General features: G+C 59.2%; 34 protein-coding genes (1 of these 34 running past the window's edge). 26 read left to right on the top strand and 8 right to left on the bottom strand.

All coding sequences use genetic code 11. The annotated features are described in order from the left end of the window. Positions 1-136, bottom strand: partial view of a threonine ammonia-lyase IlvA gene (gene ilvA, locus E6C55_RS14960; RefSeq protein WP_136370613.1) — the beginning only. The gene continues 1127 nt to the left of window position 1, outside the view; 136 of the gene's 1263 nt are visible here — the first part of the coding sequence; the start codon lies at positions 134-136; the stop codon falls past the left edge of the window. Between the two features lie 407 nt (positions 137-543). On the opposite strand from ilvA, the gene E6C55_RS14955 reads away from it, so the two are divergent. From E6C55_RS14955 to E6C55_RS14935, 5 genes are all read left to right on the top strand, one after another. Next, positions 544-1107 (top strand): hypothetical protein, encoded by a 564-nt coding sequence (locus tag E6C55_RS14955; protein WP_136370612.1) that lies wholly within the window; start codon positions 544-546, stop codon positions 1105-1107. Positions 1108-1218: 111 nt separating this feature from the next. Beyond that, a complete protein-coding gene (locus E6C55_RS14950) occupies positions 1219-2448 on the top strand; it encodes a copper amine oxidase N-terminal domain-containing protein (protein WP_168735654.1) in 1230 nt (409 codons plus the stop codon). Between the two features lie 135 nt (positions 2449-2583). Then, on the top strand, positions 2584-4146 hold the full coding sequence (locus E6C55_RS14945; protein ID WP_136370610.1) for an AMP-binding protein: 1563 nt from the start codon (positions 2584-2586) through the stop codon (positions 4144-4146). 214 nt (positions 4147-4360) lie between these two features. Next, positions 4361-4831: a hypothetical protein gene (locus tag E6C55_RS14940; RefSeq protein ID WP_136370609.1), complete on the top strand. Its 471-nt coding sequence runs from the start codon at positions 4361-4363 to the stop codon at positions 4829-4831. A gap of 197 nt (positions 4832-5028) precedes the next feature. After that, entirely contained in the window at positions 5029-5220 is a 192-nt protein-coding gene (locus E6C55_RS14935; protein ID WP_136370608.1) for a hypothetical protein, read from the top strand. A 72-nt stretch (positions 5221-5292) separates the two neighbouring features. On the opposite strand, the gene E6C55_RS14930 is transcribed toward E6C55_RS14935, so the two are convergent. After that, a complete protein-coding gene (locus tag E6C55_RS14930; protein WP_136370607.1) occupies positions 5293-6024 on the bottom strand; it encodes a hypothetical protein in 732 nt (243 codons plus the stop codon). A gap of 452 nt (positions 6025-6476) precedes the next feature. On the opposite strand from E6C55_RS14930, the gene coxB reads away from it, so the two are divergent. The 6 genes from coxB (at position 6477) to E6C55_RS14900 (ending at position 11935) form a co-directional block, all read left to right on the top strand. After that, positions 6477-7490 carry a cytochrome c oxidase subunit II gene (coxB, locus tag E6C55_RS14925; protein ID WP_136370606.1) on the top strand — a complete coding sequence of 338 codons (1014 nt, stop codon included), beginning with the start codon at positions 6477-6479 and terminating at the stop codon, positions 7488-7490. Between the two features lie 78 nt (positions 7491-7568). Beyond that, on the top strand, positions 7569-9374 hold the full coding sequence (gene ctaD, locus E6C55_RS14920; RefSeq protein ID WP_136370694.1) for a cytochrome c oxidase subunit I: 1806 nt from the start codon (positions 7569-7571) through the stop codon (positions 9372-9374). Beyond that, a complete protein-coding gene (locus E6C55_RS14915; protein ID WP_136370605.1) occupies positions 9371-9985 on the top strand; it encodes a cytochrome (ubi)quinol oxidase subunit III in 615 nt (204 codons plus the stop codon). Before ctaD ends, E6C55_RS14915 begins: the two co-directional genes overlap by 4 nt. A gap of 4 nt (positions 9986-9989) precedes the next feature. Beyond that, positions 9990-10310: a cytochrome C oxidase subunit IV family protein gene (locus E6C55_RS14910; protein ID WP_136370604.1), complete on the top strand. Its 321-nt coding sequence runs from the start codon at positions 9990-9992 to the stop codon at positions 10308-10310. 142 nt (positions 10311-10452) lie between these two features. Beyond that, complete coding sequence (gene ctaG, locus E6C55_RS14905) at positions 10453-11385, top strand: cytochrome c oxidase assembly factor CtaG (protein WP_136370603.1); 933 nt, start codon at positions 10453-10455, stop codon at positions 11383-11385. Between the two features lie 88 nt (positions 11386-11473). Continuing rightward, the gene (locus tag E6C55_RS14900; protein WP_136370602.1) at positions 11474-11935 is read left to right on the top strand and encodes a DUF420 domain-containing protein; all 462 of its coding nucleotides are present in this window, start codon (positions 11474-11476) and stop codon (positions 11933-11935) included. A gap of 1122 nt (positions 11936-13057) precedes the next feature. Here the strand turns inward: E6C55_RS14900 and E6C55_RS14895 are convergent. The 3 genes from E6C55_RS14895 to E6C55_RS14885 form a co-directional block, all read right to left on the bottom strand. Beyond that, positions 13058-14569: a methyl-accepting chemotaxis protein gene (locus E6C55_RS14895; protein ID WP_136370601.1), complete on the bottom strand. Its 1512-nt coding sequence runs from the start codon at positions 14567-14569 to the stop codon at positions 13058-13060. 129 nt (positions 14570-14698) lie between these two features. Beyond that, the gene (locus tag E6C55_RS14890; RefSeq protein WP_136370600.1) at positions 14699-16291 is read right to left on the bottom strand and encodes a putative bifunctional diguanylate cyclase/phosphodiesterase; all 1593 of its coding nucleotides are present in this window, start codon (positions 16289-16291) and stop codon (positions 14699-14701) included. A 118-nt stretch (positions 16292-16409) separates the two neighbouring features. After that, a complete protein-coding gene (locus tag E6C55_RS14885) occupies positions 16410-17363 on the bottom strand; it encodes an RluA family pseudouridine synthase (RefSeq protein WP_136370599.1) in 954 nt (317 codons plus the stop codon). Positions 17364-17520: 157 nt separating this feature from the next. Here E6C55_RS14885 and E6C55_RS14880 point away from each other — a divergent pair, with 157 nt between their 5' ends. Then, positions 17521-18423, top strand: coding sequence for an ABC transporter ATP-binding protein (locus tag E6C55_RS14880; RefSeq protein WP_136370598.1), 903 nt, complete (start codon positions 17521-17523; stop codon positions 18421-18423). After that, positions 18416-19699 carry an ABC transporter permease gene (locus E6C55_RS14875; protein WP_136370597.1) on the top strand — a complete coding sequence of 428 codons (1284 nt, stop codon included), beginning with the start codon at positions 18416-18418 and terminating at the stop codon, positions 19697-19699. Before E6C55_RS14880 ends, E6C55_RS14875 begins: the two co-directional genes overlap by 8 nt. A gap of 785 nt (positions 19700-20484) precedes the next feature. Here the strand turns inward: E6C55_RS14875 and E6C55_RS14870 are convergent. From E6C55_RS14870 to E6C55_RS14860, 3 genes are read right to left on the bottom strand one after another with little or no spacing between them, the layout of a single operon-like run. Further along, positions 20485-22200: an extracellular solute-binding protein gene (locus E6C55_RS14870; protein WP_168735653.1), complete on the bottom strand. Its 1716-nt coding sequence runs from the start codon at positions 22198-22200 to the stop codon at positions 20485-20487. Between the two features lie 17 nt (positions 22201-22217). After that, entirely contained in the window at positions 22218-23948 is a 1731-nt protein-coding gene (locus E6C55_RS14865; RefSeq protein WP_136370595.1) for a sensor histidine kinase, read from the bottom strand. Positions 23949-23966: 18 nt separating this feature from the next. After that, complete coding sequence (locus E6C55_RS14860; RefSeq protein ID WP_168735652.1) at positions 23967-25604, bottom strand: response regulator; 1638 nt, start codon at positions 25602-25604, stop codon at positions 23967-23969. Positions 25605-25913: 309 nt separating this feature from the next. On the opposite strand from E6C55_RS14860, the gene E6C55_RS14855 reads away from it, so the two are divergent. The 13 genes from E6C55_RS14855 (at position 25914) to E6C55_RS14795 (ending at position 57367) form a co-directional block, all read left to right on the top strand. Next, positions 25914-32402, top strand: coding sequence for an S-layer homology domain-containing protein (locus E6C55_RS14855; RefSeq protein WP_136370593.1), 6489 nt, complete (start codon positions 25914-25916; stop codon positions 32400-32402). 132 nt (positions 32403-32534) lie between these two features. Then, on the top strand, positions 32535-33521 hold the full coding sequence (locus tag E6C55_RS14850; RefSeq protein ID WP_136370592.1) for an MsnO8 family LLM class oxidoreductase: 987 nt from the start codon (positions 32535-32537) through the stop codon (positions 33519-33521). Between the two features lie 1303 nt (positions 33522-34824). Beyond that, positions 34825-37515 carry a DUF5722 domain-containing protein gene (locus E6C55_RS14845; RefSeq protein WP_136370591.1) on the top strand — a complete coding sequence of 897 codons (2691 nt, stop codon included), beginning with the start codon at positions 34825-34827 and terminating at the stop codon, positions 37513-37515. 71 nt (positions 37516-37586) lie between these two features. Next, the gene (locus tag E6C55_RS34185; RefSeq protein ID WP_136370590.1) at positions 37587-41756 is read left to right on the top strand and encodes a DUF5722 domain-containing protein; all 4170 of its coding nucleotides are present in this window, start codon (positions 37587-37589) and stop codon (positions 41754-41756) included. A gap of 120 nt (positions 41757-41876) precedes the next feature. After that, complete coding sequence (locus tag E6C55_RS14835) at positions 41877-43679, top strand: ABC transporter ATP-binding protein (protein ID WP_230986700.1); 1803 nt, start codon at positions 41877-41879, stop codon at positions 43677-43679. Beyond that, entirely contained in the window at positions 43676-45394 is a 1719-nt protein-coding gene (locus tag E6C55_RS14830; protein ID WP_136370588.1) for an ABC transporter ATP-binding protein, read from the top strand. The genes E6C55_RS14835 and E6C55_RS14830 overlap by 4 nt, the downstream gene beginning before the upstream one ends. A gap of 643 nt (positions 45395-46037) precedes the next feature. Then, entirely contained in the window at positions 46038-47780 is a 1743-nt protein-coding gene (locus E6C55_RS14825; RefSeq protein WP_136370587.1) for a hypothetical protein, read from the top strand. Between the two features lie 29 nt (positions 47781-47809). Further along, positions 47810-50224, top strand: a complete 2415-nt coding sequence (locus tag E6C55_RS14820) for an alpha-L-rhamnosidase-related protein (RefSeq protein WP_136370586.1) — start codon at positions 47810-47812, stop codon at positions 50222-50224. A 111-nt stretch (positions 50225-50335) separates the two neighbouring features. Beyond that, complete coding sequence (locus tag E6C55_RS14815) at positions 50336-51460, top strand: GntR family transcriptional regulator (protein ID WP_136370585.1); 1125 nt, start codon at positions 50336-50338, stop codon at positions 51458-51460. Positions 51461-51587: 127 nt separating this feature from the next. Beyond that, complete coding sequence (locus tag E6C55_RS14810) at positions 51588-52664, top strand: IS91 family transposase (RefSeq protein WP_168735651.1); 1077 nt, start codon at positions 51588-51590, stop codon at positions 52662-52664. A 143-nt stretch (positions 52665-52807) separates the two neighbouring features. Next, positions 52808-54481 carry an ABC transporter substrate-binding protein gene (locus E6C55_RS14805; RefSeq protein WP_136370583.1) on the top strand — a complete coding sequence of 558 codons (1674 nt, stop codon included), beginning with the start codon at positions 52808-52810 and terminating at the stop codon, positions 54479-54481. A 123-nt stretch (positions 54482-54604) separates the two neighbouring features. Further along, the gene (locus E6C55_RS14800; RefSeq protein ID WP_136370582.1) at positions 54605-56521 is read left to right on the top strand and encodes an ABC transporter permease subunit; all 1917 of its coding nucleotides are present in this window, start codon (positions 54605-54607) and stop codon (positions 56519-56521) included. A 12-nt stretch (positions 56522-56533) separates the two neighbouring features. Then, the gene (locus E6C55_RS14795) at positions 56534-57367 is read left to right on the top strand and encodes a carbohydrate ABC transporter permease (RefSeq protein WP_136370581.1); all 834 of its coding nucleotides are present in this window, start codon (positions 56534-56536) and stop codon (positions 57365-57367) included. The last annotated feature ends 304 nt before the right edge of the window (positions 57368-57671 follow it).

Here is a 57671-nt window from a genome sequence, read left to right as displayed (position 1 = left end):
GGTAGATCTGGCAGCCGTGCTTGGCCGACAACGCGCGATTGGGCTGCAGCGGCGTCGAGAGCACAACCTCCTGGAGCACGCGGTGGGCATGAAGAATATCTTCCAAGCGGACGGGGGACGGGGTTGTCTGGGACATGGGATGGCCTGCCTTTCCATTAAGGGATGAGTTCGTCGTATAAGCGCAAGAGCAAACAAAAAATCCGTCCCTCGTAAAGGGACGGACGCAATATCCGTGGTACCACCCTCGTTCCGCATGCGGTCGGACGCCGGTCAGGCGATCCGCGCACTGCGGCGCTTCAGCCGCGCCTTCGGGGCGCGTGCCCGTAACGGGGGCGGCCGTTCGCGCTTGCGGAGGCTGGGCGCGACTTCTCGGGGAGGATATTCGCTCGGGTCCGGACGTCGGCTCGCAGCAATCGCCGATTCTCTGGGGTTCGGGGGGCCGGGGAACGTATTCCCTTCATTGAATTTTAACTAATGTTATACTCTTACCAGGGGCGGAAGTCAATGCTCAGTTGTCGTTATGGCATGAAGAAGGAGGCCGACATGAGAAAATGGTGGATAGCGCTCTTCGTACTCATTCTTGTGGTTGTCGGGATTGTTATTGTCGCTTACCGCTACGCGGCGCCCCAGCAAGAGCTTGATCTTCGCTATGAGGATGTTCCGCTGCGGGACCGCGCGATCGATATGGCGAAGCGGCTGTCGACGACCCTCGTCCTGTCGGAAGAGGACGTGAACAATCTGGCGAAGGCGCAGCTTGCCGAGAATCCGATCCGGATGAAGGATGCGGAATTGACGGGCGTGCAATTCCGGCTCGGGGACGGAGCGTTGATCGCGGACGTGAACGTCGAGGCGATGGGCCGGATTCCGATCGGCATGACGCTGACGTATGACGTCGAGTGGGTATCGCCGAATCTGATCGCGAGAGTCTCGGATGCGCGCATCCGGGGCATTCACCTTCCCGCGGACTCGTTCGCGGAGGTGACGATTCCGCTCGGAAGCGAGCTGCCGGATTGGCTGAAGATCAAGGAGGTCCGGATTGAAGCGGGACAAGCGGCGATCGAGTTCCAGAAGCCGAGTCTGTCCGATCTGAAGAGCTTGCTCGATTAAAGCTTGTTCGATTAATCCCGGCCGGGTATTCCCCGACGAGGGAATTAGGGGTAAAGTGGGGGAAGCGGAATGCGGAATACGATAATTGGGCAACGGGAGAGGAGCATGTTCATGAAGAGATCGATCGCAAGGAAGGCCGTGGTTGCGTGTGCAGCCCTTATGCTTGCCATACCCTCGACATTCGCGGCGGCGGCGCCGACCGCATCGGCTGCGGCAGCGGCGAAGCCGATTGCCGTAACGCTGAATGGACAAGCGTTGACGTTCAATGTGCAGCCTTCGGTCATCGGCGGCTCGACGTTCGTCGAATTCCGGTCGCTGTTCGCGGCGCTCGGGTACAGCATCGATTACGCTTCGAAGACGAAGACGATCACCGCATCGTCGGACGAGCATCGGATCGTGATGTCCATCGGCGGGGATGTTGCGTTCGTCGACGGAACGTCGGTGCCGATGAGCGGCCAAGTGGTGGTCAAGGATGGGAGAACGCTTGTCGGCGTACGCTTCATCGCTACTCTCTCCGGCAAGAGTGTCGATTGGGCGGCGGCAACCCGCACGGTCGTTATCGTCGACAGAGGGCCGAACGCGGAGCAGAAGCGGGAGCTTCTCTCCTTCCTGGACCGCTCGGAGCAGATCTTCAACGCGGAGGATCGGAATGCCGACGCCGTTCTGGCGTTGATCGCGGACGATTCCCCGATTCGCGGGGCGATGCAGGAGAAGCTTCTGGCGGAGAAGGACGCATCGCTGCAGACGAAGACGACGTACCGGGAAGCCGGCGTCGAAGCCTATTCGGCCAAGGAAGCGGTTCTGCATGTGATCGAGGATAATGTGAAAATCGGCGGAGACGACTATTACTTCGACAACTCGAGCGAACTGCTGCTGACTCTCCATCCGGGGGTGCAAGGTGAGTGGCTGCTGTACGACATGGAATACGTCGCCGTTCAGTACACGGGAGGGGCCTCCTTGATCGAGGAGACGGTTCCGGTTCCGGACGCGGACAAGGCGGCGATCGAAGCGGTGCTGAAGGCGCAACTGGACGCCCTGAACGAGGAGGACTTGGCCGCTTACAAGGCGACTTTCTCCGGGACGGAAGGTCTTGACGCTTACTTTGCGGCGATCGAATCGGGGCTTGCCGATTACGATCAACAGTTGCAGGCCGAGAAAACGTCGATCGTATACTACAACGGAACGGACAAGGCCGTCGCGATCCGCTCGATCGTCGCCGAAGACTTGGAGGACGGCTTCCGTACCCGGTTCCACCAGGGCAACTACCTCGTGAAGAAGGACGGCAAGTGGCTGTTCGACGGGACGGAATACGTCTACAATATCGAAGCGCTCGAATCGTAAGCAGGATCTGATCCTCGACAGCTCCTTCAGAGCCCCGTTCGGCCCTTGCGGCCTGGCGGGGTTCTGTCCGTTCCTGCGCGCGAATATGTTGGGGTAGGACACGCATCGACTATTGCGAGGAAGGATGGGGTGGAGATGGAACTGGGGGATAAGACGGCAGAGATATGGGAGAGCAAGGCACCCGAGGGCATCCGCCTCCAGGAATGGTGGAGTCGGTTCCCTCCGCTGCGGGAACCTTCGGAAGACCCGCCGGACGGCAACGCGGCGAACCTGCTCGTGCGCGCGGCGAGAGAGCGGCCGAGCGACCCGGCGTATTCGTTCGAGGGGCGGACCTGCTCGTACGCGCGGTTGCTCGGCCGATGCTTCCGCTTCGCGAACGGCCTGAGAAGCATCGGAGTGAAGCGCGGGGAGCGGGTGGCGATCTACCTGCCAACCGTCCCGGCGGCGATCGAAGCCTACTACGGAGTGCTGCTGGCGGGTGGCGTCGCCGTTCCGATCCACGAACTCTGCGAACCGGAAGAAGCTGCGAGAAGAACGGCCGAGACGGGGGCGGCGGCGGTTATCGCAAGCCGGAGCCTTTTGCGGGACAGGGGGCTTTTCCACGAGGCGGTTGGTACGATCAAGATTATACTAATAGAAGAAAGACGCGGGAGATGGAAGGGGCAGGAAGCGGTCGAAGCGGCTTGGAGCGGCCTGCGGAGGAGAGTCGGCAAGGGAGACGTCGGGCTCGTTCACGGCATCGCTCTTCTTGGAGCCGCGCAAGCGCACGGAGAGGCGGAGGAAGCGGCGGCCGGCGACCTGGCCGTCATTCAGTATTCGAGCGGCACGACCGGTCCGGCCAAGGGGGCGCTCTTCACCCACGGAAGCATCGCGGCGGGAGCCGTTCGTCAGGCATACTGGATAGGCGGAGTGAACGCGGAGGAGGAGCCGATCGGCCGTGCAACCCCGCTGCTGCATCCGGAAGGATTGGCGTCCTTGAACGCGGCGGCGGCACGGACGGGCTGCGTCGCTCTTGCGAGCGGCAGCTCTGACGCGACGAAGGAACGGACGTCCGGCAGATACAGCCTGGCGGAGGCGGCATCGCTTGCGCTTGCGCTGCCTCCGCGGGGGAAGCGGCGGGACGGCGCGCTCGGGTTCCCTCTGCCCGGAGTGGAAGCGAGAGTCGTCGGCACAGGGAGCCTGGACGAAATGCCGCCGGGAGAGGTCGGAGAGCTGATCGTCCGGGGAGCGCAGATTGCATTCGGGTACTGGAAAAAGGGAACCCCGCCGGAGCGGCAAGATTGGATTCGTACGGGGGATCTGGTCAGCCGCGACGAAGCGGGCTGCTTCTACTGGGGGGACCGGGCATTCCATCGCTTTGCAACGGAGAGGGGAATGATAACGCCCGGCGAGATGGAGAAGATCATTGCCGCCCATCCCGCGGTCGCGAAGGCGTGCGTCGGCAGAACGCAAGCTCCGGGAGGGGAAGCGATTGTCCGCATTATTCTTCGCCGGGGGCGGATCGCATCGGCCGTTCAACTGGAGCGTTGGTGCCGGGATCGCCTCGGGGCTGGCGGAACGCCGATTCGCTGCGAGTTCGTGGACGCCCTGCCCTTGACGCCGTGGGGGGAACCGCTGAAGCGGGAGCTTCAGACAACCGCAACCGCAACCGCGGAAGCGGAAGTTGCCGATCAGGAGGCCGTTTATGCGACAGTGTAATTTAATGGAATTTTTAGGCGGCATTCGTTGAGAATGCCCTTCTTTTTTTGTATACTGGAAGCATGTCTGATCGAGAGAAGACATTTTTTTGAACCGATAATAGTAAGCGTTTACATTGACGAATCTTGTCGTTATTTGTCAAGCGAATTCTCCGTGGGGGGTGAAGCCGTTGCCGCGTCATTCCGATATAAAGCATATAGGAGGGATTGAAGGAATGAGAACGCCCGCGAACCGGAGCGCAGCTTCCGGAGAACGGACGTCGGCGACGGACGCACCGTCTCCCGATGCGGAGATGGGGAAGAAGACCAGGAAGAGAAGCAAGCTGAACAGGCGCGTCGGCATGATCGTTGCACGTACTTTGGCGGCAGGAACTTCTTTGTGGGGTGCATTCGGAGCCGCGCCCGTTCAAGCGTCGGATATAAATGCGTCATCATCGGATCGATTGGCGACCTCGGTCGTGGAAGCCGGAATCGGGACGCTGCCCTTGCTCGCGGCGATGGGAGTGGGAATTGTCGTCTCCGTCGCGGCCGTGATCGCCTTCCTTCAGATGACGGCGAAGAACAAGGGAAGTGCGGACGAACCGGAGGAGATATGGGAAGAAGGCGCGGGGACCGGGGCGGACGGATGGTCCAAGGACAGAAGAGATTCCGTCGAAGATGAATCAGCGGGGTCCGGTCCCACATAGACTAGAGAGCGAGGCGCGGGGAGGCTCCGGGGCCCGCAATCGGGGCAAGGCGAAGTTCCTGGCTATCTACGGTTTTGCTTTTAACCCCAGCCGATTACTGGTATAATGGACAGTAGCAGGGTTAAATTTGTCGACAACTGGAGAGTGACCGCTTTAGCTAAACTTGCGGGTTTCAATACCGCTGGGGAGGGAATCGCATGGCAACGAAACGAAGCCACAACGAAGTCCAAGAAAGTCTCCGAGAATTGACGAGAATTTTCCGGCCCAAAGACCCGCGCAAGTTTGTGAAGGATTACATCCGCAAATATAGAATTACAGGCGGATATGAAGATGAGTTAATCCTGATTGTCGAACGCGAATTGGTTAAATTAAATTCCCCTGCTTCTTGAGAAGAGAAGATGGAATAAAGATCGACACCCCCGAGCAGGGACGTCGATCTTTTTTTGTCGGGATGATTGCCTTCACTCCCCGAGCGGAGTCGGAATGTCCTTGCCTTGGCTGAACATATACTTCATAAGTTTATTGAAGTCCCCGGTTAGTCCGGAGGTGTCCTCTCCGCTCCAGGAAGCCCGGGCGAACAGGAGCAACTGATTGACGAATTCCCGGTTGGCCGAGATATGAACCTCTTCGATCTCCGGATGGTTCTTGCGGACGGCGCTGCCGATTGTCTGTTTGAACTCCGAGGACAGATCGGACACGTCCTTATGGCTGAAGTAGGAATTGTACGGTGTAACCATCTCCCGGTACACCGGGGTTCGGCCTCCCGTGTCGACGTTGTATACGCCCTCCGTCGTCCCCGTATTGTCTTGCTCCCGGGTATCCGCGCCGCCGTGCGACTTCGTGCCGGTCGCCGTCCAGTCGGTCATGATGCCGACATAGGCGTTCTGGCCGGCGAGCATGACGATAGCCGAGTTTACGCCGGGAAGCGTCTTGACATCATAAGAGAGCTGCGAGCTGTACCGGAAGGATACGTTGTCGTGCGCTGTGGAGTTTCTGCTTGTGGACAGACCGCGATAGGAGCCGTAGGATTGGACCCGCGACATCTTGGGATCACCCGGCAGGCGGCTTGAGTAGTCTTTGGCGCTCTTCTGGAAGTTCTCCGAATAATTGCTGCAACCCGCGAGGGCAAGCAGAAGGGATGCTCCGCAAGCAACCGAGAAGAGCTGTCTCATGAGCGGACGGCGGATAACCACGGGTCCATTCCTCCTTAAAGATCGGCTTGTTAAGGGATAGAATACCCGGCCGGGAAGATCGTATGCCTCCGATTATGCATATAAAACAAGGGTCCCGTACATAAAACAAGGGCGGTTTGGCAAAAGCTGAAGAGGACACTTCGGAGAAGGGCGGCAGTTGGGAATGAGTGCGTTTGCATTCGGCAATTGTGACAACGGATCGCCGCTTCGGACGGTTGCCGAATCGTTGAGCGGCAAGGAATTTGACAGTTATAAGAACAATTTGTGAACTGTTCTGTGAACATTGACAAACTGTGGGGCCAAACCCTATATTATTTGATTAGGAACGTATGTTTAAGGTTGGCTTAAGGTTCTTGCATGAGTCACCACCACATGGGTTGCATTCGCCACAACATGCAGCAATCTATGAAAACGTCGAGATGGGGTTGAATTGAATGAATCGGTGGCGTGTAATGAAGCGGTTACTACCGGTGCTGGCAGGAATGGCGCTTCTGCTGTCGGCATGCGGGGGCAGAGAAGACCTGTCGACATTGAAGCCGCAAGGCCCGGTAGCCCAAGGCCAGTTTGATCTGATGGTGTTATCGATCAGCATCATGGCGCTTGTTGTCGTCGTCGTATTCGCTATCTGCCTGTACGTGCTGATCAAGTTCCGTCGCCGCAAGGGCGACAACTCGATCCCGAAGCAGGTGGAAGGCAATCACAAGCTTGAGATTATTTGGACCGTCGTTCCGATCGTCCTCCTCCTAATCCTTGGCGTGCCGACCATCGACAAGGTCTTCGGCAACGCGAAGGACTATTCCCATGACAAGGATGCCCTTCAGGTTATCGTTACTTCTCATCAATACTGGTGGGAATTCGAGTATCCCGAGTATGGGATTACGACGGCTCAGGACCTGATTGTGCCGACAGGCAAGAAGATTCAGTTCAAGCTGGCTTCGGCCGACGTGAAGCACTCCTTCTGGATTCCTTCCATCGGGGGCAAGATCGATACGAATACCGGAGTGGATAACAAGCTGTACCTGGAATTCCCGAAGGAAGGCGTCTACCGCGGCAAGTGCGCGGAGCTGTGCGGACCTTCCCACAGCTTGATGGACTTTAAGGCCAAGGCGGTCGACCAAGCCTCGTTCGATCGTTGGGTAGCGGCGATGAAGGACCCGGCCGTTCTTCCGGAAGACGCCGCGATCAAGGAAGCGTTCGAGAGCAAGTGCCTTAGCTGCCACGCCGTCGGCGAGCAGAATTCCGGCGCGGGCGCTCCGAACCTGACGGGTGTCGGAGGCCGCGAGACGATCGGCGGCATTCTCTACAACGACGAGAACTCGCCGGAAGAGAACCTGAAGCAATGGATCGAGAACCCGCAAGACGTGAAGCCGGGTGCAACGATGCCTTCTGCCGAAGATCTGGATCTGTCGCCGGAAGAGCTCGACGGAATCGCCAAGTACTTGGCCAACTATAAGCTTGACTACTAATTCTGCTCGGAATGAAGGGGGTTCGTTGCTTTGACTGCACATGCCCATGCGCATCCGGTCAAGCGATATCGCGGCTTGATGGACTGGCTGACAACCGTCGACCATAAAAAAATCGGGATTTTGTACTTGCTCGCTGGAGCCTTGTTCTTCTTGATCGGCGGTCTCGAAGCGATTCTGATCCGTATTCAATTGCTCAAGCCGCAGCTTGCAGTCGTTGGCGCAGATACATTCAACGAGTTGATTACGATGCACGGCACGACGATGATCTTCCTCGCGGCGATGCCGATGCTGTTCGCGATGATGAACGCGGTTATCCCGCTGCAGATCGGGGCGCGCGACGTCGCGTTCCCGTTCCTTAACGCTCTGGGCTTCTGGACGTTCTTCTTCGGAGGTCTTCTTCTGAACATCAGTTGGTTCGCCGGTTCCGTGCCGGATGCAGGCTGGACGTCTTATGTTCCGCTTGCCAGCCCTACTTATAATTCGGGCCACGGCGTCGACTATTATGTACTCGGTCTGCAGATTGCCGGTATCGGCACGCTGCTTGGCGGCATCAACTTCATGGCGACGATCATCAACATGCGTGCGCCGGGCTTGTCCTTTATGAGACTGCCGATGTTCACTTGGGCGATCTTCATCACGTCCGCTCTGATCGTCTTCGCATTCCCTGTCCTGACGGTCGGTCTGGTCGCTCTGATGTTCGACCGCCTGTTCCAGGCGAACTTCTTCGAGACGGCTAACGGCGGCAGTACCGTGCTGTGGGAACACGTCTTCTGGGTGTTCGGTCACCCCGAAGTTTACATCCTGATCCTGCCGGCGTTCGGGATTATCTCCGAAGTCGTCAGCACGTTCTCCCGCAAGCGCCTGTTCGGCTATAGCTCGATGGTATTCGCGACGATCCTGATCGCCTTCCTCGGCTTCATGGTTTGGGCTCACCACATGTTCACGACGGGACTCGGTCCGGTCGCGAACGGCCTGTTCTCGATCGCGACGATGCTCATCGCGATTCCGACCGGGGTGAAGATCTTCAACTGGCTGTTTACCTTGTGGGGCGGCTCCATTCGCTTCACGACGGCAGCTTTGTTCGGGATCGGCTTCATTCCTACCTTCACGATGGGCGGCGTAACCGGGGTCATGCTTGCCGTAGCCCCTGCGGACTATCAGTACCATGATACTTACTTCGTCGTTGCTCACTTCCACTACGTTATCGTAGGCGGTCTGATCAACGGGATTTTCGCCGGATTGTTCTACTGGTGGCCGAAGATGTTCGGTCGTACGCTGAACGAGACGCTCGGCAAGTGGTTCTTCTGGACGTTCTACATCGGCTTCCACATGACCTTCTTCGTGCAGCACTTCCTCGGTCTGATCGGGATGCCGCGCCGCGTATGGACGTATCTCCCGAACCAAGGCTTCGACACGATGAACTTCATCAGTACGATCGGCGCCTTCCTGATGGGCATCGGTACGATCATGCTGATCGTCAATGTCATCATCACGTCCTTCAAGCCGAAGAACGCAACGAACGATCCATGGGAAGACGGCCGCTCGCTCGAATGGACGATTCCTTCTCCGCCTCCGGAATACAACTTCAAGCAGATCCCGCTTGTTCGCGGCTATGACGCTTGGTGGAAGGAGAAGATGGAAGGCCATAAGGAGATGACGCCATCCGAACCGGTAGGCCCGATCCACATGCCTTCTCCGTCGTTCCTGCCGCTTATCATGAGCATCGGCCTCTTCATCGCCGGCTTCGGCTTCATGTATGACAAGCTGTTCGTTGCCATCGGCGGCATCGCCGTCACCCTGATCTGCATGCTGCTTCGCTCGGTGTTCGACGATCACGGGTTCCACATCAGCGAAGAAGAACAAGAGAAAGGGGTGCACGCATGAGCTCACATGATCTGAACGGACCATTGCCGCACGAGCCGGAGAGAGCGACGCTCGAAGGCCGCAACAAGATTCTCGGCTTCTGGCTGTTCCTCGGCGCGGAGACGGTTCTCTTCGGCACCTTGTTCTCGTCGTACCTGGCGCTTCGCCACAACACGGGAGACGGCCCTACGCCGAACGAGCTGTTCCAGCTCCCGACCGTCTTCCTCGCTACGATGATCCTGCTCACGTCGAGTCTCATGAGCGTGTTCGCGGTTCAATCGCTGCATCAGAAGAAGGTCAAGCCGATGATCGGCTGGCTGCTTATCACGATCCTTCTCGGCCTCGGATTCCTCGGCCTCGAAATTTACGAGTTCACGGAATACATCCATGAAGGACACCAGATGCCGACCAGCGCATTCAGCTCCTCGTTCTACACGCTCGTCGGCTTCCACGGCGCGCACGTTGCCTTCGGGGTGCTCTGGATCGGGCTGATCATTCTTCAGATCATGAAGAAGGGTCTTACCGTCGTTACGGCGCCCAAAGTGTACGTATCGGCTATTTACTGGCACTTCATCGACGTAGTGTGGGTATTCATCTTCACCGTTGTTTATCTGATGGGAAAGGTGGGGTAACCGGATGTCGAGCAACCATCATTCTTCTCATGACGAGACGACGACACGCCATCGCGTAGAAGGTCCGAAGAAGCACATCGTCACCTTCGTCCTGTCGCTTGTTCTGACGCTTATCGCGTTCGCGGCAGTCGCCTCCGGCGAGATCAACACGGCATTCACCTACATCATTCTGGTAGGGATGGCGGTCGTGCAAGTATTCGTGCAATTGTCGTTCTGGATGCACATGAAGGATAAGGGACACCTGTTCCCGACCATCGGCATCATATTCGGAATCATCGTCGTCTTCACGATGGTGATCATGGCCGAATATTGGGTATGGTGGTAAGCTATACCGGATAAACTGCAGAGAGGCGGGGCGCTGTTCCCGCCTCTTTTTTTGGCCGGATGAGGACGGTGCGTTATAATGGGTTGAAGCCGCGGCCCGACAAGGCCGGGGCACGATTAAGGAGCAAGAAGGGTGAGCTAGAATGAACAGCTTGAAGTATTTCTCGTTCGCGGACGTGTGGAGCCCTTATTTTCTAATCTTCATGCTTGCCGTCGCTACGTTGTATTCCTTCCTCGTTGGGCCGTGGAGAGGAAGGTTCGCAGGAGCGGAAGCCGTTCCGATCGGCAGGCAGATCAGCTTCTACGCGGCCGTGGTGCTTCTCTATCTCGTTCACGGCGGTCCGCTCAGCTTGCTCGGCCATCTGATGTTCTCTTACCATATGACCGATATGGCGATCTCTTACGTGCTGGTGCCGCCGATGCTGCTGTACGGAATTCCGGCCTGGCTCTGGCGCTCCGTCCTTGGAAGCGCCGTCTTGAGACCGTTCCGGTTCCTCGGCAATCCGCTGCTCGGCTTGTTCCTGTTCAACCTGTTGTTCTCCGTCTATCATCTTCCGAACATTCACGATTGGATCATGGTTCATTACTTCGTTCATGCTTTGTATTACATCGTTCTGCTGTTGACCGCCATGCTCAACTGGTGGCATATCCAATGCCCGGTGTCGGAGTGGGCGCGGGTCTCTCCGCTGCTGCGGCTTGCGTATATTTTCCTTAACGGACTCTTGCTCACGCCGGCGTGCGTACTGATCATCTTCGCCGGGGAACCGGTCTTCGCCGTCTACAGCGATCCGGCAGTATGGGCGCAGGCCATGCGTTATTGCGTCTCCGGCAATTCCGCCGAGCTGCTCGCGAAGTTCCAGGGGCCGTCCTTCTTCGGGGTGCTGAGCGCGCAAGAAGATCAGCAGCTTGGCGGCATCATCATGAAGCTGATCCAGGAATTCATCAACATCGGAGCGCTCTACTCCGTCTTCATGCAGTGGTTCCGCAGGGAGCGCAAGGAAGAGGATGGGGAAGGGGCAAGCCTGGAGGCGCAGACGGCGGCACGCCTGAATAGTGTGGGATCGAACAATGTGTGACCGCCGCGAGAAAGATTTGAACAGTTGGACAGGTCAAGTTACAATGTTATCAGCATAATCATTGTTCATTGGAGCAGGTGACCCGTTAATGACTTGGTACGAGATTTTCCCGACGATCAGCACGAGTTTTATCGCCATAAGCGCCATTCTGGTTGCGATCGGGTGGCGGCTCATTATCCTGAAGAAGAGAGACGCCCATGAGAAAACAATGATCGCCGCGGCGATAGCGGCGGTGCTGTTCTTCCTCATGTACACGTCGCGGACCGTCTTCGTCGGCAATACGAACTGGGGCGGCCCGGACAGCCTGGAGACGATCTACCGGATCTTCCTTATCTTCCATATCGTCCTCGCGATGGTAGCCGCCGTATTCGGCATCTCGACGCTCACTCTGGCGTTCAAGAAGAACTTCGCCAAGCATCGCAAGCTGGGCAGATGGACGGCCGTCATCTGGTTCGTCACGGCGATTACGGGCGTTACCGTCTATGTGCTGCTCTACCTCATGTATCCCGGCGGGCACACGAAGCCCGTCATCGACGCGATCTTCGGATAATGCTGTCCGAGCGATGGGCAGCTCGCTTGAAAGTGCAAACATAGCGGCATAGGGGAGCGCGGCCCCCTGTGCCGTTATTTCTTGTGGCGGAAGCTTGAAGGGCGGCGGCGGGCTGTAGGGGCAATGGTAATTGAAGGGGCAATTGTAATCGGAGAAGCAATTGTAAATGAAGAGAAGCAATTGTAATCGGAATTTTGATTATAATTTTCCAGATCGGGTGCGAAACGCGAATTGTAATCGAAATTTCGATCTTATTTGCCTGGCGCGGACGATTAGTCACGAAATAAGGTTGGAATTGCGATCTTATTTGCCTGAAACGGGCAAATCGAGAAAATTATGATTGAAATTTCGATCATAATGGCTCGGCGTAAGTCGGGGGGCGAATCGGGGGCCAGGGGAATCGGCGCCAATAGGCGCCAATAGGGGGATCGGTGCAAATCAGGGCCAAGGGGGCACGATGTGGATGGAGTCAATAGTGTCGACAAAGACGCTGAGTCAGAAAAAACACAGTTTCGCCAATGCTGCTAGATACCCTAAATACCTGGATGCCGCTCGGAGTTGCTAAGCTGCATTCGTGCTGCCGAACCCGCCAGATTCCGCTAAAAGTTGCTAAAATGGCTAGGTTCCACCGAAGTCGCTAAGTTACCGCCTAAGTTGCTAGACATCGCCAGTACCTAACTAGATACCACGGAGCCGCCAAAACCGCACAGATAGGTGCCGCTCGAAGCTGCTAAGCTGCCTAGATGCCTCCAAAGCCGCTCAAAGCTCAAGATGCCTAGATGTCTCCAAACTCGCTAAGATACCTCTCCGAAGCTGCTAGATACCATCGAAATTGCTAGATGCCTCCAAAGTTCGCCTAGATGTCGCCCAATATACCTCCGAAGCCGCCTCGGTCCCGCTGATGCCGCTGGATGTCAGGAATATATGTGAGAAATCACATAAAACGCCGAGATTCCCTCCAATCCAAGCCGACGAATGTGAAAATTCATATAAATTCGCAAAGGTCCCGAACGATTGGAGCGATTAGCTCGTCTGGGGGGGAGGGGAGGCGAATAGCGCGGCAAAGAAGCCATAAAGAGGGGCCGTCCCGAAGCTCGATGACTTCGGGGACGGCCCCTCATCTCAAGAGAACTGCTCTCGCAGCGAATCGGCGAGAGACTTGACCCGGCCCAGCTCGCGGTTGATCTCGTGCGTCGAGTTCATCTGCTTCTCGGTAATATGGAACAGTTCCTCCATCGAGGCGACGTTCTCTTCCGTCACGGAAGCGATCTGGAGCATCTCGCTGGAGACCCGATCGACCGAACGGCTGGCTTGGAGCAGTTCTCCGTGCACTTCGCGGATGCTCTTCGAGGTCAGCTCGAGGAGAGTGCGCACTTCCTGGAATCCGGCGAACGTCGATTCAGCCTGCGACCGGGCGGCATCGGCGGACTCGAGGCCGGCTTCGAAGCCGATCCGGGCCTCGCGGCTGTCCTCGCTGATGGAGGCGAGGATCGTGCGAATGCGGTCCGTCGACTCGTTGCTTCGGACGGCCAGCTTGCGCACTTCGCTCGCGACGACGGCGAAGCCTTGGCCGTGCTCGCCGGCCCGGGCCGCTTCAATCGCGGCGTTTAAGCCGAGCAGATGAATCTGGCCGGATACTTCCTGAATCGTCGTGACGATCTCTTCGACGTTCTGTGTCGAAGAGATCAACTTCTGCAGCGTGCGGAACGCGACTTCAATCGCGCGCGACGTCCTCTCCGTCTCTTGCGTCAGCCGTTCAATGCTGAGTTGAATCGAGGCGATCGAATCGTCCGAGCGGGCGGAATGCTCGTTCATCTGTTCGGAAGCGGCCGATACTTCCTTAATCGAGAGGGTCGTCTGCTGAATGTCCGTCTCGACGGATCGAATCGACAAGCTCTGATGCTCAAGCGCCGCGGACACCTCCCGGAACGAAGCGATCATCTCTTCGCCGGAGCGAGAGGAGATCTCCGAACGCTCGGAGACGATGGCGGACGACTTCTGGAGCTGATCGGACAAGCTCTGGACGTTGGCGAGCAGCTCCCGGATCTGCTCCTGCTTGCTCCGCCCGTCCGCTTCGAGCTCCTGCTGAATCCGAGTCTTGGAGACGATCTGGTAGGAGGTCGCGACGGATGTCAGGACGAGGAATCCGGCATGAATGACAAGCATAAGGAACGGATACTCCGTCACTCCGAAGACGAGCTCCGGCAGGAAGAAGAAGCCGGCTAGATGGTGGATGGCGAATACCCCGGTCATGGCGGCAATCAGCTTGACGTTGTCATAATAAGCGGTCATCGCGACAACCATGAAGATGGAGAAGTGGAATTCGACCGTTCCGCCCCCTCCGCCGATGATCGAGATGCTGGCGAAGGTGAGGCACAGGATGTTCAATAAGGGAATCAAGGGATGCTCTCTGCGGCTTAGATAGAGGAACCAGGAAATCCCGAGCAGAAGGAGCGGGAGAAGCAGAATCGCGTTCAATTGCCAGGCGGGAGCCGAGGCGGTCATGGCGGAGTGGCCGTGCATCTGCATGGATTGGAACACGTCGAACCGGCGGTGCAGCAGGTGAATGAAGAGGCTCAGCAGGACCGTCCCTGCCGAGAAAATCAGCATGAGTTTGTTTTTCCGATGGAGCATAGGTAGACCTTCCTTGTTTGATCTTGATAGTAAGAAGTCGGTAGTGGAAAGTATACCATATATAAGTTGAACAACTTCTGAAAAAGATCGATAAACAGAGGAATTTGTCGAAAAAATGGTGCTTTCTTATCAGGAGCTTCGCTTCAGAAAACAAGGAATGTCTTTCTCGGCGATTGGCTTGCTCACGTAGTAACCCTGAATCTCGTCGCAGCCGAAGGAGGCAAGGTAGGCAAGCTGCTCCTTGGATTCGACTCCTTCGGCAACAACCCGGAGGTTCAGGCTGTGGGCGAGGTTGATGATCGTAGAGACGATCGAGCGGTCATTCGTCTCGGACAACAGCTCGCGCACGAACGATTGGTCGATCTTCAGGCAGTCGACCGGGAAGCTCTTGAGGTAGCTGAGAGAGCTGTAGCCGGTGCCGAAGTCGTCGATGGAGATGCTGATGCCGAGCTGCTTCAGCTCGCGAAGCGTGGAGAAGGAACGCTCGATATCGAGCGTCATCGATTCGGTAATCTCAAGCTCCAGATTGGACGGGTCCATCCCGGTCTCCAGAAGCGTTCGCTTCACGAAGGGAACAAGCCCCTTGTTCAAGAACTGGCGGCCGGACAGGTTCACCGCAACGCGGAAAGGCGGCAGTCCCTGCTTCTGCCACTGGCTGCTCTGGGCGCAGGCGGTTCGGATAACCCAATCGCCGATCGGCACGATCACTCCCGTCTCCTCGGCGAGCGGGATGAAGTCGGAAGGGGGAATAAGCCCCTTCTTGCCGTGATTCCAGCGCAGGAGAGCTTCGACGCCGACGACCTGGCCGGTAATGGCGCTGATCTGGGGCTGGTAGACGAGGTAGAATTCCTCCCGTTCGAGCGCCTTGCGAAGATCCGTCTCCAGCAGAACGGATTCGCGCAGGTTGTCGTTCATGGCAGGAAGGTAGAAGCGGAGCGTATTCTTGCCCTCGGCCTTGGCCGAGTAGAGCGCCGCTTCGGCATTCTTCATCAGGCTGACCGGGGATTCCCCGTCGGTCGGATACATGGAGATGCCGATGCTCGTAGTCAAGTGAATCTCCGTCTCGCCGAAGAATAGCGGTCTCGCGACGTCCGACAGAAGATGGCCCGCCGCGAGCAGCAGGCTGTCCTTGGAGAGGCCGGGCCGGAACAGAACCGCGAATTCGTCGCCGCCGAGCCTCGAGATCCGGGCCTTGTCCGCGACGCATTCCCGAATGCGGTTGGCGACGGTCTGCAGCAGATGGTCGCCAACGTCATGGCCAAGCGCGTCGTTGATGTTCTTGAAGCGATCCAGATCGAGGAACATGACGGCGAAGGGAAGTCCGTCGCCTTCTGCGTTCGAGATCGCCTGCTGCAGGCTCTTCTCGAACGCGATCCGCCCCGGAAGGCCGCTAAGCGAATCGGAGGCTTCGCCGCGGTTGTTGCGGTCGAGGAGCAGAAGCAAGTGCGCACCGAACAGAGCGGCGGCCGCAATGAGCACAGCGATCATGAGCGGGCGGTCCGCGGCAAGGGGAAGTCCCTTCGCAGGCAAGGAGAAGAAGCTGGCGAGCCAGAGCCCCGTGCCCAGGAGGGCGGAGGCGGCCAGCCAGGACCATGTCCGGCGGGATCTTCGCGAAGCGGCTCTTCTATCGGCGATGGTGAGGGCATAGTTCAAGCAGAATGCCGCGACAAGATAAGACAACAGGATGTAGAAGATCAGATGTGCAGGAGCGATGTCGGCCATTTGGTCACCTATACCGGATTGGTTTACAAAATTCTACAAAATTCTCGGTATTAATATTGTAACTTTATTGGCGAATTTTTCATAGGCCAATTGGACTGTCTTCGGGTTGCCGCCGCAATTAATTATGGGCGGAAGACTGGGCGCCGTTCCGGAACGGAGCGAGGAACGCCTTCGGCATCGGACTCTCGAACCGCATGACTTCCTTCGTGACGGGATGCTCGAAGGCAAGAACGAACGCATGCAGGCCAAGCCGGCCGATCTCCTTGGACTTCGAACGGTACTTCTTGTCGCCGACGATCGGGTGGCCGATGTCTTGCATATGGACGCGGATCTGGTTCTTCCGCCCGGTCTCGAGCCTCACTTCGAGCAGGGAGAAGAGCTTGTTCGACTGCAGCCGCTTGTAGTGCGTCATAGCGTGCTGGCCGTCGCCCGGATAGGGGCTGGAATACATCTTGAGCGTCTTGCTCTCCTTCAGCCAGGAGGAGACGGTCCCTTCCGGACGCTTCACTTCCCCTTCGACGAGGGCGATATAGCTTCGCTCCTTGACCGCTTCCTGCCAGCCGTTCTGAAGCTGCTGCTGTACGGTCTCCGACTTCGCGAACATCATGACGCCGGAGGTGTCGCGGTCGAGGCGATGCACGATGAATACGCGGCCGGCGGGATTGCTCCGCTTGACGTGGTCCGTCAACTGCCGGTAGGCGGTCAGCTCCTTCTCGTGCTCCGTCGCAATAGACAGCAGGCCCGCCTCCTTCTGCACGACGAGCAGGGAATCGTCCTCATGGAGGATGGACAAGCCGACGAGGCGCGGAGTCTCTTCGATTCGCTCCTTGCTCACGGCTACCGTCTGTCCGGGGCGCAGCACATAATTGTAGGCGGTCTGGCGCTCGCCGTCGACCGATACCTGACCGCGGGCGAGCATCGACTTGAGCGAGTTTCTCCCTTCGCCCTTGACTGTCGCGACGAGGAAGGCGAGAAGCTCCTCTTCCTGCTGAACGGGATAGGATTTGGCCGGGGCGGGCGGGCGTCTTCCGGGATTCGCTCCGCTTCCGTTTCTGTTCGGTTTTCTGCTCATGTGGGGTGAACCTCCTGCCGTCTGGCGCAGCTTCGTTATGCTGATTATAGGGCATGGGAGAATAGAATGGAAATTTGATCAAAAATTAAACGAACGATTGGAGAATATAAGTTAAGATAGAGAGGGCGCGCCTGCGCCGAATCAAAGGAGGAGAGAGATGCAGCGGTTAGTCGTGAACCACATCGTCAAGCAGTTCGGCGATCGAACGGCCGTGAACGGTCTGAGCTTCGAGGTCGGCGAAGGGGAAATCTACGGCTTGCTTGGCGCCAACGGGGCGGGCAAGACGACGACAATGAGAATGGTGCTGGGCCTTATTATGCCGGATGCGGGCACGGTCTCGTACTTCGGCAAGTCCTACAGCCGGGAGCTGCTCCCGATTATGGGGTATCTGCCGGAGGAGAGGGGCATGTATCCGAAGATCAAGGTCAGCGAACAGGTGGCCTATCTGGGCCAATTGCGCGGAATGTCCCGCAAGGATGCCGACAGCAGCCTTAAGCGCTGGTTGGAGCGCTTCGATATTCCGGAGCATTACGACAAGAAGATGGAAGAGCTGTCGAAGGGCAATCAGCAGAAAATCCAATTTATCGCGGCGGTTATCCACAGCCCCAAGCTGCTTGTGCTCGACGAGGCGTTCAGCGGACTCGACCCGGTCAATGTGGAGCTGCTGAAGGCGACGGTGAAGGAGCTGCGTGACAAGGGGACAAGCATCCTGTTCTCGACGCACCGGATGGAGCACGTCGAGGAGCTGTGCCGCAACATTACAATCATGCACAAGTCGCGTCCGGTGCTGCAAGGTCCGGTGAAGGAGATCAAGAAGAAGTTCCCGATGGAGCGGGTGCTGCTGGCCGCCGAGCACGAGGTGCAGGGCCTGGACAAGCTGACGGGCGTCACTTCGCTGACGAAGCACGAGCACGGCTACGAGCTGAGGATCACGAGGCCGGAGGTCGCCCAGAGCATCCTTCAGCACGCGCTGGCCCAGGGGCCGGTTCGCCGCTTCGAGCTCATGGAGCCGAGCCTTAACGAGATCTTTATCCGAACGGTAGGTGACCGTCATGAATAACCTGTGGACCGTCATGAGCTTCACGATGAGGACGAAGCTGCGCGGGAAGTCGTTCCTGATCCTGACGATTCTGATCGCGCTGCTGCTGGTCGTCGGCTCGAATCTTCCTTATCTGATCGACAAGATGGCCAAGGGAGGCGGCCCGGTCAAGGTCGGCTACGCCCAGTCGGAGCAGGCGGACCTGGTGACATCGCTGTCCGCCGTTCTCTCCGCTCTGCCGGAGCCCAAGGTCGAGCTCGTGCCGGTCGAGACGCCGGCGGACGAGGCCGGCCGCACGGCGGCGCTGAGGCAGGCGATTGAAGAGAAGATGATCAAAGGCTACTTGCAATTCGTGACGACCGGCGACGCAAGCTTCCCAAGCGTTACCTATCTGTCCAAGAAGCAACTGTCCACGGACGCCTCGCAGCAGCTTCAAGCGTCGCTGCAAGCGGTCAAGACCGATGCCGCGGTGAAGGACGCCAACCTGACGCAGGAGCAGCTTGCCAAGCTCACCGCTCCGATCTCGTTCTCTTCGATCCGTCTCGATGAGCTGGACGGCACCGGCAAGACCCAGGAGGAGCGGGATACGGCGCTATTGCTGACTTACGTCATCCTGATCCTGCTCTTCATGTCCGTCATGGTGTCCGGGCAGATGATTGCCTCGGAGATCACATCGGAGAAGAGCTCGCGCATCATGGAGATTCTCGTAACGAGCGTCGCTCCGCTGCAGCAGTTGTTCGGGCGGGTGCTCGGCACGTTCGTCGTCGCCGTCGTGCAGTTGGTCGTGTTCGTGGGAGTGGCGGTGTTGAACCTGACTCTGCCGCACAACAAAGACAGCTTCCTGTCGCTCGGCATCGACTTCGGCAACGTCGATCCGCTGCTGCTGGTCTTCGCGGTGCTCATGTATCTGGCGGGGTTCTTCCTCTACGCGATGCTGTTCGCCTCGATCGGTTCCCTCGTGAGCCGCACGGAAGACCTCGGCCAGGCGGTTCTGCCGATCACGATGATCACGCTGGCCGGCTTTTACATCGCGATCTTCGGCATGAACAGCCCGGAGAGCAGCTTCATCACGATCTGCTCTTACATTCCGTTCTTCTCGCCGTTCCTGCTGTTCCTGCGCATCGGCCTCGCCGAGCCGGCCTGGTGGGAGATCGCGCTGTCCGTCGGCATCTTGCTCGCGAGCATCCTCGCCATCGGCTGGCTGGCCGCGAAGATCTACCGCACCGGCGTGCTCATGTACGGCAAGCGACCGACGATTGCCGAGCTTAGGCGGGCGATGAAGGCGTACAAGGTTTGATGATCGGGATTTATGCGAAAAACCTCTATGACAACAAGGACAGTTGTCACCCCCTACCATGAAAATTTTCCGTATGCGGCCATCCGCAGTGATGAAAAGCCAACTGCGGAGAGGCAGGAGGAGCGGAGTTAGTAGAGAAACCCGTACAACGACGCTCCGAAGAGGCGGTAGGAGGGGAGGATGTGCGAGAAACCTGTACAACAGTTGGAGAGGGAGATGAGCGGAAAACCCGCCTATCGACTGTTCGTTCCACTTGCCATCCCGCCCGGCATCGCTTCCAACTCCCCAGGCGTCTATTCCCTCTGGCGGCATTAGGTCTCTTCTCCCTTTCGTTCAGGATAAGGAGGTGCAAAGGGAATGGGCTGTCCTAAGACCCAAGGGCATGATCGGCAAGCGGAGGTTCCTGATCCAAGGGGAGAAGAGGCATAAGGGTTCAGAAGGGGGATAGCGACTCTATCCACCATAATATAGAAATAAACTCGCCGACTCGCCAACTCACCAACATGCCGACCGCGTCGGGACGGTGCTAGACGGTGGTGGGACTTTTCTGTCTAAATCCGGTACAGACCGCCATTAGCGAGACTTAATTTTCGTATTAAATCACATTCGTGGAGGGAATTCCGGCTTGAGGTGCTGGATATATGCTAAAAACCTCTAAAACGCCTCGATTGCCTCCCAACCAAGCCGCCTTCTTGAATATCGAACAGAGATAGTTCGGGCTGACGCAGATTAGCTGCGCAGCCTTCTTCTTTGATTGGGCCTGTGGATGTCCATGCGCCCCTCCTCTACCAACGCTCCGTCTCCAGAGAGGAGTACCACTCGTTCACTTCCTCGGTCATCTCCTCGCCCCCCAGCTCGTACCATCTCGTGACGGCGCGGTCGAAGCCGGACACGGGCTCCTGGCCGTAGACGATCTTGAGCATCTCGTCGTGAAGCATCTCGTCGAGCGCGTCTCCGATCTTCTCCATGGTCGGCGTCGGCGCGCCCGTGAAGGCGTCCGTCTTGTAGACGGACGGGTTGCTCTCGACGATTGTCCAGCCCTTCAGCTCCTGCGGCGTGCGCAGCAGCTTGTTCTTGATGTCGTAAGACGTCCGGGCGCCCGCGCCGCCGTTGATGCGGGCGATCGACTCGCTCAGCAGGTTCGGGATCGAAGGGAGAGACAGGCTCAGCAGGTACTTCTGCGGATCGGCGAGTCCTCCGGGCACCTCGTCCTCCCGGAAGGTCGGCTTGCCGTTCGCATAGCCGAAGTCGTAGCCCTCCGCGATGCCCCACGAATAGGGCGAATCGGCGGGCGGATCGATGAAGTTGTCGTAGACGAAGTTCATATAACGGAAGAAAATCTCGGGGTTCTCCATGTCGACGTTGATGGCGATGGCCCCGTATTCCGATGGCGTGCCGCGCGTGCCGGACAAGCCGCCGGGACCGGAAGGAATGGGATAGGCGTCGAAGCTCGCGCCCGGCACGTTCGCGGCCACGTTCCCGAGCGGCCATCCCGCCGCCCACAGCGGAGCCACGATCATGCCGGCCTTGCCTTGCGTCCACGCCTCCGTCGCCTGAAGCTCGTCGACGATCTCGGCATCCTTCGGCACATAGCCGCGTTCCATCCATCGTCTCAGCGTCGTCAAGCCTTCCCGCATGCTCGATTGGACCGAACCGTAGACCAGCCTCCCATTTTCCCCTATGCTCCAGATATCCGGCAACGCCCCATAAGCGCCGAAGACAAAGCCCGCGTCCGACATCCACTTCAAGAACGAGTTCTTGACGCTGAGGCTGAGCCCGTACGTATCGTCCAGACCGTTGCCGTCCGGGTCTCCGCGCACGAACGCGTCCATGACCGCCTCCATCTCCTCGAGGGTGGAGGGCGCCTTAAGGCCGAGCTTGTCGAGCCAGTCCTGCCGGATGTACAGCACCTCGTTCGAGTTCATCTTGCCGTCGAGAATCGGCACGGCCAGCTTCTTGCCGTTGATCGTATACCGGTCCCACGCCTCGGGCGCCTGGGCCATGGCCGCCTTCCACTTGGGCGAGGCGTACCGCTCGAACAGCGGACCGACGTCGCGGAACGCGCCGGAGCGCAGCAGCGGATAGAGGTTCTGGCCGCCCTTGAACGTCACGATGTCGGGAAGCGATTGGCCGGCCGCTATCGACGTGTTCAGCTTATTGATATAGACGTCCTCGTCTCCTGTCGTTGTCCAGAGATAGCTCACCTTGATGCCGAGCTTCTCCTCGAACAGCCGGGTCAGCACGTTGTTCTGCAGATCCTCGCCGTTCTTGAACTTGATGTCCGGATACAGATGCCCCACGGTCGTCAGGACGGCCGTCGGCTCGTATCTCCCTTCGACGAATGCAGGGGATGGCTCTGCGGGCGTCGGCGTCTCTTGCGGGAGATCCGGATTCGCGGTTCGATCCTCCCAGTACACGAAGGAGAAGGCCATCACGACGACGAACAAGACGATCGCGAGCCCGAACAGTCCCGTCTGTTGCAGCCATCTTAATTTTCCCATGCGTCCGCCTCCTCTGCTCATGCTCCCGCCTCCTCCGCTTCTGCGCGCACAATCCTCCATCGCAGAGTCACCTGAAGCCCGCCCAAGGCTCCATTGGCCAGCTCCATCCGGGCGTCCGGGCCGAGCAGCGCGCTCATGCGCTCGTATACATTGTGAAGCGCCCATGCGACATTCGTGTCCGAGCCGCAGCAGATCGCCTGGCGCAGCGCGGCCAGGCGGGCGGGGTCGACGCCGAGGCCGTTGTCCGCCACGCTCAGCACGCAGCAATCTCCATCCGTATGGCCGGCGATCCGAATATCCCCGATTGTGCGCAGCTTCTCGATGCCGTGCAGGATGGCGTTCTCCGCAAGCGGCTGCAGCAGCAATCTCGGCACCCGCAGGTCAAGCAGCCGCTCCTCGACATCGATGGCGAAGACGAAGCGGTCCAACTGCAGGCTCTGGATCGTCAGGTACATCCGCACGAGATCAAGCTCTTCCCGCAGCGTCGTGAACGTGTTCTCGAACTTGATGGACTGCCGGAAGTAGCGGCTGAGGCTCATGGCCATATCGATAACGGCCTGCTTCTCGTCGAGCTCGGCCATGCTCTTGATGAACGCAAGCGAGTTGTACAGGAAGTGGGGCTGAATCTGGGAATGAAGCTGCCGCAGCTTCGCCTCCTTGGAGCGGATCTGCTCCAGGTACACCTTCTCGATAAGCTCCTTGATCTCCCGCGACATCTCGTTAAAGCGGTCGAACAGATAGGCGAACTCGTCGTTGCTCCGCCGACTCAGCGTAATTGCGTATTGGCCGGAGGTGATCTTCTTGACGCCCCAGATCAGCTTGCGGATCGGGATCTGCACGTCGCGGTACAGCAGAAGGGCGAGCAGGAGGCTGAACAGCAGCAGGAAGGCGCTGGAGAAATAATAGAGGCGCTGGTTGGCGTAGATCGGGTTAAGCACCTCGTTGATGGGCGTGTAATCCGCGACGTACCAATCCTTGAAGCTGTCCAGCGCGGAGAAGTTGACGAGGTATTGGTTCCCGTCCAGCTTGATGAGGCGGTTGCCGCTTGTCTGCTCCCCGAACGGAATCTGCCCGACCAGCTCGCGAATGAAGGGCAGCCGCTCCGCATCGCCGGCCAGTATGTCTCCGGCTGCCGAGAACAGCAGGGGGCCGTGCTCGTTCGTTCCCTTGGCGCGTTCCAGGTAATCGAGCACGTTCCTGGTGTCGATTCTGGCCTTGACGACATAGATCACCTCTTCCGGATCGAAGCGGAACGTATACGGATGAGCGAGGTAATACGTCAGATACGCGCCGTCATCGGCTTGCTCGTATTGCCAGAACGGGCGGAAGTGCTTCTCCAGATACAAGTCGCTTGGCCTTGCCGGGGTCAGAGGAGAGAACGAGGCGTCCGGAGCGGCGTAGACGACCGTGAACTCGGCGTTCCAATTGTTCAGGGCGTGAAGCAGGTTCAGCTTGTCCGACACTCTGAGCTTCAGCTTGTTCAGCTCAAAGTCCCCTTCAAGCATGGAAGGGGTCGCGAGCAGCCTCACGTCCTTGTCGAGCACAAGCAGATCGCTGAAGGACGATATCTTCGACAGATTGTTATCGATGTCGCCGGCCAGGAAGCTCAGCTCGTTCAGCTTCACGCGCTGAATCTCCTGCTTGACGAGCCGCACGCCGGAACGGTTGGTCAAGTAGTACAGCAGCAGCGTGGAGGCGAGGAGCAGGCAGATGACCAGAACGATTTTGGCGAAAATCGTAAGCTTCATGAGAGCGTCCCCGTTCAGTCAGGAGGATTGGTGTCGATATTCCAGGGGCGTCAGTCCGTAATGCTCCTTGAACAGCTTGATAAAGTATTGCGGCTTATGATAGCCGATCGCCGCCGCGACGTCGCTGACGGGAAGTCCGGGCTGCTCGACGAGCAGCTCTCCGGCTCGCTGCATGCGCGATCTGTACACATAATCGCTGACGTTCTCGCCCGTCTTGCTCTTGAAGAGGGCGGACAGGTACGCCGGGTGCAAGCCGACGTGATCCGCGGCCGCCTGCAGCGTGGCGTCTGCGAGCCGGTCCGAGATGAATTGCCGAACCTTGCGGATGAGCGCTGCCTGCTCGTCGTTCCATTCGCTCTTGGTCGATTCCCGCAGCCGTTCAAGCGTGCGCTCCACCCACATCTGCAGTTGGCCCATATGGCGGAAGCGGGAGGCATCGTCGGACCCGCCCGGCTCGGACGGGAGAAGGTCGAGCAGGCGAAGCCCGTTCTTGTGGGCGAAAAAAACGAATGAGCTCATCGCGTGATAATAAAGCTCGAGCAGCGTCTCCCGCGACTCCATCCGCTTGTCCGCGACTTCGAGGAAGACGGCGTTCCACTTGGCGGAGATCGCCTCCCACCGGCTGATCTCGAACAGTTGCAGCAGCGTGGGCGACTCGTACAAGCTGTGGACGCGATAGGGCATCTCGGGCACGTTGGCCTCGTGCAGCCGGATGAACAGATCCGTCTCGCCGCCGAGATGCCGGGCGAAGACGGACAGCGAATCGCGGTACGTCCCGCGCAGGCCGAGAGCCATGGCTTGCCAACCGCTCACGACGACCGAGATGCCGCTTCTGAGAAAATGCCGTACGTGATGCTGAAGCTTGGACGCCAGATGCTCGAGGGATTGCTGCCGCGCGCGTTCCGGCTGCGGTTCCTGCGCCAGCCAAGTCTCTTCCCGAGCCTTGAGGATAAACACCTCATGCTCGTACGGATCGCGTCCGTGCCAGACATGGAACAGGTCCGAGAACGTCTCCTCGGCGATATTGACGACGGCCGAAGCGAGCAGCGACTGGTCCTGCCAGTTCAGCTCCCCCGCGGACGACTCGATGCGGAGCAGGCACAGCGCCGTCTCGTCGTTCGGACGGAACGGCAGTTGATAATACGCCAGCTTCTCCTCAAGCAGCGCGGCGGGCAGCTTCTTCCCTTGCAGCAGCTCGACAAGCAGCTTCTCGCGGAAGAGCGGCATATGCTGCCGCAGCATGTTCATCGCCTTCGCCTGCCTGCCCCGCTCGTCCCATTCGAGGCGGAGCGCTTCCGTGAGCCGGCGCAGCATGTCGGCCAGTTCCTCGTGATCGGCCGGCTTGAGCAGATAGCCGTCAACCTGCTGTCTGATCGCTTCCTGCGCGTACTCCCACTCGCCGTAACCGGACAGCAGGATGCTCTTGAAGCGTTTATCGTACTTCCGAACCTGTTCGATCAGTTCAAGGCCGGAGATGCCCGGCATGCGAATATCGGTGATGATGATGTCGACGGGATAGCTCTTGCAGTATTCGAGCGCCTCTTCGCCGGACAGCGCCTTGTGAATCTTGCCGATGCCGAGCGTCTTCCACGGCATATTGCGTTCGAGGCTGTCCACGAGGTGCGAATGGTCGTCGACGATGAGCAGGTCGTACATGCGATACTCCCCCGATCCGGTCCCCGCCCCTTGCCGGTGGCCGGTTGATCGCGCGCGCGCCGCCAGTCCGGACGGCATTCGCTTCTATTATGGAGGCAACGCACTTGCCTGGGAAGCGGATCTTAAGTATGGGGTCCGAATCTTAAGATCGGAGCATGCAGTTGTCGCCAACCTTAAGAATTCGGTTCCCGATCTTAAACATGTGGTGTTTCTTCCCGACGATTCTCTGATCTATGGTTAAGGTACCTTGGGTTCCGGAGAGGTTGACAGAGGCTGAACCCGGGAATAGGCAAGATTGGGAGGATCTCAATGAATCGATTATCCGCAAGCGACAGGAGCAAGGCTTCTTTTAATGTCTTCAATGTTTTCCTTATCTTCTGTATGCTGCTGAGCACGCTGCTGGCGAATGCCGCAAGCGGAGCTTCCGCGAGCGAAGGTTCCGCAAGCCCGGATTCGCCGCGCGTGCCGACGAATCCGTATCCGAGTCCGGCGGCGGACTTGGCGCTGGCCAAGCACGATCTGGCGGCTGGTCCAAGCCCGCTGGACAATCCGCTTAAGGGCTTCGCGCCCTTCTATCCGTGGGAGACGGAGACGTCCTTCCCGCATAGTCTGGAATGGTTCTATGTTCCGCTCAAAGCGGTGATGGACGGCCCGAATTCCTTCACCTTCGATTCCGGCATCGAGCCGATCTTGAACGCGATTGCCGCGAGAGGGAACCAGGCGGCGATCAGAGTTTATCTTGAATATCCGGACAAAGAGGATGCCCTGCCGCAATTTATTCACGACAGCGGCGTCGCGATCCGGCATAACGAGGTCTTTAACCAGGACGAGCCGGACTATGACGATCCGAAGATGGTCGAGTACCTGACCAACTTCATTGCGGCGTTCGGCGCCAGATACGACGGAGACCCGCGGATCGCATACATCCACATGGGCCTCGTCGGTCTGTGGGGGGAGTGGCATACCTACCCGTACGACACGGACACCACTCAGGACAGCTATCCGAACTACATGCCCAACGAGACGACGATCAACACGATTTTCTCCGCATATGACGATGCCTTCGACCAGACCAAGCTGGAGGTCCGCTATCCCGCCCTGGCCAATGCAGGCGATTACGATATCGGCTATCACGACGATTCCTTCGGCTACAAGGAAGGCGACCCGCTGCAGAGCGTGACGCAACCGGAGAGCATGGGCGGAGCCTACTATTCGTTCATGACCCAGATGCTGGATGCGGGCCTTGAGAACAAGTGGATCACGGAGTCCATCGGCGGAGAGGTGCGCCCGGAGATTCAGGGCAGCTTCTTCAGCGGAGGCGCCAACGTCGACAACGCGTTGGACGACATCGAGCTGACTCATGCGACTTGGATGATCAACCAAGGCGGCATCAGCAATTACTCCGCTGCCGACGCGACCGTTGCCGCAGGCGTGAGGAAGATGGGCTACGATCTGCAGGTTCAGAGCGCCTATTATAACGACATTGCCCAAGGGGACCCGCTTAAGGTCGGCGTCTCCATTCAGAACAACGGAGTCGCTCCCTTCGCTTATCCGTGGAAGGTGGAACTGGGCGTGAAGAATGCGTCCGGGAAGCTCGTGAAGCAATGGGACACGTCATGGGACATCACGAAGGTGATGCCGGCGCAGATCCGGACGTATCCGGAGTGGGAGGTTGCCGGGAATCCGACGTACGTCCCGTTCGGAGAACCCTATTATTACGATACGACCATTCCCGCACCGGACCTGAACGACGGCTACTACTACTTGGTGATGAAGGTCGTCAATCCGCTGGAGGAGATCAGCTCCAAGGCGAAGAAGGTCGGATTCGCGAATGCCGATCAGGACTCGGCAGGCTGGCTGAATCTGGGAGCGGTGCGGATCGGGGACTGCGCTTCCTCGTGCGAGGAGCCGCCGACCTCGCCGCCGGCGCCGCCCGTCCGTCTGCTCGTCGACGACTATGACGGCACGCCGGCATGGTCCGGGAGCACTCAGAACGACCTGAACCAATGGACCGGGTCGAGCGGGTTCGCGAACGGGGGCGGCGCCGGGGTTGTCGAGGACGGAGCCTTGGTTCTGCAATACCAGAACATGTCGCGGCTCGAGACGAACATCGGGCGCAACCTTCAAGACACGAACAAGCTGGTCATTCGGGCCAAGGGAGCCGTCGGCGGCGAGGAGAGTCAGCTTAACCTGACGATCGGCGGCGTGACGAGAACGCTCGGCCAATTCAGCGGAGATACGATTACGACAAGCTACAAGGATATCGTGATCGACCTGTCGGCGAACGGAGTGGACTTGTCGCAGACGATCTGGAGCCTTGCGATCTTCCAAGCCGTGTGGGGGACGACCGGCACCGTTTATATCGACGAGATTTATTTTACGGATCGGTATGAAGCGGACGAGGAGTCGGGAACGGGATCAGGCTCGGGCTCCGGGTCAGGTTCGGGATCGGGTTCGGGTTCCGGGTCAGGTTCGGGATCGGGGTCGGATGCGCCGGGGCTCATCGAAGACTTCGAGTCCTATGCGGACGATGCGGCCATCGCCCAGGCGTGGACGGAGGCGTGGTCCGACAAGCCGGGCTCGGTTGCGAGAACGCTCGGCCAAGCGAGCGGAAGCAAGGGCTTGAAGCTGTCGGTGGCCATTGCGGATTCGGATTGGTCGAACGTCCTCTATTCCATTCCCTCGGACAAGAGGGATTGGTCCGGGTTCGACGGCTTAAGCTTCTGGGTGAACAACACGGCCAGCGACAACAAGGACTTCAGCTTAAACGTCGCGCTTGAGACTTCGGCCTCCAGAGGCGAGTTCGGATTGCGGGAAGGCGGATCGGCGATGACTCTGGCGGCGGACGGAAGCTGGGAGCCGGAAGCGTTCAACGGAGGCTCGCTTGCCGTTCCGGCAGGCTTCCAAGGCGTCGTAGCCATTCCTTGGGATCAATTCGTGCAATCCGCTTGGCAATGCGACGGCGTTCAGGCGGATTGTGCGGCGGCGCTGGAGCTCGGCGAGGTCAATGGGCTGCAGTTCGGCTTCCCGCCGGCGGGTTATCCGAACAACGTCGTCACGATCGACGACATCACGCTCTATCGGGCGGACCGCATTCTGGACGACTTCGAATCCTACGCGGACGATGCCGCTCTGCAGAACACGTGGCGGATCGATTGGGAGTCCGGAGAGCCCTCCACGCTTCGCACGATCGACAAGACGAACGTCTCGGACGGCAGCCAGGCGATGAAGCTCTCGGTGTCCCCTCCTTCGGGGAAGCCGATCGCCGATTGGGTTAACATCAAGCGCACGGCGTTCACCGGTACGGATACGGATTGGACCGCCTTCGACGGGCTTACCTTCTGGGTGAACAACGATTCGCCGAGCAGCAAGAGCATGGACCTGAACGTCGCGATCGTCACCGACGCCACGAAGGGCGAGTTCTCCTTGAAGGCGGGAGGAGAGGTGGTCTTCTATCAAGCGGCCGACGGCTGGAAGCCGACTGTTCTCGGCGGCGGTTCGCTGTCGATCGCGGCGGGGTATCACGGCGTGATTCGAATCCCGTGGAGCGCGTTCGCCCAATCCGAATGGCAGGGCTGCGGCGCTTGCGACGCTTCGCTCGAGCTGAGCAACGTGCTGCAGATTCAATTCGGATTCGGTCCTGTCAATCAAGCCGACAACGTTCTCAGCATCGACCGCCTGGGATTGTACGCATTGGCGGGTCGAACAAGCGGATCGGGCGGGGGACCCTCTGAGCCGGAACCGGTTGATCGGCCGAGCCCGCCGGCCTGGGCGACGGCGGAAGGAACGCATGAGCTGGAATACCGCCAGGCTCCGGTCGACAATCCGCTGAAGGGCTTCCTGCCGTTCTACGACGCCTCCGAGGAAGCCTACTTCAAGGAAGGCGACGATTGGCGAGATCGGCCGACGCAGCTCCCGTACAGTTTGGAGTTCTTCTACTTGCCGCTGAGCAAGCTGATGAACAACCTTGACGACTTCGATTGGACGGAGCTGGATAAGCGGCTGGCGGCGGTAGCGTCCAGGGGCAACCAGGCCGTGTTCCGGGTGTACCTGGACTATCCGAACAAGCCGTCGGGAATTCCGCAATTCCTTCTCGACGAAGGGCTGAACACATACGATTACGACGAGTACGACAACGGCAAGGACGCGACGAGCGTAGCGCCCGATTACAACGATGAGCGGCTGCTCGGCGCATTGGACAACTTCATCGGCGCGCTCGGAGCGCGTTATGACGGAGACCCCCGGATCGGCTTCATCATGATCGGATTAATCGGCTTCTGGGGAGAGTGGCACACGTATCCTTATGACGGGAACATCCAATCGCCGAACCTGATGCCGACCGACGCCAACCTGAAGCGGGTTCTTGCCGATATGGACGATGCCTTCGACCGCACGCAGCTTGTGCTTCGATATCCGATGGACAACAGCACGTTGACGACCCGGAATTTCGATGTCGGCTACCATGACGACTCCTTCGCCTTCCAGACGCTCCCGCCAAGCTTGGGGGGACAGAGCTGGCACTTCTGGGGTCGCGTGAAGGACGCGGGGGCGACCGAGTTCTGGAAGACGAACAGCATGGGCGGAGAGATGCGGCCGGAGATTCAGTTGAAGATGTGGAACAACGATCCGCCCAAGTACAATGAACCGTCGGCGCCTATCGAGGGAGCCCAGGGCGAGGATTACTACACCAGCCTCGAATTGACCCACGCGTCCTGGTTGATCGCCCAAGGGGTGTTCCAGACGCCGTTGGAAGCCGCACCGTTGGCAAGGGCGACGGAAGGCTCCCGCGATCTGGGCTATGAATATTACGTGCCCGCCTCCTATCTGGAAGCTTCCGACGGCAGCCTGAAGGTAGGCATAGAGTTGGAAAATAAAGGTGTAGCACCGTTCTACTACAGTTGGAAAGTCGAGCTTGCCGCCCAGTCGGACAGCGGCATCGTGAACATATGGGAGCCGGATTGGGATCTGAAGGGCGTGCTTCCGAATACGAACGGATACGACGGCAATCAGCTGTTCGAATCGACGTCCAATCCGGAGCTGAGCAACGGAAGCTATCGCATTCTGATGCGTTACGTCAATCCGCTGGAGCAGATTAATGCGGACGCCAAGAAGTTCAGCTTCGCCAACGCCGAGCAGAGCGGGGACGGGTGGCTGGCTCTGGGCAGCGTGACCGTCTCCAATAGCGCCGCCGAGGCCCCGGCGAGGGTTGCGGGTCTGACGACGAACACGCCTGATCGGATCGCACTGGCACCGGGCGCAAGCCTTCAGGCGGAGGCGGCGGTCACGCCTGCGAACGCCGCCAATAAGAGAATTGTGTGGTCTTCCGCAGATGCGGACGTGGCTTACGTGTCCGCCTCGGGGCTGATCACGGCCGTTGGAGCCGGCAGCACCGTGATTACGGCGAAGTCCTCCGACGGCAATATCGAGAAGCAATTCCAGCTGACCGTCTCGTCGGATTCCGGTTCGGGTTCGAACCCGAACCCGTCTGCCGGCGGTTCGACGACAGCTCCTGCGACAGCGGCGTTTGAACCGACGGATAGCGGAGTCAAGCTGGCGGCCTCCGCCGTCAAGACGGTTCGGACGACGAACGGGAACGGCCAGGCCGTGACGGAAGCCGCAGTGGATGCGGCGAGTCTGAAGGCGGCGTTCGCTTATCTGGCGGAAGGGTCGTCCGCCTCGCATTCGGTAACGATCGATCTGCGGGAGGAGGGCGGCAGCGTCAAGGCGACGATTCCGGCATCCGCGCTTGTTGAAGCGGGGACGGAATTGCCGGACGCCGCGATCGTCATCCTGACAGAGAACGGAAGCTATACGCTCCCTCTGCATGCGTTAGACTTGGCGGGGCTGGCGAAGAGGCTTGGCGTCGAAGCGGATGAACTGGTCTTGACTGTCGCGGTGAGCGAAGTCGCGGGCAGCCAGGCGGATCGAATCGCCGTGCGGGCAAGCCAGGAGGGACTGAAGCTGCTCGCCCCTTCACTGGATTACGGAGTCTTCGCCCAGGCCAACGGACAGACGATCGAGGTAACCGACTTCGGCGGCACCTATGTCGAACGATCGATCACCCTCTCCGGCCGCGTCGATCCGGCACAAGCAACCGCTGTCCGGTTTAACCCGGACACGGGCGAGTTCTATTTTGTCCCGGCTGTCTTCCAACCTGACGGAGACGATACGACCGTCACGATGAAGCGGAACGGGAACAGCATCTACACGGTGGTCGCGAGCGGCAGATCGTTCGCCGACATCCAGGGGCATTGGGCGCGGAAGGAGATCGAGCTGCTGGCTGCCAAACGAATTGTTAACGGGACTGCGGTGAACAGCTTCTCGCCGGACCAACCGATTACGCGCGCGGAGTTCGCCGCACTTGTCGTTCGTTCCCTCGGATTGGATTCTTCGGGAACGGGGACCTCCTTCAGCGATGTGACCGAGGACGACTGGTTCGCGGAAGCGATCGCGACGGCGGTCGACGCAGGGATCGTTAAAGGGTATCCGGACGGCTCGTTCCATCCGAACGAAGCCATCACCCGCGAACAGATGGCCGTGATCATATCCGGAGCCATGAGCTACGCAAAGCAATCGATTCAGGTGGCGGATAAACAAGACGAGATTGTTGGGGCATACGCGGATGCAAGCTCTGTCGGCGCTTGGGCGAAAGGGCCGTTGGCCGAATTGCTGACCGCTCGGATCGTCCAAGGCAAATCGGACACGCAGCTCGATCCCGGAGCCAACGCAAGCCGCGCCGAAGCCGTCGTCATGCTCGGACGCTTCCTGCAATTCGTTCAATTTATTAACGGAATTTAGCAGGGGATACAACGACAGTATACGAAATGATCCTTCTAACGAACAGGCTCTTCGGCCGATAATGTTAAGAGGGGGGCCGAGTGGCATCCCCTCCATGGATGAAGAGAAGCTCGAATAGGAGATCAAGCGGACATGACGACACCATCGATGAAGCTAAGCGTACTGGACCTGGTGCCGGTACTTGAGAATAAAGACGATTCCCACGCGCTTGCGCGGGCGGCCGAGCTGGCGGAGGCGGCGGAGCGGTGGGGGTACGAGCGGTACTGGGTCGCAGAGCATCACGACATGAAGCATCTGGCCTGCCCGGCACCGGACGTGCTGCTCGCCCATATCGGGGCGCGCACGGAGCGCATTCGGCTTGGCTCGGGCGCGCTGCTGCTGCCGCATTACAGTCCGCTGCGGGTAGCGGAGTCGTTCCGGATGCTGGCCGGCCTGTACCCGGGGCGGATCGACCTTGGCCTCGGACGGGCTCCGGGCGGTCATGCCCACGCCAGCATGGCGCTCAGCGGCAACTTCCTCGACAATGTCGGCAAGGTGCCGAAGAAGCTGAGCGAACTGACGGCGCTGCTGCAGGATCGCTATCACTATGAGGGCGTGAAGGTTGGCGCGAGGCCGAATCCGCCGGAGCAGCCCGAGGTGTGGATGCTCGGCACGAACAAGAAGAGCGCGGAATACGCGGCCGTCTACGGGCTTGGCTATGTGTTCGGCCTGTTCATGAGCGAATCGGACGGAGCGCCGATCCTGAAGTCGTACCGGGATGCGTTCATGCCCTCGCCGCTGCGCAAGGAAGCCGGAGCGATCGTTGCGATCGGCGTCGTCTGCGCGGAGACGGAGGAGGAGGCGCAGCGCGAAGCCGAGAGGAGCGCGGCTTTCTTCCGGCAGGGAGGCCCCCCTTCCGACGGGGAGGAGGAGGGCGGGCCGGACCGGCCGCGCCGGCTCCTCGTGGGCACGCCGGCTCCGCTGCTTGATCGGCTGGAGGAGATGGCGTCCGCCTACGGAGTGAGCGAGTTCATGATCATGACGATGGGCTCGGACTACGCGAAGCGGCTGCGCTCGTACGAGCTGCTCGCCCGGGAATGGCGGGAGCGGGAGGCGAGTCGGCGGGGCGAGCGAAGCTGAGCGGGCTTAGCGGCAATAGAGATGAGAACGCGTTAGCATGCGATGGAGTGCAACAGGAAGCTTCGGCCGAGCGCCGGGGCTTTTTTTTCGTGTTTTTTGGTTGCGATCGATGCGGTTGGTGTGTTGGTGCAATTGGTGCGATTGGCTTGCGAGTGGCGCTCAGGCGGCGGATTTTATATGAAAAATCACATTCATCGCCCGCGGAATCGGGTGATTTGGATGGTTTTATGTGAAAAACCGCATATATCGACCAATTTCTGTGCGGAAATGCGGTATATATGCGAAAAATCACATTCATTGCTCGAATCCGGCCAGTAGGCGGGGAGATGAATGTGAAAAACCACATATATTCCGGTTCGCGAGCGGAAGAGGGCGGGGATTGCCGGGGGCCGGGGAGAGAATCAACGAAACAGGGTGTCGGGACGGGAGGGAATACGGGAATGAGGGGATACGGGAATGAGGGAACGACGCGACAACGAAACGATGGATCGAGAGGGGGCGACGAAGAGAGAGCAGTTGGGCAGCGCACATGGACGGACTTCGGAGGAGAAACGATCAAGAGAGTAACCAGACTGCCCACAGAAGCAACGTGCGGCACAGCTTCGTCGAAGAGAGTAGTTTGGATGCGCACATGCAGAAGGGAGAAGGGAGAAGGGAGCGTGGGAAGGATAGTAGATAGTAGAGAAGAGAGGATTAGAGCCCGGCGGCGGTCAGAGAGCGGCGATGGTCGATGCGCGGCGATAGGTTAGGGCGGCTCGGCGCCGCGAGCAGGCGGAACAGGCAACAGGCCAACGTGAGACCGAAGGAGATGATCGGTAAGGGGAGGTTCCTGAGTCGAGGGGAGAAGAGGCATAAGCGTCCAGAAGGGGGGGAGGACCTCTTGCTTCGACCATAATATGGAAAATTTCTCGCGAGGAGGAGGAGGAGGAGGAGGAGGAGGAGAGATAACGTTCGGCGGGATGAGAAAGTTCGAACCTGACAACATCCCTCGTGTTTAAGGGTTTGAGGGGGCGCCGTGTCGATGCTTGGGGGCGTTTATGGTCGGCCGCTGGGGCGGGCAGAATTTTTTGTGTTTTCTTTTGTATTCTTCGCTTGAAATATCCAATTACAAAGTATATATTACACTTGTAAGTATACGTAAATTGTTTAATGTATATTTAGAATTCTTCTTGAGAGCGGTTGCACGAAGGGGGCGAAGGGGGTTTTGCCCGAGAGCTTGCCATGGCGCGGGTCAGGTGTTCGCATGAATCGTTCACGCTTCGCTTCGCAATCCATCTTCAAAATCCATCGATGGAGGAGGAACATGATGAAGACAGCAAGCCGTTGGTTTATGGCATTGCTTATCTTGACCGTTCTGGTGCCGTTCACGGCGCCGGGAACCCCGAGGTCGGCTTCGGCGGCCGTACTGGCGACGGATATCGGCAGCTTCGAGACGGGGACCGACAATTGGCAATGGGGCAGCAACGTGACGGGGCTCTCCCACGCAACGAGCAGCGTCAACACGCCGGGGACGGCTTACGCAGGCAACCGGATGGGCGAATTGACGAGCTCGGCGGCTGCCGGGACGTCGTGGAGGTCGATCTACAAGGAATTCTCTGCCGGGTTGAACGTCGCGGCGAGTCCTTACTTCCACGGCGCCTTCAATACGTACGGCATCAATTCCAGCCATACGCAGTTCCAGGTGCGGATTACGTTCTACAGCAATTCGCAGACGCTGGTCTCGACCCAGAGCATCGCCGGCGATCAATGGAACGAGCTCAGCGTCGACTTGAGCGATTGGAGCTACCGCACCAGCATCACCAAGATCGAGGTCGCGTTCCGGTCGGTCACGTATTCGTCCGCCTGGACGGCAAGGCATCAGCTTGACAATGTGGGCTTCTCCGCCTATCCGGCTTCCTATTCGGGCGCGATCTCCCAGGTAACGGCGGATGCGACCCAGATCGGCGTCCAAGGGACGTATGCGACGACGTCCGCCGTCCAACTGGATCTGATCGAGCTTCAGCCCTATGAAGAATACAACATCGCGGCAACCTATACGGCCCAAGCGACACAGAGCGTCACGCCGAGCGGCGGAACCGCCAGCTTCTCCCTTGGCGCGGCCCGTTACGCCTCCTCGCGAGACAAGGTGTACTCCAAGTTCGCCGTCATCGACCATACAACGAAGAAGCTGATCGCCAGGCCTGCGTATGTCACCCAAGTGACCAATGCTGCCAACACGTATGCTTTTCCGACTGCGTCTTCCATCAAGGGGCTTCAGGTGCAGAACGTGGACGACGCTCAGAAGCTCGGGATCGGCCATGCGGCGCTGAACGTGGCGTTCAATGAGCTCTTCCTCGAGAGTGCGACTGGGGCGATTCCGTTCGCGATGGACGGGACGACCTACTACTTCGATCAGAGCGCCGTCACCAAGCTGGATAACGACATCAAGACGCTGTCCGACAACGGTGTCGTCGTCACGCTTATTCTGATTCTCTATAACGACACGGGGACGATCAATTCGCTGCTTCGCCATCCCGATTATTCCGGGCACGGGACGGTCGTTGCCTTCAATGCGACGAATGCGGACGGCATTCGCTACTGGAAGGCCGGCGTCGAGTTCCTCGCCAGTCGATACACCAGAAGCGACGAGCAGTACGGCAGGGCGGTCAACTACATCGTCGGCAACGAGGTGAATTCGCCGTATTACTGGTACGACATGGGCGACAAGCCGCTGCAGAGCTTCGTGGAGCAATACGCCAGAGCTTACCGCATTGCGGAGACGGCCGTGAAGAAGTATTACTCGAACGGGCGGACGTATATCTCGCTCGATCACTTCTGGAACGGCAGCATCGGCACAGATGCGCTCAAGACGTATAAGGGCAAGGCGCTGCTGGACGAATTCAATCGCCAGATCGCCGCGGAAGGCAATATTCCCTGGAACATCGCCTACCACCCTTATCCGGAGGATCTGTTCGACCCGACGATCTGGAACGACACGACGGTCACCGACAACGCGAACACCGTGCGCATCAACTTCAAGAATCTGCAGGTGCTGACCGGTTATATCGGGGCTTCCGACTATCTCTACAACGGCAGCAAGCGCCGGATCATTCTGTCCGAGCAAGGGTTCCACTCGCTGAGCAACTCCTTGGCCGACCAGAAGACGCAGGCTGCGGCTTACGCCTATTCCTATTACAAAGCCAAGTTCCTGGGAGGCATCGATTCCTTCATCCTGCACCGGCATGTCGACCACGGCGACGAGGGAGGGCTGAATCTCGGGCTCTGGACGCGGGATACGACCAAGTCGTTCCCGGCCGCTCCCAAGGATAAGAAGTATATCTACGATGTGTTCCGCAAGATCGATACAAGCGAGTCGGCCGCCGTGACGGACTTCGCGAAGAGCATCATCGGCATTGCAGACTGGGCGTCCGTCATTCCGAATTACGACGCGTCGCAGCTTGCGGACCGCACGCCTCCGGCAGCCGGGAGCCTGACCTCCGTTACGGCCATCTCGCCGACGGCGAACGTATCCGGCTTCGAGACGTCGGCGGACGGTTGGGTCATCTCGGAATACTCGCAATCGGCGAGCGTCGTGTCCGGCTTCCTGAACAATCCGGGAACCGCTTACGCAGGGTCCAAGGCGCTGGAGGTCAATGTCTACAACTCGTCGACGGGCGACTCGGAAGGCGGAGCAAGAGCGGAGAAAGGAATCACGAAGACGTTCGCCACTCCGATCAACGCAACCGCAACGCCCAAATTCCAGTTCGCCATCGATTCCTACGGAGGCGCTCCCGGGGCGACCGAGTACAACGTGACCGTGCGGATCTACAGCGGCGCGAATATCATCGAAGGCACCGCGCAGATGACGCCGGATACCTGGAATGCGTTCTCGATGGATATCGGCGGTTGGGCCTACAAGAGCAGCATCGACAAGATCAAAATATGGTTCAGCGCGAATTCGACGGCTCTGTGGAACGCCAGGTATCAAGTCGACCAGATCGGCTTCGGCGCCTGATCCAACGCGGTTGCGGAAGCCGGAATCGAACAATTGAACGCCTCATCATTGTCATTATCGGGAGGTTGCCCATGACTCATTCCATACGTCTTCGCAAGATTTCGGCTCTTATGTCCATGATTTTGCTGCTTCAGCTTGTTCTGGCTGCGGCCGCCTCGGCGGGCTCGTACGATCCCGGCCTCACGCCGTCCGACAACGTCTTCACGGGAGAGGATCTGCTTCCCGCGCGGATGATCGACGGCTTCAATACGGCGGAGGAAGTGGCGGAGTGGAAGGCCGGAACGAACACCGACAGCGTCGTATTTAAGACCAGCATCTTGAACGGACCGAACTCGCCGTACGAGGGAGCGGGCGTGCTGGAGCAGGTGCCGCAGCCTGTCAAGGTGTACGAATGGAGGACGATTTACCGGGAGTACGCGGAGCCGCTCGACCTGTCCGGCTATCGGTACCTGGCGCTTGCGGCGAACAGTTGGGGGTGGCAGGCGGTCGACTACATGCTGAAAATAACGCTAACGAGCGGGGACGACACCTACGAGAGCATAGCCAAAATCGAGCACGACAGTTGGAGCCGCGTGTTCATTCGGCTTGGCGACTGGGCAGGCTGCGGGGCGGTCGACCGCATCGACATCTCGTTCATGCAGAACTTCGATCTCGAAGGAGTCGCTCCGGGGGCGCCTGGTTACGATTATTGGGACGGCCGCTTCCAGATCGATTCGTTAAGCGCGACGAATGTGCGCGATCTGACCTTCGATGCGGCCGGGGATACGGAAGGCTTCTCTTCGCCTAACGGATCGGTCGACTGGTCGGAAGGCGGAATCGTCTATACGCTGTCCGGGGAGGGCATTCTCGAGTCGCCCGAGCTGACGCTTGACACGGCGAAGCGGAACGGGCTGTCGGTCTCGATGACGAACGGGACGGGGGCGGACGAATTGACGGTTGAGTGGAAGACTGCAGACGGAGGCTGGGACGCCGCGCAAGCGAAGACGTTCGCGATCCCGACGACCGGCGCGTTCGCTCAAGACTTCAACTTCTCGGACCGGGCGGAATGGAGCGGGACGGTAACGGCCCTCCGCTTCCTCGTGCCTGCGACGGAAGGGACGCTGCGAATCGACCAGATTCGTCCGAAGCTGCTGCCGGTGCTGGAGAAGCCTTATGACGGCACGGCGCAAGCGATCATCGGAGCGGACGGGCGAATCGCAGTCACGGGTACGGTGAATGCCGAATTCCTCGCGGCGAATCCGGGGGCTCGCCTCTATCTGTTCGAGCTGGCGACTTACGAGGATGCGGAAGCCTCGCTGGCGGCGAAGGAGCCGCTGGCCGACGCGGAGCTGACCGAAGCGTTCGCCTTCCAGACAGATCTGAACGACGGCGACCGAAGCCGGCTCTATTCCAAGTTCGCCGTGGCGGCGAAGGCGGAGGGCGGGGAATGCGTTCTCGTTGCGGCGCCGCAATACGTGACCAATCCGGAAGCGGTGTCCGGCAACAACGAGCCGTTCCCGACGGCGAAGAGCATCAAGGGGCTGCAGGTTCAGATGACGGGGGACGCCCAGGAGCTCGGCATCAGCCACGCGGCGCTGAACGTCGCGTACAATGAGCTGACGTACAAGGCGAACAGCAATCCGGGCAACACGATTCCGTATGACGTCGAGGGCAAGACGTACTACTTGCGCAAGGACCGGATCGAGGCGTTGGACCGGCAGATCAAGAGCCTGTCCGACAACGGCATCCTGGTGTCGCTTATTCTGATCATGTACGACACGAAGGACGCGAGCTCTGCGAACGAATACTTGATCCACCCGGATTCGCAGCCGGGCGGCACGGTCTACGCGCTGAACACGTCCAACGCCGTCGGCGTCGAATACGTGAAGGCGGTGACCAAGTTCCTCGCGGAGCGCTATTCGCTGCCGAGCCAGGAGCACGGCCGCGCCGTCAACTACATCGTCGGCAACGAGATCGGCCAGAACATGGTGTGGAACAACATGGGGCCGAAGAAGATGGAGGATTACGTCCGGGAGTATGCGCAGACGCTGCGGCTTGTCGACACGATCGTCAAGAGCGAGTACGCGAACGCGAGGACGTACGTCTCGCTCGACCACTTCTGGGATGAGAACCTTGGCGGCGACTCCCTCTGGAAGTACGACAACAAGGCGATTGTCGACCGCTTGAACGAGCTGACGAACGCCGAAGGGGCGTTCGGCTGGAACATCGCGTTCCATCCGTATCCGGAGGATCTGTTCGATCCGACGTTCTGGAACGACGAGACGGCGACGGATTCCTTCCAGACGAAGCGCATCACGTTCAAGAACCTGGACGTTCTCGTGGATTACATGAAACAGACGAATTACTTGTACGACGGGGCGATGCGCCGAATCATCCTCTCCGAGCAAGGCTTCCACAGCTTGACCAATTCGGACGAGGACCAGAAGATTCAGGCGGCCGCTTACGCCTACGCCTATTACAAGGTGCGCTTCCTCGACGGAATCGACGCGTTTATTCTGCATCGCCACGTTGACCACGGCCAGGAAGGCGGGCTGAATCTCGGCCTCTGGACACATGCGGACGGAACGGTTGTCACGCCGGGCGAGCATAAGGCGATCTACGACGTGTTCAAGTACATCGACACGGAGCGTTCGCTCCAGGCGACGGAGTTCGCGAAGACGATCATCGGCATCGGCAATTGGGCGGACGCAATTCCGGGCTTCGATCCGGCGAAGCTGGCCGACCGGCCTCTTCCGCAGGAGAACGGCCTTGAGTTCCTGGCGCAAGAACGCCGCGACGAGGGACCGAAGGACGGCCCGGGCCGCAGCAACGGCAACAACGGCAACAATGGCAACAACGGCCACAACGGAAACAATGGGCACAACGGGAACAATGGCAATAACGGACACAACGGCAATAACGGCAATAACGGCAATAACGGCAATAACGGCAATAACGGGCATAACGGGAACAATGGCCACAACGGCAACGGCGGCAACCCGTCGGCGGAAGGGAGCTTCGAATCGGGAGGCACGGAAGGGTTCGCGGCTTCCGACGAGGTCGTCTCGGTTCAGGCGGCAACGGGCGAAGCGTACGAGGGGGACGGCTACCTGTCGGCGACGGTGAGCAGCGCTTACGGGCTCAATTGGGCCGGCGTGCAGAAGACGTTCGCCGCTCCGGTCGACGCGCGTAAGTCGCCGTACTTCGCGGCCGCCGTGCAGATTCCGAATGCCAATGCCAAGCTCTCGTACCATGTGAAGTTCATCGTCTACAGCGGCAACGACAGCGTGGAAGGCACGGCGAAGCTCGATCCGTCGGCCGGCTGGCAGCGGCTGGCGCTTCCTCTTAAGGGCTGGACGGGAGCGAAGGCGATCGACCGGATCAAAATCTGGGTGAGCTCGGAAGGCGGCTCGCCGTGGAACGGAGAGCTTCGCATCGATGAAGCGTCGTTCGAACGGGACGTCAAGGTCGATTCGAAGCTTCCCAACGTCGAGGTCGAAGCGAAGCTGCTCGCGCAGGAGCTCGCCGCAGGCTCGACCGTTGCCGTCACCGTGACGAACCACGGTTCCTCCAAGCTGAACAAGAAGCTGGAGTTCAGCGCGACGGGTGGCCTGACGTTGAAGACGAAGTCCGTCAAGCTGAACAATCTCGGCACCGGCGAGAGCAAGACCTTCTCGGTCGAAGTGACCGGCTATACGCCTCAAGACGATGCGGATGCCGTGCTGAAGGCGAAGTACGAAGGACGGGAGTTCTTGTTCGTCCTGCGGGAGAAGCCCGTTCCCGTCGCCCTGCCGTTCGGCTTCGAGGACGGGGACGTTCAAGGCTGGACGGCGGGAGGCAACACGGCAAGCGTCTCTTCCGTCACGTCGTTCGCGAACGGCCCGACGACTCCGAGCGAAGGGCAATATGCGCTGGCGGCCCATTCGCAGGCCGTCGCCGCCGACGCCTGGCGATCGGCGAAGCTGGAGCTCGCGAGCCCGCTCGATCTGAGCGGCGCAAGCAAGCTGGCGTACGACATCGACTCTTACGGCGGCGTGCCGGGCGCAACGTACGAGACCCGGCTTACGCTGAAGAGCGGCGAAGAGAGCTTCGTCTATACGGCGGCGATGTCGCCGGATACGTGGAACGCAATCGCCGCCGACATCTCCGCCTGGGCGTTCCGCTCCGCGGTGACATCGATTGAGATCTCGTTCCGGGCTGTCGGCAGCTCGATCGCTTGGCAGTCGGATTTTCAGGTGGATCATGTTAGGTTGACCGATTAAACAAACGCAAGCGAAGCGGTACGAACAGAGGCGGCTCCCAAGCCTAGGCACGACTGCGGCCCGGGAGCCGCCTCTGTCGCCCCAATCGCCAGTACAGAAGAGAAGGTGTCGGAAGTGGATATGGCTTATGAACGAATGACGAACGGGGGGCGAAGGCGACGACGAAGCCGGGAGGGCCGGCTTCGGGTCGCGAGGTGGATGCTGTCGTTCCTCCGGCCTTACGGAGGCAAGCTCGCGATCATGATCGTCTGCGGGCTCGCCGCGGCCGCTTCCGAGATGGCCGTTCCGCAAGCGTTCCAGTATTATACGGATGTCATCTATCCGCGCAAGGAGGCGGGCTTGCTCGTCTATATCGCCGCAACGATGCTGACCGTGCTGCTGCTCCTGGTCGGAGCGTCCTGGATCGTCACCTACGTTCAACGTTACATCGGGGAGAGGGCTTCCTCGGATATGCAGTTCTCCGTCTTCCGCCACCTGCGTACGCTCGGCTTCTCTTACTACGAGAGATCGCCGTCCGGCGACGCGGTCACCCTGCTGAACCACGATGTGCAGCGGGTGCAGACGTTCTACCGCGAATTTCTCCCGCTCGCCTTCACAAGCACCCTGATCATGCTTGTCTCCGTCTGCTTCCTCATCGTCACCAGTCCCGCGCTCAGTCTCGTGCTGATCCCTCCATTGCTGCTTTACACGCTGCTTGGTCCCTATCTGAATTCGAAGCGCTCCCTGCTCGACAGCGAATGGATTCGACTGCAGGGGCAAGTCGGGCGCCGGGCATACGACTTCGTCTCGGCGACGCTGGAATTCCGCGTTCGCGGCACCTCCGAGCGGCGCCTTCGCGGCATGCTCGGCGAGCTTGGCGAGCTGCAAGCCGTTCATCTGCGGCATCTGCTGTTCGCCTTCCTGTCGTTCGCCGTGCAACTGCTGTGCGTCTTCGGGGGAGCGGCGCTCATGTTCCTGTACGGCTCCCGGCTTGTTCAAGCCGGTGGGCTCAGCGTCGGCCAATTCATCGCGTTCCACTTCTACTTCTTCCTCGCGGTCGCCCAGTACATGAACCTGCTCGCAAGCTTCGCCCAGCAGAAGACGGTGCTGCTCCACGCCTCGCGGCTGTTCCGGTTCGCCCGGCAGATGCCCGATATCCGCGAACCGGAGCATCCGAGAGCGCTGCCCGAAGTCCGGGGAGAGCTGGTCTTCCGCGATGTTCGCTTCGGTTATCCGGGCGGCGCCCCGATTCTGAACGGCATCGACACGGTTATCCAGCCCGGGGAGAAGGTGGCCCTTGTCGGGGAGAGCGGCAACGGCAAGACGACGCTGCTCAAGCTCATTCCGCGGTTCTACGACCCGGACGAAGGGGACGTTCTGCTGGACGGCATCCCGCTGCGGGAGCTGACGTTCGAGCAGATTCGCGGTGCGATCGGGATTGTTTTCCAAGAGACGTATCTGTTCGGTGGCACGATTATGGACAACATCCGCTTCGGTAAGCCGGGCGCCTCCGACGAAGAGGTGTTCGCGGCGGCGCGCGCGGCGATGGCGCACGAATTCATCGCCCAGCTTCCGGACGGCTACTTCACCGTCGTCGGGGAGCGCGGCGCGAAGCTGTCGGGCGGGCAGCGGCAGCGCATCTCCATCGCGCGAATGTTCGTGCGCGATCCGAAGATCGTCATTCTGGACGAAGCGACCTCGGCGCTGGACAACGTCAGCGAGCGGGCGGTGCAGGAGGCGCTCGGTCGCCTGCTCGTCGGAAGAACGACGGTGACCGTCGCGCACCGGCTGTCCACGATCCGCGATTACGACCGCATTCTGCTTATCCATGAGGGCCGCATCCGCGAAGAAGGAAGCTACGAGGAGCTTATGCAGCGCCGGGGGGCCTTCTATCGATTGGCAGCGGGAGGAGAACAGGGAGATAGAGAGGGAACCGAACCATGAGAGACAACTTCGCGTTCATTCGCGGCATCGCGAGGCCGCATTACGCCTTATACGCCGTTTGTTTCCTATTGATGATCGTTCAGCTTGCCAGCCAGCTTGCGTCCACGGGCGTGCAGCAGACCATCATCGACGATGTATTCCTTCACGGGGAGAAGGAGCGGCTTGTCCTCCTGATCGCCGTGTTCCTCGCCGCCGCGTTTCTTCAATCCGTCACTCTGACCGGCATCGGCTATCTTTTCCACATGATTCTGTTCCGGATTCGCTATTCCTTGTTCGAGAGAGCGGCGCGCTTCCTGCAGCGCATTCCCGCCTCGACCGTTCAGAACGAGAGAACGGCGAAATACGCGGACGTGATGAACGATTACGTGTTCATGTCGGCGATCGGCATCGGCCTGCAGCTTCCGAACGGCTTCTTCCAGATCGTGCCCGCCGCCGCGCTGATGCTCGTCGTCGGCTGGTACAGCCCGTTTATTCTGCTCGTCGTCACCTTGTTCAGTTGCTGCTACCTGGTTCTCGGCTACCGCTACGGCAAGAGGCTGAAGCGGGCCGCACACCGGGTCAACGACACCCGCCGGAACGTCGGGGTTTTCCTTGAGGAAGGCGTATCCGCCACGAGAGAGGTGCTTGCCTATCATCGGCTGGATTACGAGACGGCGACGTACCGCTCTCTGTTCGACAAGTACTTCCGCAACGTGCTGCTCGAAGGGCGGCTGCTGAATCGGCAGATGGTCGTCAGCCATCCGCTGAAGTGGGGGCTTAACCTGTTTATTCTGCTGTATGGAGGGTATGCCGCGCTTCAGGGCTCCCTTACGCTCGGGGCGTTCGTCGTCGTCTTCCAGTTCTCACGCCAATTGATGGATAAGTTCGAGCAACTGTACTTGTTCGCGCTGAGCTATTCCATGTATATGGCCAAGATCGAAGCGCTGCGCGAGTACTTCGGACAGGAGACGATCGAGGACGGGGGCGAGTTGCTGGAGGAGCCGATCCGCTCGCTGGAGCTGGAGGGCGTGACCTATCGGTACGATGGGCAGCCGGAGCCGGTGCTGAGGGAGGTTGCGGCTTCGCTCCCGATCGGCGGCAAAATCGCGTTCGTCGGGCCGAGCGGCAGCGGCAAGTCGACGATCGCGCAACTGCTCGTCCGCTTCTACGATCCGGATGGCGGCCGGCTGACGGTGAACGGGAACGATCTGCGGACCTACAGGCGAGAGGAATGGGGGCGCAAGCTGTCGATCGTCTTCCAGAGTCCTTATCTGTTCCCGGATACGATCCGCAGCAATCTGAACCTGGGCGCGGAAGAGCGAACCCAAGAGGAGATCGAGGCCGCTTGCCGGCTGACCGATATTCATGACTTTATCGTTGCTCAGGAGAAGGGATACGATACGGAGATCGGAGAGCGGGGGATCGCCCTGTCCGGCGGGCAGCGCCAGCGGATTGCGCTGGCGAGGGCGGTGCTCGACAATCCGGAGCTGCTGATTCTCGACGAGGCGACCTCCGCGCTCGATCTGGAGACGGAACGGAAGGTGCAGCGTCACTTCGACGAGATTCGCAAGGGGAAGACGACGATCGTCATCGCGCACCGGCTGTCCACGATTCGCAACGCGGATCTCATCTGCGTGTTCCATCAAGGCCGACTTGTGGAGCGAGGGAATCACGAGAGCCTAATGGCGGACTCGACGGTGTACAGCGGGATGGTTCGGCAGGTGGAGGGGAGCTAGACGCGTTGAACTAGAGATTATAACGGGCACGCTCGTTTCGATACTCCACGCATGGTACGGGGGGCTATTACGATGAAGTTGGAAGCTGGCCGTTCCGGACGCGGTCGGTTTGGCCACAGCCCGCAAAATGTAATCGAAATTTCAGGCTTATTCGCTCGATCTGGCCGCAGACCGCAAAATGTAATCGAAATTTCAGGCTTATTCGCTCGGTTTGGACGCAGCCCGCGAAATGTAATCGAAATTTCAGGCTTAATCGCTCGGTTTGGACGCAGCCCGCAAAATGTAATCGAAATTTCAGGCTTATTCGCTCGGTTTGGGGGTAACCCGCGAAATGTAATCGAAATTTCAGGCTTAATCGCTCGGTTTGGACGCAGCCCGCGAAATGTAATCGAAATTTCAGGCTTATTCGCTCAATCTGGCCGCGGGTCAGGAGTTGCTGGTTCGTAGTTGTGTGCGATTGCAACTTGAACTTGCTAGGTTAAATTCATTCGTTCAGCTTATATAGACACGAAAAATTTTCGGAACCAGTGTATATTTAGTTGTGTTATTAATTCATAAAGTATATTATGTAATTAATCAAAGAATACTTTGTTATAAGCGAAAATTGCAGATCCACTACCAGATTCACCAAAGGAGAATGGCGATGCGAGAGAGACAGGGAGAACGCCGCTATCGGAACGACGCTTACGGCGGCATCGACGGCCTGAGCCGAGAGCTGCCGACATGGGAAGAGGTCGGTCCCGCTCGCCCGGATCGCTATGTCGGTCTGTTCTACTTCCTCTGGCTGGGGCAGCACGGAACGGGCGGTCCTTACGACAATACGCGAATTTTGTCGGAATGGCCGGAGGCGGTGCACGATCCGGAGCATCCCGCTTGGGGACCGAAGGAAATCTTCCACTTCTGGGGCGAGCCGCTTCACGGATACTACCGGAACGACGACGAGTGGGTGCTTCGCAGACATATTCAATTGCTGACCTCTGCCGGCGTCGATTTTCTCGTGTTCGATACGACCAACACCGCCGTCTACAAGAACGTCTGCGACAAGCTGTTCGCGATTATGGACGAGATCGATGCGCAGGGCTTCCGCGTTCCGCGCTTCGTGTTCTACACCAATACCGAATCCGGCCGCACAATCGATGAACTGTACGAGGACATCTACAAGCCGGGGCGTTACGAGCACCTGTGGTTCCGTTGGCGGGGCAAGCCGCTCGTTATCGGCGATCCGGCGGAGTGCAGCGAGGAGCAGCGGGAGTTCTTCACGTTCCGTCTTAACCAGTGGCCCAACGAGGCGGCCAAGACGAACGGCTTCCCGTGGATCGAGTTCGAGCGTCCGCAGCGCGTGTTCTATAACGACGAGGGCGAGAAGGAGGTCGTCAGCGTATCGGTGGCGCAGCATCCCAGCGTCGCGATGAGCGACACGCCGTTCTACGGCTACGGCGACAACTGGGGGCGGGGCTACCATGCGGAGGCGGCGAGCGCGCAAGGCGATCGGCCGGAGGACATTCTTCGCGGGGCCAATGTGGCGGAGCAGTGGGAGTTCGCGCTTGAGCAGGACCCGCAGATCGTCTTCGTGACGGGCTGGAACGAATGGATTGCGATGCGGCTGAGCGGGCCCGAGGAGCGGCCGGTGCTGTTCGTCGACCAGGCGACGCTGAACTTCAGCCGGGACATCGAGCCGATGAAGGGCGGGTACGGCGACAACTATTACATGCAGATGATCTCGTATATTCGCAGGTTCAAGGGGATGGCGGCCACCAATGGGAAAAGCCATCGGATGAACAATCCCATCCCGATGGAGCCGGAGTTCGACGTATGGGAGCGGGTGTCGGCGGAGTATCGGGACTTCGAGGGGGATACGCTCCCGCGGAATCATCCGGGCTACGGCGAGCTTCGCTACGAGAACCGGACGGGGCGCAACGAGCTGCTGAGGTTCAAGGTCGCGCACGACGACGGGTTCGTCTACTTCTACGCGCAGACCCGGGAGCCGCTGACCCCGCGCTCCGATCCGAGCTGGATGCTGCTGCTCCTTCGGATCGGGGGACGGGACGGCATAGAGCGGGACGGCATGGAGCGGGGCGGCGCGTGGGAGGGCTACACGCATATCGTCAACCGAGCCGTGACGGGCGATTCGGAGACGCTGCTGGAGCGAAGCGAAGGCGGCTGGAGCTGGCGAACCGTCGGCGCGGTCAAGTACGCGGCGGCGGGGAACGAGCTGCATCTGGCGATTCCGCGGGAGCTGCTCGGTCTGGACGATCCGGCCGGGGAGCATCGGCTGGAATTCAAGTGGGGCGACCATCTGCTGGCGGATGGCGACGCCATGGACTTCTATCAATTCGGGGATACCGCTCCGGAAGGGCGATTAAACTTCATTTATACAATTCGATAGCAATCGAGAAGAGTGTGGGGGAGAAGGACATGGGAGCAGAACGGTGGACGGCGGAATGGATCTGGGCCGCGGGGACGGCGGGGAAGAACGACGTCTACGCGGAGACGAGAGCCGTCTTCGAAGCGGGAGAGGCGATCGGGCGGGCGCGAATCCGGATCTCCGCCAATCAGGCCTACAGGCTCTTCCTGAACGGGGAAGAGCTGGGTCGGGGGCCGACTCCGACCGATCCGGAGTGGATGTCGTACGATACGTACGAGGTCGCGGATCGTCTCGTTCGCGGGGCGAACGCGCTCGCGATTGTGGCGAACAACTTCGGCACGGAGATGATCGTGACGAATCAGTTGCAAGGCCCGGGAGGGCTTATCTGCCAGCTCGATCTCTACGATTCGGAGCGGGAAGGGGCGGCTCCCGTGCGGACGATTGCGAGCGGCTCCGGCTGGAAGTGCCGGCGCTCGCCGCGCTGGCTGCCGGGAACAAGCCGGCTGCATTACTGGGGCGGCTACCGGGAGATCGTCGACGTCTCGAAGGAGGACGGCTGGCTGCGAGCGGATTACGACGACTCCGCGTGGCCGCACGCCGAAGTCGTCGCTGCGGCGGAGCAGCCGGATTCGCCGTGGCCGCGCCTGCTGCCGCGCGAGATTCCGTTCCTGCGCCGCACGCTCGTCGAACCGGTCGAAGTCGTCGCGGCCGAGCCGTTCCGCGGCGCGATCTCGTTCCCGGAAGCGTTGCTGGCGTCGCTGGCGGACACGCCGGACGACCGGGCGCTGGCGATGGACGCTTCGCGGCCGGGAAGCCTGCCGCAGATCACCTACGACTTCGGAGCGGAGGCGGTCGGCTATCCGAAGCTTGTTGTCGATGCGCCGGAAGGGGGCGTGCTTCAGCTCTTCTACGGGGAATCGCTCGAGGTATCGCTGATGGACACGTATCTTCTGCGTCCGGGGGAGAACGTGCTGGAGCCGTTCGGCCGCCGCGCGTTCCGTTATCTGAAGCTGGCGGCGATGGCGACGCCGGTCCCGATCCGCATCCGGAGCCTGCGGATGGAATTCGTTCATTATCCGTTCGCGGGAGAGGCGACGTTCCGCTGCAGCGACGAGAAGCTGAACCGGATCTGGGAGACGGGGCGCTACACGACGCTCGTGAACAGCCAGAATCACTTCGAGGACTGCCCGTACCGCGAAGCGGCGCTCTGGGTCGCGGACGCCGTCGTCATGGCGAAGGTCGTCTATCAGATCTCAAGCGATGCCGCCCTCGTGCGCAAGTCGCTGCTGCAGGGGGCGCGAATCCAGAATGCGGACGGCTCGATTCCGGGCAACGGTCCCGCGCGCAACTCGTTTATGCTGCCGGACTTCTGCGCGCATTGGCTGTTCGGCGTGAAGGAGTACTTCGAATACAGCAAGGATCGGGCGTTCCTGGAGGAGATCTGGCCTGCCGTCCAGCGCCTTGTCCAATGGTTCTCCAATCAGGAGGACGAATCCGGCCTGTTCGCGAATGCGGTCCGCGAAGGCTGGTGGTGCTTCATCGACTGGACCGACGATATCGAGCGCAAGGATCGGGTGACGGCGATCTCTTGCTTCTATTATAAGTTCCTTGAATCGGCGGCCGGTCTGGCCGATGCGGTCGGAGAGCGGAGCTTCGGGGCAGAGCTGCGCGCCAAGGCGGCGAAGCTGAAGGATGCCGTGCGCCGCCTGCTCCGCGTTGCGGGAACGACCGTCTACGCCGACTGCCTGACCGACGAGGGATTGTCCGCGAGCGTGACGGCGCAGACGAACTTCGCGGCGGCCTGGTCCGGCATCATGGAGGAGGCGGAGGTTGCGGCCTTCGTCGAAGACGAGTTCCTGGCCGGCAAGCTGCCTCCGATTCGCGGCGCGTTCTTCTACCATATCGTGCTGGAGACGCTGTTCGCCCACGGGTATGCGGAAGCTGCCGTTCGCATCATCCGGGACTATTGGGGAGCGATGCTGGACCGCGGGGCGACGACGTGGTGGGAGACGTTCGATCCCGCGCTGCCGTTCCCGACGACGCCGAGTCCCTACATGGGCCATACGCCGACGTACTTGCAGGATGCCATTCCGGTCAGCTTGTCGCACGGATGGGGAGCGTCGCCGACTTATCTGTTAAGCCGCGAAGTGCTCGGCGTGCATCTGTCGGATGAAGGAGCCGAGGATGTCGTCTTGCGCCCGATTGCTGCGGAGGGGCTCGATTGGGCGGAAGGAGTCATCCCGACCAAGCGGGGAGAGATTCGCGTCCGTTGGGAGCGCGGGACGGATGGAACTGTTCGGTATCAAGCGAGCCTGCCGAAGGGACTCGTCTGGGCGGCGCCCGGCATGGAGTCGGCGGCAGCCTCGGAGCACGGCGAAGGCGTGCGGATTACGGGGACGGTGCCGGCAACGCGGCAGTCGGTCCGCGCGTCCGTCGCGGCGGAGAGAGCTTCATTCCCTCGCTGAATATATACGTTACGATAGGCGGCAAGAGCTTCGGGCTCGAGTCGCCTGTTCGTCTTGCGAAAATCTGCGGCCTAAAGTATACTTAACCCAACTTGGGAGGAGTGGATTCGCATGGATACGGAGAAACTGGACAAGACTCCGATGTACCAATATATCATGAACGATATCAAGCAGAAGATCGAATCGGGCGAGCTGAAGCCGCATGATCCGCTGCCGACGCAGATCGATCTGGCGAAGGAATACAACACAAGCGAGATCACGTCCCGCCGGGCGCTGTCCGACCTCGTGCAGGAAGGCTACGTCTATCGGATTCGGGGCAAGGGCAGCTTCATTCAGGAGAGCCCGAGCGCAGGAGTCGGCGCGAAGCCGATCCGCACGATCTACTTCGCGCACAAGGAATTGCTCGAGAGCTTCGATCATCCGTTCTTCGGCGACATGTTCGACGGGATCAAGCTGACATGCGAGGAGAACGGGGTCGACTTCCATCTCTGGAATGTCGGAGCGGACTATGAACTGCCGGACGATCCGGATGCGGGCATTATTCTGCTGACGACCAAGGAGGACTTCGACCTCTCGCGCCTGACCGCATGGCAACAAGAGAACCGGCGCCTCGTCACCGTTCACTTCTATTACCCGCATCTGGGTATTCCTTACGTTATTGTGGATAATCTAACGGGAGGGTACCTGGCAACGCAGCACTTGCTCTCCCTGGGGCATAAGCGGATCGGCGTCATTATAACCGGGGATTCCATCATGGACGTCAACCAGGAGTTCTCTCTTCGTCTCCAGGGCTATCGCTTGGCGCTGTCGCAGCACCAGATCGCCTTCGATCCCGAGCTCGTCGCCTTCATGAGCGGCGGCAAGGAACGGCTTGAGATGGGGGCGGAAGGGTTCCGGCAGTTGATGAAGCTGGAGCAGCCTCCGACCGCCATCTTCGCCACAAGCGATTACAAGGCGTTCGGTGCGATGGAGGCGGCGCGGGACATGGGGTTGAACGTTCCGGAAGAGATCAGCATTATGGGGTACGACGACATCAAGGTGAGCAAGTATACTTATCCTTCGCTGTCGACCGTGAATCAGAATACGAAGAAGCTTGGGCAGAGGGCCGCGGAGATTTTGCTGTTCGAGCTTAAGGCCGGCCACAATCAACTGCTTAAGGATGAGATCGTGCCGACGCTGATTCCGCGGGACAGCACCGGGCTTGCGGCGAAGAAGACGCAGCGCGGCGGCAAATAATCGCATACCCCCATATTGTTTAGGCAAGCTGTCGGCTCGAGGCGACAGCTTTTCTTGTTGTTTAGGAAATTATACTCGATGAAGAAATGTGGATAACTTGCCGATGAAATCAGTAGGAGGGGTTGGGATGAACAACAAACCAGAGACATGGAAGAAACGTGGGATTGTGAAACAAATCCTTAAAGACCATTTTCATGGCTTCTGGCAACTTCATGCCGACCGCTTTCCTCAAGAGCTACAAGAAGATATCCAAACAACGGTTCGAAAGGCAATCCGATGCGGGACGCAAGACATGGGATTTGCGCGTTACGAATGTCTCGGCTGCAAAGAAGGAGAGCCTGATCCCGTAATCGTTTGTTTTACATGTAAGAGTCGATTTTGTCACGGATGTGGAAAGAAATATACGGATGAATGGGCAGAGAAGCAGCAGGAGCGAATCCTGAATGTGCCGCATCGACATACGGTGTTCACGGTTCCAAAAGAATTGCGCAAAGTGTTTTTTGCGGACCGGAAGAAGCTGAACGAGTTAAGCCGACAAGTCGCGCAAGTCATTCAGTATTATTACCGTCGGAAGAATAAGAGCAAGCAATATGAAGTCGGAGTGATCACCGTCATTCATACCTTCGGACGAGACTTGAAATTTAATCCGCATATTCATGCGTTGGTGACGGAAGGGGCCTTAGACAACACGAAGCAGTGGAAAGGTGTGGAGTACATCCCGTATAGCTATCTGAGGAAGTCGTGGCAGAAGCTGCTGATGGACTTGATGCTGAAGTGGTTCCCGAAAGATGAGAAAGTAAAGCGGTTAGTTAACGAACTGTACAGGCGCTACCCACACGGATTTTATGTGAACGCCGAACAACGAATGAAAGATGCGAGGGGAGCTGCGAAGTATATCGGAAGATACCTGGCAAGGCCAGCCATTGCGGAATACCGAATCGTAAGTTATGACTACCACACTGTGCATTATTGGTATGAGGATCACCGAACGGGCAAGCGAGTGGATGTGAAGGCGCCCGTATTTCGGTTTCTTTATGATATCCTACAGCACATCCCGCCTAAGCATTTCCGAATGGTGGGTAGGTATGGTTTGTATCCTGCGTTCCCGGGATGTATAACGATAAAATCGACTAAAAACGTTGAAGTGACAAGGATTTCGGCGTTTTTTTGTCTCTTCGCCAAGTTGAAATTAGCTATTGCGTGACTACCGACTATACAGTATACTTTATACAGTAAAGTATACGAATATATCTGAATCATACTTTACCTTTGGCGAGTCGAGCAGTTTTTTTAGCGGGGGAACGTAAGCGCTTTAAAAAATGTCCTTGAGAACGAGAGGAGATCGACATGACTATTCACAAAAGATCGGCATTACTCGTTGGAGCTCTGGTGGCCACATCCATGCTGGCAGCTTGCAGCAACAGCAATAACACGGTCGAGCCAAGCGCTTCGAATTCGGCGTCCGCCGGACAGAGCGCTTCCGGGAGCCCCTCCGCCAGCCCGTCCGAATCGGCGGCCTCCGAGCTTGCGGGAACACTTAACATCTCGCTGCCGAATGCATCGTCTTCCGTCTGGAACGCGGTTGCGGATGCGTACATGAAGAAGAATCCCGGCGTGAAGGTCACTGTAGACATCAAGCCGCTGGACGGCTACAAGGAATGGCTGACCGCGCAATTCGCGGCGGGAACGCCGGACGCCGACCTCGTCGTGAACAATGAAGTGGCGAACCTGATGTCGGACAAGAAGTTCGTGGATTATTACCCGTACTTCGACCAAGTGAATCCGTATACCGGCAAGCCGTGGAAGGATTCGCTCGACCTGGCGGCGATGGGCATCAATCTGGACGGCGTCGGCACGGAGGATCATCTGTACAACCTGAACTTCGAATCCGTGCAGATCGTCTGGATGTACAACAAGGAGATCTTCGAGAAGGTCGGCATCACCGAGACGCCGAAGACGTTCAGCGAGCTGACGGCAGACTTCGACAAGATCAAGGCGGCCGGCTTTACGCCGCTCGCGCTGGCCGGAGACGCCAATTCGATGTGGAGCAACCAGGCGGGCTGGCTCGTGCGCATCTACGCCGACCAGTACATGCGGGACTACATCAATATCATTCGCTCCCAGGATCAGGACTACACGTACTTGCCGGGCATCGACGACATCTGGACCTACGACCCGGCGGACCCGTATAACGACTCGAACAGCAACGTCACGAAGAACGAGCTTCGCCAATGGAAGGCCGTCAAGGACAAGGAAGGGCCTTACAAGATTGCCGGCAACCCGGCGTGGACGGCATACGCAGACAACCTGAAGAAGCTGTTCTCCTATACGCCGGACGGATTCTTCGGCGTCAAGGACGATCAGGCGTACCAACTGTTCCTGACCGGCAAGGCGGCGACGATGGTGTCGACCCCGGCCTCCTACTTCCAACTGCCGAAGGACTTCGCGGACGAGACGAAGACAGGCGCGCAAGGCGGCGTCAAGGCGTTCGATTACGGCTTCTTCAACATGCCGTCGATGGAAGGCGCCGAGGTCATCGCTCCGGCCCGCACGATCCAGATTCCGATCGGCTTCTATGGCCTCGTCAGCAAGGATGCCGAGCAGAACGCTCTCGGCATGAACTTCATGATGTACCTGACCAGTCCGGAAGGGTACATGGTGTACGCCGAGGCGATTCAGAACAGCAAGGACGCCGCCCTCTCGGGGGCCCCGGCGCTGAAGGATATCACGCTTCCGGCCGAGATGACGGCCGCGTTCGCCGACTTCACGCCGATCGGCAACACCGAAGGCTACATCAGCGCAGGCAACAATCTGGCACGCGGCCTGAACGATTACCAGCCGTCCGTGCAGGACTGGGTCGGCAGCGTGCAGCGCTTCTTCGCCGGCCAGACCACGACGGAGCAGTACCTGAACGAGCTGCAAGCCAACGTCGACAAGTATCTCGAGCCGATGCTGCAGCAGAATAAGAAGGAGCTGTCCGATCTGGATACGCCGGAGAGCCGGCCGCCGGAACGCAAATAATCCAATGCCGCCCAATCTGCACAGGCCGCCGCATGCGGCCTGTGCAGATTGACCTTGCAGGATAAACGAAGGAGTCGCACGCCGATGAACATGGAAGGGCAAGGAAGAGCAAGGAGGAGCAGGATGAGAAGAACCCCCAGGATCCTACTGACGTTAGCGCTCCTGTTGGGGCTCGTTCCGAACGCCGTGTCGGCGAATGCGGAGTGGGCCATCGAGGGCGCCGGAGACATTACATCCATCAACTCCTCGGAGGACGGCAGCCGCCTCGCGGTCGGCGCTCACGGCTCGAAGGCGATCGTCTACGATCGAGAAGGGCAGCCGCTGTACGAGAAGCAGACGAAGAACGTCGTCACCGACGTCAAGCTCCTGAACGACGGCACCTTGCTCGTCGCTTCGGACGATCGGCATCTCTACGCTTACGATTCCGCAGGCGGCACCCGCTGGGACGTCGATATGAAGCGACAGGTCAAGAGCGTGTCCGCTTCCGAGGACGGTTCCGTCATCGCCGTTGTCGTTCAGCGAAGCAACGATCTGTTGTTCGTGGACGGCCAGACCGGGGAGACGACGGGAACGGCCGCGATCGGCACGGTTATGAAGACGGTTCGGGTGTCCGGGAACGGGGAATGGATCGTCGCCGCGACGGCGGACCAATTCCTCCACCTGGTCGACAAGGACGGGCAAGTCGTTCGCAAGTTCGGCGCCGGCGGGCAGATCGCTTCGATCGCCGTGACCGACGACGGGGAGACGGCCGTCGGAACGAATGCGAACGAGGTGGAGCTGTTCGATTCCGAGGGCAAGAAGGCCGCTTCCTTCGGCACCCGGGACAGCGTCTCCGCCGTCGCGTTCTCGAAGGACGGCAAGCTGCTCGGAGCCGCGGATCTGTCGGGCAACTTCTACATCTTCGACCGCAGCGGCAAGAAGCTGTGGGAGGCGAAGGAAGGCCGGGCGGGGCGCGCCGTGGAGTTCGCGCCGGACGGCAAGACGCTCTACGCGGGAACGGACGACGGGCGAATTCTTACGCTTGACGTCGGCAGCGCCGTGAAGGATGCGGAGAGCGAAGCCCGAATGAAGGCGATCCTGTGGTCGGCCTTGGCGGTTGTCGTTCTGGCGGCCATCGCGCTGCTTCTATTGTATATGAAGAAACGGGGCAAGCTGGGAATCTTCCGGGATATCTGGCGGGCCAAATGGATTTATCTCGGACTTGCTCCAAGCTTCCTGCTTATCTTCGTGTTCCTGTACTTCCCGGCATTCTCGGGATTGTTCCACTCGCTGTACAAGTGGCAGCCGGGGGGAACGACGACCTTCATCGGTCTCGACAACTTCAAGCGCATGATCCACGACCCTTACGTCACGAAGGGCTTCGGCAACCTGCTTATCCTTATCGTGACCGGGCTTATCAAGACGATCATTCCTCCGCTTATCGTCGCCGAATTGATCTATCACCTGTGCGGCAAGAAGCTGCAGTACGGGTTCCGGACGGCGTTCACCGCCTCGATGGTCATTCCGGCGGTGGCGGGGTTGCTCATATGGCAGAACTTCTACGATCCGAACATGGGGCTGTTCAACAACTTCCTGCAGTTGATCGGCCTCGGCTCCTGGGCGCACGGATGGCTCGGCGACCCGAAGACCGCGCTCTGGGCGCTTATCTTCATCGGCTTCCCGTTCGTCGGAATTCTGCAATTGCTCGTGTTCTATGCGGGGCTGCTGGCCATTCCGGGCGAGCTGACCGAATCGGCGAAGATGGACGGCGCGAACCTGTCGCGAATCATCCGTTCAATCCACCTTCCGATGCTGTCCGGCCAGTTCAAGTTCCTCATTATTCTCGCTCTCATCGGCATCATCCAGGACTTCAACGGCATTATGATCGTGACCGGAGGCGGCCCGATGGATTCGACCTATGTGCCCGCCCTGCAGATGTACTACGCCGCCACGAAGTTCAGCGATCTCGGGTACGCTTCGGCGCTTGGCGTCAGCATGTTCGCGGTCATTCTCGTCATTACGGTCATCAATATGAAGTTCATCAAATCGGCGGACGACTAGGGAGGGACGACCATGAATTTACGCTTGCAATTCAATCTCAGGCAGCTCGTCATTATTTTGGTTCTGGCCGTTCTCGTCTTCCTGACCCTCGTGCCGATCCTGTTTATGCTCATCAGCTCGCTTAAGAGCAACGCCCAGATTCTCGGCAACTTCTGGGGCCTTCCGGCTCCGGCGAGGTGGGGCAACTATTCCGAGGCTCTGAATGCGATCTGGCGGTACATCATCAACACGGTGGGCTATGCGGTAGGAGGAAGCGTGTGCGTGATGCTTCTGTCCTCGATATCCGGGTATATTTTCGCGAAGAAAACATTCCCCGGCAAGGAAATCCTGTTTATGATGATGCTGGCGATCATGATGATTCCGGGCATTCTGACGCTCATCCCCTCCTATGTGCTGTACGAGAACATGGGGCTGACGAACACGCCGTGGGTCATTATCGTCTCCAGCGCGGCGGGCGGGCAGATCTTCGGGACGTTCCTGTGCCGCACCTATATGTCGGGCTTGCCGAGCGAGCTGTTCGAGGCGGCCCGAATCGACGGAGCCGCGGAGATGCGCGTCTTCCTTCGCATCGTTATTCCGCTCTCGCTGCCGATTCTCGCCACGCTGTTCATCATGCAGTCGGTCGGCGTCTACAACGACTACATCTGGCCGCTGCTGACGATCCGGGACAGCAACCTTCAGGTGATCGCGGTGGGACTGACCATCTTCACGAAGCAGTTCGGGGTGACCGATCTCGGCACGCGATTCGCCGCATACGCGATCTCGTCCGTCCCGCTGCTGCTCATCTTCTCCTTCGGCATGAAGTATTACATTCAGGGGATGACGCAAGGCGCGCTGAAGATGTAACCCGGGGCAGTGGCGGGAATTTATGCGAAAATTCACATTGGCGCAGGGCGATAACGGGGCGTTTGGGCGATTATATGCTAAAAATCACATTCATCGGAGCTGTTCCGTCCCGAAGTGCCGTGATAAATGCTAAAAACCACATAAAACCCCTCAATCTACCGAAATCCAAGCCGACGAATGTGAAAAATCAGAGCGACCGAGCATAGGTTGAGTAACTTAGCAGGTGGAAACCCTGCTTGGAAAAGGCGAAGCCACGCCACCAATAGCGAGTCTTGGAGCGAAGCTGGCAACAGAGTCGTTTAAG

The organism is Cohnella fermenti (assembly GCF_004801405.1).
Taxonomy (GTDB): Bacteria; Bacillota; Bacilli; order Paenibacillales; family Paenibacillaceae; genus Cohnella; species Cohnella fermenti.
Note: the sequence above shows the minus strand (reverse complement) of the source record. Positions and strands in the feature narration are given on the sequence as shown.

Excerpts from the sequence above, each read along its gene's own strand:
- E6C55_RS14855 (WP_136370593.1), top strand. The coding sequence starts at position 25,914 with ATGAATCGATTATCCGCAAGCGACAGGAGCAAGGCTTCTTTTAATGTC.
- E6C55_RS14945 (WP_136370610.1), top strand. The coding sequence starts at position 2,584 with ATGGAACTGGGGGATAAGACGGCAGAGATATGGGAGAGCAAGGCACCC.
- E6C55_RS14900 (WP_136370602.1), top strand. The coding sequence starts at position 11,474 with ATGACTTGGTACGAGATTTTCCCGACGATCAGCACGAGTTTTATCGCC.
- E6C55_RS14940 (WP_136370609.1), top strand. The coding sequence starts at position 4,361 with ATGAGAACGCCCGCGAACCGGAGCGCAGCTTCCGGAGAACGGACGTCG.
- E6C55_RS14845 (WP_136370591.1), top strand. The coding sequence starts at position 34,825 with ATGATGAAGACAGCAAGCCGTTGGTTTATGGCATTGCTTATCTTGACC.
- E6C55_RS34185 (WP_136370590.1), top strand. The coding sequence starts at position 37,587 with ATGACTCATTCCATACGTCTTCGCAAGATTTCGGCTCTTATGTCCATG.
- E6C55_RS14910 (WP_136370604.1), top strand. The coding sequence starts at position 9,990 with ATGTCGAGCAACCATCATTCTTCTCATGACGAGACGACGACACGCCAT.
- E6C55_RS14805 (WP_136370583.1), top strand. The coding sequence starts at position 52,808 with ATGACTATTCACAAAAGATCGGCATTACTCGTTGGAGCTCTGGTGGCC.
- E6C55_RS14860 (WP_168735652.1), bottom strand. The coding sequence starts at position 25,604 with ATGTACGACCTGCTCATCGTCGACGACCATTCGCACCTCGTGGACAGC.
- E6C55_RS14915 (WP_136370605.1), top strand. The coding sequence starts at position 9,371 with ATGAGCTCACATGATCTGAACGGACCATTGCCGCACGAGCCGGAGAGA.
- E6C55_RS14955 (WP_136370612.1), top strand. The coding sequence starts at position 544 with ATGAGAAAATGGTGGATAGCGCTCTTCGTACTCATTCTTGTGGTTGTC.
- E6C55_RS14890 (WP_136370600.1), bottom strand. The coding sequence starts at position 16,291 with ATGGCCGACATCGCTCCTGCACATCTGATCTTCTACATCCTGTTGTCT.
- E6C55_RS14880 (WP_136370598.1), top strand. The coding sequence starts at position 17,521 with ATGCAGCGGTTAGTCGTGAACCACATCGTCAAGCAGTTCGGCGATCGA.
- E6C55_RS14875 (WP_136370597.1), top strand. The coding sequence starts at position 18,416 with ATGAATAACCTGTGGACCGTCATGAGCTTCACGATGAGGACGAAGCTG.
- E6C55_RS14835 (WP_230986700.1), top strand. The coding sequence starts at position 41,877 with ATGGCTTATGAACGAATGACGAACGGGGGGCGAAGGCGACGACGAAGC.
- ctaG (WP_136370603.1), top strand. The coding sequence starts at position 10,453 with ATGAACAGCTTGAAGTATTTCTCGTTCGCGGACGTGTGGAGCCCTTAT.
- coxB (WP_136370606.1), top strand. The coding sequence starts at position 6,477 with ATGAAGCGGTTACTACCGGTGCTGGCAGGAATGGCGCTTCTGCTGTCG.
- E6C55_RS14815 (WP_136370585.1), top strand. The coding sequence starts at position 50,336 with ATGGATACGGAGAAACTGGACAAGACTCCGATGTACCAATATATCATG.
- E6C55_RS14885 (WP_136370599.1), bottom strand. The coding sequence starts at position 17,363 with ATGAGCAGAAAACCGAACAGAAACGGAAGCGGAGCGAATCCCGGAAGA.
- E6C55_RS14865 (WP_136370595.1), bottom strand. The coding sequence starts at position 23,948 with ATGAAGCTTACGATTTTCGCCAAAATCGTTCTGGTCATCTGCCTGCTC.
- E6C55_RS14895 (WP_136370601.1), bottom strand. The coding sequence starts at position 14,569 with ATGCTCCATCGGAAAAACAAACTCATGCTGATTTTCTCGGCAGGGACG.
- E6C55_RS14935 (WP_136370608.1), top strand. The coding sequence starts at position 5,029 with ATGGCAACGAAACGAAGCCACAACGAAGTCCAAGAAAGTCTCCGAGAA.
- E6C55_RS14820 (WP_136370586.1), top strand. The coding sequence starts at position 47,810 with ATGGGAGCAGAACGGTGGACGGCGGAATGGATCTGGGCCGCGGGGACG.
- E6C55_RS14795 (WP_136370581.1), top strand. The coding sequence starts at position 56,534 with ATGAATTTACGCTTGCAATTCAATCTCAGGCAGCTCGTCATTATTTTG.
- ctaD (WP_136370694.1), top strand. The coding sequence starts at position 7,569 with ATGGACTGGCTGACAACCGTCGACCATAAAAAAATCGGGATTTTGTAC.
- E6C55_RS14950 (WP_168735654.1), top strand. The coding sequence starts at position 1,219 with ATGAAGAGATCGATCGCAAGGAAGGCCGTGGTTGCGTGTGCAGCCCTT.
- E6C55_RS14850 (WP_136370592.1), top strand. The coding sequence starts at position 32,535 with ATGACGACACCATCGATGAAGCTAAGCGTACTGGACCTGGTGCCGGTA.
- E6C55_RS14800 (WP_136370582.1), top strand. The coding sequence starts at position 54,605 with ATGAGAAGAACCCCCAGGATCCTACTGACGTTAGCGCTCCTGTTGGGG.
- E6C55_RS14810 (WP_168735651.1), top strand. The coding sequence starts at position 51,588 with ATGAACAACAAACCAGAGACATGGAAGAAACGTGGGATTGTGAAACAA.
- E6C55_RS14825 (WP_136370587.1), top strand. The coding sequence starts at position 46,038 with ATGCGAGAGAGACAGGGAGAACGCCGCTATCGGAACGACGCTTACGGC.
- E6C55_RS14830 (WP_136370588.1), top strand. The coding sequence starts at position 43,676 with ATGAGAGACAACTTCGCGTTCATTCGCGGCATCGCGAGGCCGCATTAC.
- E6C55_RS14870 (WP_168735653.1), bottom strand. The coding sequence starts at position 22,200 with ATGGGAAAATTAAGATGGCTGCAACAGACGGGACTGTTCGGGCTCGCG.